Origin of the sequence: Phyllobacterium sp. CCNWLW183 (genome assembly GCF_037203775.1) — a bacterium.
Lineage (GTDB): Bacteria > Pseudomonadota > Alphaproteobacteria > Rhizobiales > Rhizobiaceae > Phyllobacterium > Phyllobacterium ifriqiyense.
This window is the reverse complement of record NZ_JBBCBN010000001.1, coordinates 633,156-690,826: the sequence shown is the minus strand read 5'-3', so window position 1 is coordinate 690,826 and position 57,671 is coordinate 633,156. Positions and strand designations below refer to the sequence as shown.

Genomic DNA, 57,671 nt, shown 5'->3' with positions numbered 1-57,671 from the left:
GATCGACGTGATCAATGCCCAACTTGTCCATCAGCAACTTGACCCCGGCATAAAGTGCCGCTTTTGCCAGCTGAATGGCTCGGACATCTGTCTGGGTAATGGTAATTGTCGGCATACCTTCATGCAAAAGGTAGGAAAACGTGCGGCCAGTTGCCATAACGCGTGGTGATTTGGCAGCAAGGCTACCGTCGATCACGCCATCTTCGGAAATTATTCCAGACAGATACATCTCCGCAACGACTTCAATAATGGCCGAGCCGCAAATGCCGGTAATACCGCTTGCCGCCACAGCGTCATCAAAGCCCGGCTCGTCGGACCATTGTTCTGTGCCGATCACCCGGAAGCGAGGCTCCAGAGTTACAGGATCTATGCGAACCCTCTCAATGGCGCCGGGTGCTGCACGCTGACCACCAGAAATTTCTGCACCTTCAAAGGCCGGACCAGTCGGCGATGAAGCCGCAACTGTGCGGTGACGATTTCCCAGAACGATCTCGGCATTGGTGCCTACATCAACCAGCAACATCATCTCTTCTTGGCGATGCGGGCCTTCCGCCAGAGTGGCGGCTGCAGCATCAGCGCCAACGTGCCCAGCGATACATGGCAGCATGTAAACACGGGTTCCGGGATTCATCGGAAGGCCAATGTCAGATGACTTGAGATGCACAGCGCCTGAAACCGCCAGCGCAAATGGCGCTCCACCTAGCTCTGTCGGATCAATGCCGAGGAAAAGATGGTGCATGATCGGATTGCCGACGAAAACTGCATCGAGAATATCTTCGCGGGCAACTCCGCCTTCGGCGCAGACCCTGTCGATCAGTTCATTTATCGCCCCACGAACGGCGGTGGTCATGCCTTCGCGTCCGTCCGGATTCATCATGACATATGAGACGCGGCTCATCAGGTCTTCGCCGAAGCGGATTTGCGGATTGGACGTGCCCGCCGATGCGATGGTACGAACTGAAAGAAGCGACGACAGATGCATGGCAATCGTCGTGGAGCCTATATCACAAGCAATGCCATAGGCTTCATTCTTGAGGCCAGGCCACAAGCCGATTATGGTTGGGCGGGATGTCTCTTCATCATGGTGGATAGCGGCAGTGACGCCCCATTCGCCCTTGCGAAGTATCTTCTGAACATCGGCGAGAAGATAGGTGTCGACGTCTATATTGTGAAAGCCCCATTCCTTTTCGAGCGCAGCCTTCAGTCGGTCCAGATCGCCAAGCGGTTTGTGCATGTCGGGCTCTTCAACCTCGACATAGCACATGCGGATAGCGGGATTACGCTCGATCACGCGTGTGTCGACGTCTTTGCGTACGACCTGTGCATTGACTTGAACGTCTTGCGGAACGTCGACAACAAGATCGCCAAGGATTGTCGCCGAACAGGACAGGCGCCTGCCTTGTTTGAGGTCCCGCTTTTCCGCGTATCGTTGCTCTTTGGCGCCAAATTCCGAAATATGATCGTTGGAGGAGGTAATGCCATGTTTGGCAAAGCGGCCCTCCTGTACTTCGACCTGACAACGGCCGCAAATACCGCGACCGCCACAAACACTTTCGACATATACGCCGAGAGTACGTGCTGCATCGAGGATAGGAGTGCCAACTGCAAAGCGACCACGCTTTCCTGAAGGCATGAAAAGCACGAGTGCTTCTCTGGCGGAGCTTTCAGGTGTTTTAACGGGTGCGTTCAAGATCGGTACTCCAAAACTCATTAGGTGGAGGGCAGGGTGTAGCCTCCACCTATCTATGCCGGGCCGAGCGTCTGACGCAAACGGCTAGCTTGCGACGCCGCGTCGCGCATCTCGTCCACCACGGCGACGACCACCACCGGATGAATCGGCAGGGACAGAAATTCCCGCAGTTGCACCTGCCGCTGCTGGCTGGTGGTCACGGTATTTTTTGATCCAATAGGTGCAATTGGCATCGGTGCCGTTGAGAACATTGGCAGCGTGCACCGCTTCCATCTCCTGTGGGCGGCATGGATTCATAATGGCCGACGTCATCCCAGCGCCGATGACCATTGGAATGAAACCGGCATTGATGCCATGACGATGCGGTAAACCGAACGAAATGTTTGACAGGCCGCAAGTGGTATTTACCTTGAGTTCTTCCCGCAGGCGGCGAAGCAGGGCAAATACCTGACGTCCCGCATCGCCGAGGGCTCCGATGGGCATGACCAGCGGATCGACAACAATGTCGTGGGCGGGAATGCCGAAATCAGCGGCACGTTGAACGATCTTCTTGGCAACCGCAAAGCGAACGTCTGGATCCATGGAAATTCCGGTCTCGTCGTTCGAGATGGCTACGACCGGGACATTATATTTCTTTATAAGCGGAAGAATGGCTTCTAGTTTTTCCTCTTCACCGGTTACTGAATTCACCAATGGACGACCTTTGGCAACACGCAGAGCAGCTTCGATAGCTGCCGTAACCGAACTGTCTATGGAAAGCGGCACGTCAACCAGATTCTGTACGATCTCAAGTGTCTTGACCAGAAGATCAGGCTCCGTAGCATTCGGATCCACCGCGGTTACCCCGGCATTCACATCCAGCATGGTTGCGCCAGCGGCCACCTGTTCCAGTGCATCCCTGATGACAGTATCGAAGTTTCCAGCCACCATCTCTGCGGCAAGCTTCTTGCGCCCGGTAGGGTTGATCCGCTCGCCGATTACGCAAAAAGGCTGATCGAAACCTATGATGATCTCTCTGGTTGCCGAGGCAACGATCGTACGGGTCATGCAGAAATCCTTAATTGGCCGCTGAGTTGACTGCTAGGTAGGGTGTAGCGTTCAAGTTCCATGAACCACGATCAACCAGCCATTCGGATGATTTCTTCAGGCCACCAAACGGAAACACGTGTATCTGCTTGATCGCGGATGCCGGATTGGCAATCGCGTGCTGCTCGATTGGGCCAACTACACCCTCCGGAGAATGGCTTGTCGCGAGCGCAGTTAGCGAAAGCGCATTCTTCTTCAAGAAGCTGATTGAATTACCTACACCACACATTGCAGCATATTTAATCAGCGTTGTGATTTTTGCGGGGCCTGCGACGCCCAGATGGACTGGCAAATCCACGCCATGCTCGCGCAGCGATTCCGAATAACGGATAAAGCGATCAGCATCAAAACCGAACTGGGTGACTACCCGAATACGAGCACCGGTGCGTTCACCGAAATTCTTCTTGAGGCGAAGCGCCTCCAAAGCAACAGCTTCGGAAAACTCAGGGCTTCCTTCCGGATGACCGGCAACACCCATTTCCGTAATGCCATATTTATCAAAAAAGCCGGTTTCAAGAACCTGCATTGTGGAAGAAAATTCACCGGCCTGACGCTCAAGACCACCGCCAATGACGAGGACATCTGTGACGCCAGCTTCCTGCGCAGCGCGTTGAATGCGGGTTTCCAAGGCAGCTTTTGTCGAAAGGCGACGCGAAGCGAAATGTGGAACAGGCTTATATCCAAGATCATGAACGCGCTTTGCAGCCGCTGTGAGCGTATCAACGCTATCGCTGCCCATGTCAGTGATATAAACACGCGTACCGGCCGGGAAAAGGCCCGGAAGGTCTTGGGATTCGATAGCCTGGCGCGCTGCGACTTCGATTGATGCTGCGATTTTTGTCATTGGCTTCGCTCTCAATTCATGAATTGTCATGTCCACCTGCCTTTACAAGCGCCACAAGGCGTTCCCGGTCATAATCATTGTCAATACGGGCGAGGGCCGTATCAGCCTCAGTTTCAAGATCGTCACTGACAGGCACCGGCGTGCCGCGACGCCATTCGGCCAGATAAGCGTCAGAATCTTTGGCACCTATGCGCATCGCGCACATGTCGATAGCTTCAGTAAAACGAATGGGGAGTTCACGCTTTGCTGCCTGGCGGCCTTTTTTGACGGTCACTTGGGCGGGTATATCCCGCCAATAAACGACAATGAGATCAGCCATGCAAAAGGTCCTCCGACAACGTTCCTTGTGCCGGAAAATATTGGGCTAAGCTAGCTATCTCACGACGCACGGGCACTCAAATGCGACGTACCGTGGTGCTATTTTTGCGACAACTTATTTTAGAAGGGCCAAAAACTCGCTGCATAGGTAATAACGCTGGCAGCGACGAAGGCAAAACCAGCGACAATCGCAATTGAGACAACACCTATTGTAAGCCCTGCAAACAATAGTCGCCCATCGCGTTCACATAAGGCAATTCCGATAATTGCAGTTGCGAGCGCTGGGAGCCAGTTTGAAAGCGGCATCGGCAATACGACTGACATGCCGAGAATAGTAGTAAAAGCACCGAGCAAGCGGTCGCCTTGTTTCCGACCAAACGGCCAGTTGCGTGGTTTTATAAAGCGCTCGAGCCATTGGAGCCTGGGCACAATCTTGTCGGAAACCTGCCTGAAACGTTCAGGCGAAATTGACTTTGTGCGCAGAAAAGAGGGCAGCCAAACGGAATCCCGTCCCATGACCATTTGAACCGACACAAGCACAAGGGGGATACCTGTGACTATTCCAGTGCCAGGGGGCAGTGGCAGCAGGTTCAAGATGGCAAAGAACGTCAACAGCGCAGCAAAACTGCGATCTGTAAATGCGTCCTCCAGTTCGGTGAATGAAACAGGAGCGGTAACGGAAAGAGATAAATCCTTGAAAACCTGAGAGAGAGGCCGCGGATCGTTGTCCGCTTGCATCTCTTCTATGTGGTCCTCAGGACTTGGTTTATGGTTTGCTTGAGTAGCAGTCATGTTCTCGTCTTGCTTGTGCTTTCGACGCATATGGCGTGAGCTTGGTGACATTGCAATGACGAAAGGGCTTAACGTTTTAATTCCAGAACATCCAAAATTGACTCGAGCGCTGGTGAGGGAAACTCAATCCGGAACGAGTTCGTTGACATTCGGTAGGCATAACCTACCTCGTCAGTATCAGCGCCAGAACCATATTTTTTCGGCTTTTCACCAGCAATAAAGCCACTTCCCAAATAGATCAGCCTTGTGTCACTATCAGTGAAGAAGCGACCTTTGGTACGCTGCGATCCGCTTATCTTTTCCAGCATCCAACCGGATCCATCATCGGTGACACGACATTTGAACCAGCTGTAAATTACCAGCGGCGTGGTTTTCCCAAGCTTTATTGTGCGGCATTGCCAGTTGCCGGTCATGTCAAAATTCTCACCAAATCCGAGAGTGGGCGCGGCAAGAATATCGTTGAGTTTGGCTATATCTGCCGGTTCTCCGCCTTTTCTTGCTTCGCTCAACGCCTGCGCTTTGGTTGTTTCATGCGAGGCGAGACGAACTTTGTCTGAAGCCGTGATGATTTTGTTGATGGTCCCATCCGCAAAAGCAGAATGTGCGATGCAGATCAGAAGAACTGTCAAAATGGGAAATCGCATGGAAAATTCCTGTTGGAATCAAAAAACAAAGAGAAATTAAACTCGCTGACATTGGGGGAGGCAAGCCGTTCAGTGACCGGCTGCCGCCTTCAGTGCAGGTACCAGGTCGCCATAGCCGGTAAGCCGACGCTCGTAAGCCAATCCTAAGAACTCTGCGGCTTTTTCAGCTTTTACGCTCAGTTCCGGATTGTCTGTTTGTGCCATATAGACCATCTTTTTGTAGTTGCCGAAATAGATGTCCCGCAATTCCGGATGGCGATCCAATCCCAAGGGTTTGACCATGAAGGCGTCAAAATGGCGGGCAAGAAAATCTGTCATGAAAAATGATGTCATGTCATCATCCCATTGTGCGGCAAAGAGGTCGTTACCCGCATAGAATGAAAAGCAGTGAGGGCCAGCAATCCGTTCCACACCGTGCTTTTCGCATACCCGATCCAGCAAACCGCCCGTTCCGCAGTCAGCATAACCGATGAAGATGTTTGTTATACCTTCGGCCTTGGCTTTTTGAATAGCTTGATCAACAGATGGCGCTATTTTGTCAGGGTAGTGGTGATACTCCGCCGGCAGGCATATCAACTGTAAATGATCGAGGCCAAACTGTTCGCGAATGGCAAGCACTTCGCGTGCAATCATTCCGCAAGCAATGATCCGTACAGGCTCCGGTTGAATTGTGTGGTTTCGGCTAACATTCATGGAACCGATGTTGCTCCATCGCGTTATGCGAACGTTGGATTTAATTTATCAGAACGGGAGACATTTCCATGAAACTATCACACTTTGCTCCGATTGCAGCTATTCTTGCTGTAGTTACACTAGCGGGCTGCGCAAATACCATTCGGGGCGTGGGTGCCGATGCTGCAAATACTGTAAATGCAACTCAGAACGCAGGCCACCGCGTTGCAAATTCTGCTCAATAATTAAAGCGCCAATATGGCGCTTTCTCCCATTTTACTGAGAACGAGCGGCTGCATTATCATGCGGCCGTTTCGTAATTATGCGCCCGACATCTGATTATGTTTGCGCTTCATGTAGGATTTTGCAGTTTCAACGGCAACCGCCGCATCGCGGCAATAGGCATCCGCGCCGACTGCTTTGCCGAACTCTTCATTAAGCGGTGCACCGCCGACGAGTACCACATAGTCGTCCCGAATGCCTTTTTCCTTCATCGTGTCGATGACGACCTTCATATACGGCATTGTCGTGGTCAAAAGCGCCGACATGCCAAGGATATCGGGTTTGTGCTCTTCAATGGCCGCCAGATAATTTTCAACGGGATTATTGATGCCGAGGTCAATCACATCAAACCCTGCGCCTTCCATCATCATGCCAACGAGATTCTTGCCAATGTCATGAATGTCACCCTTAACAGTGCCAATTACCAGCTTGCCCTGCTTGGGCGCGCCGGTTGCTGCAAGGAGAGGGCGGAGGATGAACATGCCTGCTTTCATCGCATTGGCTGACAGCAAAACTTCCGGCACGAAGAGGATACCATCGCGGAAATCTTCGCCGACGATACGCATTCCCTCCACTAGCGCTTCAGTCAGGACCCTATAGGGCACCCAGCCGCGTTCAAGCAGAATGTTTGTGCCTTCTTCGATCTCTTCCTTGAGGCCGTCATACAGATCATCGTGCATTTGCTCGACGAGTTCTTCGTCTGAAAGCTCCGAAAGAATGATTTCATCGTCGGCCATTTCTATGCTTCCTTTCGCGCCTCATGCAGATGTAAACAAGGGTTCTGGCGTTTCTCTATCATATCGGGCAAGTTGCTGAAAACACATTGCTTAAATGCGACCTCGTAAATGACGAAAACGACTGTTGGTTGTCTCCGATGCGCCACCGGGTGCCGCACACGGAAACGCTCTTGCAGGCTATGCGGTTAGGATTTGGTCTGTTGAAGGAAAAGCCTGCGCTCACGAAGCGCTGAGGAGATAAGAAAATGAGTGAGGATACGTCAGTTGATGCTTCCGCTGAGGCGGAAACAGGCGGTGGTGTTCGCCGCGGTCGTGGCGCAGGAGCTGGAGCTGCCGCGCGCCGTGCCGCACGGTCTGGTGGCGGGCCTGGAAAATCACTGACTTATATTACCCGCAAGATAAATACCTATGAGGTGCTGGACGAGGAAGGTTTGGCGATTATCGAAGCCAATGCCGACACAGTGCTGGAAGAGATCGGTATTGAGTTTCGCGATGACGCAGAGGCCCTCGCACTGTGGAAAGAGGCTGGCGCTGATGTCAAAGGCGAGCGGGTTCATTTTCCAAAAGGTTTGCCACGCTCACTTTTGAAAACAGCGCCTTCAGTTTATACGCAAAATGCGCGCAATCCGGAGCGGTCGGTCCAGATTGGTGGGAAAGCGACAGTTTTTGCCCCTGTATACGGTCCGCCTTTCGTTCGCGACCTCGATGGCAATCGTCGCTATGCGACCATTGCCGACTTTCAGAATTTCGTGAAGCTCGCCTATATGGCCCCCTCGATCCATCACTCGGGCGGTACAGTCTGTGAGCCGGTGGATGTGCCTGTAAACAAGCGCCATCTTGATATGATCTATGCTCATATCAAATATTCCGACAAACCATTTATGGGATCTGTCACTGCACCCGAGCGGGCTGAAGATACAATTTCCATGTGCAAACTTGTGTTTGGTGAAGATTATCTTGACCAGAACACAGTGCTGACCAGCCTTATTAACGCAAATTCACCGATGGTTTTCGATGAGACGATGTTGGGCGCATTGAAAGTATATGCACGCAACAATCAGGCCTGCATCGTCACGCCATTCATTCTTGCGGGCGCAATGAGCCCGGTTACCGTGGCTGGGACGCTGACGCAGGTTCTGGCCGAGGTTCTGGCGGGGGCGTCGTTTACTCAGTTGATTCGTCCAGGCGCTCCGGTCATTTTCGGTACTTTTGCTTCATCTATCTCCATGCAATCGGGAGCACCGACATTTGGCACTCCTGAGCCATCGCTTGTGTCATACGGCGCTGCGCAACTTGCACGCCGGCTCGGATTGCCGTTCCGCACGGGTGGTTCGCTTTGCGCATCAAAGGTTTCCGATGCTCAGGCGGCCTATGAAAGTGCAAACACTTTGAATTCGACGCTGCTGGCGGGTACAAACTTTGTGCTGCACGCCGCTGGTTGGCTCGAAGGCGGATTAGTATCCTCTTACGAGAAGTTTATGATGGATATTGACCAGCTCGGCATGGCCCAGAAAATCGCCGAAGGCGTCGATCTTTCCGAAAACGGCCAAGCTATGGATGCCATCAGGCAGGTTGGGCCCGGCAGCCACTATCTCGGCTGCGACCATACACAGGCCAATTTCCAAACAGCCTTTTATCGTTCGAACATTGCTGACAACAATTCCTATGAGCAATGGCTTGCTGAGGGTGAAAAGCGTGCCGACCAGCGCGCCAACGAACTTGCCCGCCGTTGGCTGGAGACTTACGAGGCGCCGTACCTTGATCCGGCAATCGATGAATCGCTCAAAGAGTTTATTGCCAAGAAAAAGGCATCGATGCCCGACGCATTCACCTGAAAGAAGCCCGAAGACGGCCGGGCTAAAGTGGCCGATTTTATCCATAAAGACGTCTGGGCCTCGGCAGTTAAGGGGTAGGTTGTCTGGCAATGACTGCTGACATGAAGTTGGATTGGATTGCTGCGGAACTAAGGCCTTTTGGCCTTGTTCCGCGCGGTAGTTTTATGTTTGATGCCAAGACACCGGCCCCGAGCCTTGGTGAACATACCGATTTCAAAAGTGCGATAATGATCGGGCATTTCGGCTCGACCATATGGCCGCACTTCGGTCAATGGCGGCAGTCGCAGTCAAATATGGATGATCCGCTGGATAGTTGGTCAAAGGAAATACTAAACAAAGTCGCCACGCGTGTGGGGGCCTTTGCCGTTTTCCCTTCCGACCAACCGTATCAGCCATTCCAGGAGTGGGCAAAGCGCGCTGAAGGGCTTTCCGCTTCTCCGCTCGGGTTGCTGATTCATCCCCAATATGGACTGTGGCAGGCGTTTAGAGGTGCGTTACTGTTTGATAGTGCTCTCGAGCCTTCGCAACTGTCTCCAACCATTCATCCATGTGATGTCTGTTTGAGTAAACCGTGTCTATCAGCCTGTCCTGTTCAAGCTTTTGACGGGATCGGCTTTGCGGTGGATCGCTGCCGGGACCACCTTTGGACTGACGGTTTCGAATGCATGGATAGAGGATGCAAAGCGAGGCTGGCATGCCCCGTTGGACGGGAACACGTATATGTATCCGATCAGCAGCGCTTTCACATGGCCGCGTTTGCGTAGGCTCTAACCGCGCCGCCCACGACGCTCGCGTTTGGGGGTGTTGTCGGCATGGGCAGCGAGCTTGTTGCGCATCGGCCCTATGACTTCAACAATTTCTTCCACCGTTGGCCGTGGTCCATGTGTATGGCTATCGAGCGCTTTGCGCATGGCTGCCAGATGTTCGAATGACGTACCGCAGCACCCACCGATGATTTTCGCACCGCCGTTAATTGCCATATGGGCATAGTCGGACATGAGTTCAGGTGTGCCGGAATAATAAATCTCGGCGCCGCGAAATTCCGGAATGCCGCAATTTCCCTTGATTACAATAGTGGCTGACGGATCGGCCTCGCTCATATCGAGCAGGGATGCCAATATATCCGAGGCACCGACGCCGCAATTGGCGCCAACCGCGACTGGACGTTCTGCCAAACCGTCTACTACGCCATGAATTTCCTTGGGTGGCAGGCCCATCATAGTCTTGCCGGCCGTATCAAAGGAGCCCGTATAGACATAAGGAAGACCGACTTTGACTGCTGCCTCCGCTGCTGCGCGAATTTCACCGGGCGCAGACATTGTCTCGATCCAGGCAACATCGACGCCACCAGCCTTCAAGCCTTCCAATTGTTCTGTGAACGCAGCAACCGCATCTTCTTCGGTGAGAGCGCCAAGCGGAACCAGCAACTCACCTGTAGGGCCTACTGAGCCTGCAACAATAACTTTCCGATTTGCCTTGTCGGCAACGCCTCGAGCCAATTCGGCCGCTGCCTTATTCAACTCGAAAACGCGATCTTGAGCATGGTGTAGTTTAAGGCGGTGCCGTGTGCCGCCAAACGAGTTGGTCAAGATAATATCGGCACCCGCGTCCACGAAGCCCTGGTGCAATGCGGTTATTTTTTCAGGTTGCGCTTCGTTCCAAAGCTCCGGTGCTTCACCTGCTTCAAGACCTGCAGCAAAAAGATTGGTGCCGGTAGCACCGTCAGCCAATAGCACACCCTTTTCAGCAATCAGTTCGGCAAGCGGGTTCGCACGGTTCATCGAAGTTGTCCTTTAATTGTATGATATGCTGATATAAAGAAATCTTTATATGTGGTCAATTCCCATATGCGACAAGGCCCGACGCTGTGGCTATTTTATTGTCAAGGACGAAACATAGCCGGCGACTTCGTGCGCGTTGACCTTCGCTACGCGTATCAGACCGTCAAAGTGGCGCTGCATCGTCAATACAGATTCTGTTGTGTTGAGGACGAGGTACATACCGCCAACGAACAGGGCGACTCTGTAAGGTCCAAAAACCGTGTAAGGCACGGAAAATTTCTCGCGCCCATCGAACAGATAGAGACGGAAGGAGGGGTAAAGTTCTTCCAGCAACGACGACATATGTCCAAGTTGCTCAGCGCGAACGTCCTTGGTCAATTCGCTCCAGATTCCGTTCCCGGACGCAAAATCATTCAAAGTTTGAAACGGCATGCAGACTTCCATGTCTGTACCGGGTTGGCGATTATAATCGAGACGAAAGGCCGTTTCGATCATTTGCGCCGCCGGATCGCGATGAACCATGGATGTTTCATAGGCGATGACGGCAGGGGTACGCAGCAAATCCGGAATACGCGCTGGCACATAGCGAATCTTGCTACCGGTTGCTTCAGCATGCCAGCGGACCAGAAGAGTGCGCTCGAAATTATCCGGCCCTTCCTCAATCTCCATGCTTGGGCGTAGCTCGCCGGTAATCCCTTCATCTTGACTAAGGCCCAGCAGCCAATCCAGGGAAACCGAATGTCGCTCAGCAATATTGAGCAAGGTTTCAACCCTGGGGAGCCGCGTTGACTGGCCAGATAAGAGCTGTGACAGCGCAGAACGGTCAATTCCAACCGATTGAGCGAATGCCGATTGATTCTCGCCGCTACGATTGAGAAGGCTTTTTATCCGCGTTTGAAACAGGCGCGAAAGATCTCGCTTATCCATCTGGCCATCACTATTTGTTTATAATGTACAACAAATGCATTATTTGGTGCGCAAAATCAACACCTAGTCACAATTGTATCATTGCTGACAGTTCCTGACAGTGAGACCATGAAAAACATGGAATCAGAACGACATACCTCTCATTCATCCGCAAATCACAAATGGCACCGTATTGAATGGCCGACTATTGGTTTGATGGTGTTGTGTTACGGGCTTTGGATTTTTGCAGGGCTTTATCTTTATCCCTCAATGCCGATTTTGGCGCTTTTGCTGATGGCCCTAGCAGTCGCGTTTCATTCGTCACTGCAACATGAAGCCTTGCACGGTCATCCAACACGCAATGGGACAATTAACGAGCTGCTCGTCTCCGTACCACTTGGAATGTTCTACCCGTTCAGGCGCTATAAGCACCTGCATCTCAAACACCATGCTGATGAGCGCTTGACCGACCCTTATGATGACCCGGAAAGCTATTTTCGCGCGCTGGGTGATTGGAACAAACTGCCAAAGCCTTTGAAAATCTTGCTGAACTGGAACAATACGCTTGTCGGCCGGGTTATAATTGGCCCTGCATTAATGGTTGCCGGGTTCCTTATAAGCGAGTTCAAGCTCGTCTCTGGCGGGGAACGTAAGACACGCAATGCATGGGTTTTGCACTTGCTTGGTCTCATTCCCATGCTTGTTGTCGTCTGGGCTTTGTTTGATATTCCCCTCTGGATTTATACGCTCACCGCGGCTTATTGGGGATTATCAATCATCGCCATCCGTACCTATTGCGAACATCAATGGTCAGAGCGCCCTGATGGGCGGACGATAATTGTCGAGAAATCTCCATTGGCGCTGCTTTTTCTCAATAATAATCTGCATTTTGTTCATCATAAGCGCCCCACCGCACCTTGGTATGATCTGCCGCAAATCTATGATGAACAACGAGATGAATGGCAGCGGATGAATGGCGGCTACGTATTTCGTAACTATTTTGAAATTCTGCGCGCCTATGCATTCCGCAAGAAGCAAGAGGTTGTCCATCCCGTGCTAAGACGTGAGCCTGCGACAGCACGGGCTTTTCGTCCCCGGCGTCATGGCATCAGTATGCAGGGCGGTTCAACTTTACCTATTCCCGCAGAGCCACCGAAAGATTAAGTATAGCGCATGACTCTGGTGGCGGCTTTGCCGATGTATGATTGGCCGGAACGACGTGCAGAAGTGGATGCGCAATGGTCCCTCCTGCGTGACATTCTTCGCGCAGAAAGCTTTGATGCACCGGATCACCTGACAAGACGCAACGCCGACCTGCCTGCGGTCCCGGGGGGCATTAGAGATGCTGCGGGCAATATTATCGCCCCAGACCCGGCGACGTTGCCGCCAGATGAACTCGATCTTCCCACGCTTTGGCGTCATCCCGCTCTTTTATTGGCGCAGACCTGTTGGGGACCGATGGAGCTCGGGCTGCAACCACATGTCCGGCTTGTGGGACAGGACGACTACTCCGGCACAGAAGGCGGCAAGGAAGCGTTTTATTCCAGTCCGATTGTAATGAGGCGCGGTGAGGGTGTTGCCGTAGCTGCTCCCCCCGACGGAAAGCCCCATCTGCCTTTGGATACAATCAGGCAAAAACGTCTCGCGTTTAACAGCCCCGATTCCATGTCTGGATATCTTTCTCTGAAGCGCGACCTTGAGGCTTTGGGCGAGACACTAGGTCTCTTCATTAGTCATTCCGAAACGGGTGGGCACCGGAAATCTATTAAGGCCGTAGCAACCGGTCGTGCGGACGTTGCTGCCATAGATTGCAAATCATGGGAGTTGGCCCAGCGCTATGACGAGGCGGCCAGTGCTCTTGTCGTTGTTGGCTGGACAGGCAGGCGCAAAGGCCTGCCTTTCATTTCATCGCGGGAATTACCCGCGCATCTTTTCACCTGATGGGTCGAATGGTGGCTCGATATTGATCCGGGCGGCTCTCCGGCGTCCAAGGATTTCCACTTCGAACAAGCCCTGGTCCTCATTTGCAGCAAGTTCTGCAGGCACATATCCCTGTGCCATGGAATGCCCTACATAGTGGGCATAGCCGCCGGATGTTACCCAGCCAACCACACGCCATTCGCCTTGCACGGCACCAATGTCTCCAGCATTGGCGACAACTTCACCTTCCTTATTGAAGCGCGGAGCACCGACGCCATGGCTGGCCTGAACGACACCGTAATCCTTGGAGACTTTTGCCCAAATGGGTTCATCGCCCATGACATCTGCTGCATCATCACTTGATGGTACATCAATGATAAGCGAGACACGGCGTAACTTCGTGCTGGTACCAGCATCGAAGTCTGCTTTTTCTCGCATTGCCATTTCCCTGCCAATGAAATCATTCTTGGAGAGCTTGACGAAGCGATCCATTGAACCCTCATAGGGACCGTAGATCGGCCGCAGTTCGCGATACCATGTCGGGAAATTCTTTTCGAGCCGCATGGAGAGCAGGGCACGCATACCGAAATCGACAATATCATATTCAGCGCCAGCATCCTTGATCGCCTTGTAGACCAGCCTTTGATAGGCTGGTTCCATCCATATTTCGTAGCCAAGATCGCCCGTATAGGAAATGCGGTTTACCCTGCATGGCGCGCCCCCAACGGCCATCTCCCGATAATCCATAAAGCGAAACGCAGCATTGGACACATCTTCATCAACAAGTTTGGCGAGAACATCGCGTGCTTTCGGCCCTGCAATCGACAAGCCGACCAATGTTTGATCAAAACGATGAATAGTAACGGAACCGTCTTTTGGCTGCTGCTTTTGGAACCAGCGCATGTGATAACGCTGTGCCGCTGATGAACCCCATATAACAAAGCGCTCGTCATCTGCCTTTGCAATCGTAAAGTCGCCGATAAGCTTGCCTTCGTGATTGAGCATCGGTGTCAGGACAAGGCGTCCCTTTTTCGGCATTGTGTTGGTCATCAACCGGGAAAGAAAGGCTTCCGCTCCGATGCCTGTAACCTCGTACTTAGCGAAGTTGGCAATTTCGGTAACGCCTACACGCTCACGCGTTGCCCGCACCTCTTTGCCAATATGCTCGAAATCGTTGGAGCGGTGGTAGGAAACGATGTCCTTCGCTTCTGTGCCTTTGGGTGCAAACCAGAGCGGTGTTTCCAGACCCCAGGAATCACCCATCACGGCATTTTGCGAGAGCATCGTTTCATAGAGCGGTGTGGTTTGTTGAGGCCGCGCGGCTGGTAGCTCTTCGTTGGGAAATCGTATGGAAAAACGGCGAGAATAATTCTCGCGAACCTTGGCGTTGGTATAGCGCAAGGTTGCCCATTCACCGAAGCGAGCGACATCCATACCCCAAACATCAAATCCGGGCTCGCCATGCACCATCCAGTTGGAGAGTGCCAGACCAACGCCACCGCCCTGACTGAAACCGGCCATGACAGCGCATGCGGTCCAATAATTGGTCAGTCCAGGGACAGGCCCCACCAGGGGATTGCCGTCTGGTGCAAAAGTGAACGGCCCATTGATAATTTGTTTTATTCCAGCCTTTTCAATGCCTGGAAAATGCTTGAACCCGACTTCCAAGGAAGGGGCGATACGATCAATATCCGGCGCAAGCAGTTCGTGACCAAAATCCCAAGGCGTATTGACCGGGGACCATGGCTTCGCGGCCTTTTCATAGGTGCCAAGCAGAATGCCATTGCGTTCCTGCCGCGTATAGATTTCACCTTTGAAATCCATGACGCCAATGAGCTCGCGACCGGTACTCTGGTTGAATTCCATGACCTCCGGAACATCTTCGGTCAGGAGATACATATGTTCCATGGCGAGAACGGGCAGTTCCAGTCCGACCATACGACCCACTTCACGGGCCCAAAGACCGCCGCAATTAACGACATGTTCGGCTTTTACCGTTCCTTGCTCGGTAATCACGTTCCATGTGCCATCAACCTCCTGCGTTAATTCGACGACGCGATTACGCAGCGATATTTCAGCTCCGAGTTTGCGTGCAGCCTTGGCATAGGCGTGTGTTGTTCCAGATGGATCAAGATGACCCTCGACCGGATCCCACATGGCGCCGACAAAGTTGCTTTCGTCCATTAACGGGAACATGGCTTTGGCTTCGGACGGTGTGATCAGTTCGGTATCCATGCCAAGGTAGCGTCCTCGTGCATGCGCTAGCCGCAAAAAGTCCATGCGTTCCGGGCTGTCGGCCATCATGACGCCGCCAGTTAAATGCAAGCCGCATGATTGACCGGAAAGCTCTTCAATTTCCTTGTAAAGGCTGACCGTATAAGCCTGCAGCTTGGCTACATTTGGATCGCCATTAAGTGTGTGAAAGCCGCCGGCAGCATGCCATGAGGAACCCGATGTTAACTCTGAGCGCTCGATCAGCAAGACATCAGTCCAGCCAGCACGAGCAAGATGGTAAAGGACTGAACATCCGACAACGCCGCCGCCGATGACAACTGCTTTAACGTGCGATTTCATGCAATTAAGCCTCTTGGGTATAAATATGATTCAAGATGTTGAGAAACTGAGTCAGCCAATTAGAAGTCGGTTGGAGCGCCGCCTTCAGACTTTCGTTTGGCTACGAAAGCATCGATTTCTTCTTCGATAGCCGGGTTGATCGCAGGTTTGACATAGGTTGCGAGCCGCTCTTTCCAGACCCGGTTTGCGCGCTCGATCGCTGTGGGGGATCCAGCTTCCTGCCAACTCTCGTAATTGCGCCAATCAGAGATGATTGGAGCATAGAAGGCTGTTTTGTAGCGCGATTGCGTGTGCGCCGTGCCAAAGAAATGTCCACCGGGTCCAACGTCGCGCATAGCTTCGACGCCAAGCGCATCTTCAGACAGATCAAGCGGGGTCAGAAATTCCGCCACCATTTGCAAGAGGTCGAAATCCAGGATCATTTTTTCGTAGGAGCAGCACAACCCGCCCTCGAGCCAGCCTGCTGAATGCAGCATGAAATTCGCGCCGCCTTGAATGGCTCCCCAAAGCGAAAAAACCGACTCATAGGCTGCCTGTGCATCGACCGTATTGGCCGCGCAAACATTGGAGGTGCGATAAGGAATGCCGTAGCGGCGGGCCAGTTGGCCGCCGACCATCTGCGCTTTCATGTATTCAGGTGTACCGAAGGCAGGAGCTCCGGATTTCATATCGACATTGGAGGTAAATCCTCCATAGCCGACAGGAGCGCCCTTCTTGACCATTTGAGTGAAAGAAATTCCCGCTAATGCTTCTGCATTTTGCTGCACCAATGCGCCGGCAATGGTAACCGGAGCCATTGCTCCGGCAAGTGTGAACGGTGTTACAATAACGATCTGACCGTTACCAGACATCTGGATAATGCCTTCCATCATCGGGATATCCAGTTTAAGCGGGGAGTTGGTATTGATAATCGTGTAGCAGGAGGCTTCCTCCTGTAATTGTTCACGGCTGATGCCACGAGCGATCCGTGCAATCTCTATTCCGTCTTCATTGCGTTCCTTACCGAGCGAATAAATATGGAATGGTTTATCTGTGAGCGTCGCAAGATCGCGGATGCATTCCAGGTGTCGCACAGACGGATGGATATCAATGGGTTCGACCGGATAACCACCCGTCGCATTGATGATATTATGCATCTGCGCCAGTTTGAGGAAATTGCGGAAATCCGCTTGATTGCCCGAGCGCCTGCCATTGTCTGTATCAGAACAATTTGGTGCTGAACCCATTTGTGCAAAAATAAGGTTATTGCCGCCAAAACGGACATTATGCGCCGGATTGCGCGCGTGAAGTGTGAATTCGGATGGCGCCTGTCCCACATATTCAAGGATCATATCCTTGTCGAAATGGACGCGTGCAGTGCCGGGGCGCACGTCAGCACCGGCCTTCTTCATGATTTCCCGGGCACCATCATGCAGAACGTCAACGCCAATCTCTTGCAAGACTCTCAGCGAAGCATTGTGTATCGATTCCAGCTCATCATCGGAGACCACTTTGGTCGGTGTCAGAGGAATTTTAAGCTGACGAGGGGGGGGCTGGTCGAAAGCGCCGCTTTCAATGCTGCGTGGGCGGGATCGGCCTCCGCGCCTACCATGATCTCGCGATGAACCAGTGTTTTCGATTTCAATCGCAGGTTCGCTCATAATGCATGCCCTCTATGACACCCTTGAAGGGCGATAGGATCACTATCGCCAGAGGTGAAAAAAGGATGCGTGGCGTGAGCGACTCCTTGGGCAAAGTAAACGACATTCGATGCTGATAAGGAGCGCTGTGCTTAACAGAGCGATCCTTTTGTAAGCCTATTATTCGGCAGCAGCGGCGGTCAGATGACTGATCGGTGTAACCATTGCCTGAATAAGACTATTCATGCTCAGAACGCCCAACGACTTACCATTTTCGTCAACCACGGTAGCGTATTGTTGGTTTGCGTCGGTCATGGTTTTAGCGGCTTCTTCCAGGGTAGTCCCGCTGGCGACCGAGACATGGCCCGCATCTGCGGGACCGCCGGTAGTTGTCGCTATGGTGTCTACCATGATCACGCGTCCTCGATTAACTTCTTTGACGAAGCTGGAGATATATTCATCGGCAGGCTGAAGAACGATGTCCTGTCCTGTCCCTTGCTGAATAACCTCCCCATCTCTCAAAATGGCAATACGGTCACCCAGGCGAAGCGCTTCATCAAGATCATGCGTGATGAAAACGATGGTCTTCTTGATTTCCTTTTGGAGATCCAGAAGGACAGACTGCATGTCCATGCGGATCAGCGGATCAAGTGCTGAAAATGCTTCGTCCATAAGCAGGATTGGCGCATCGTTTGTCAGCGCACGTGCAAGCCCAACACGTTGCTGCATACCACCGGAAAGTTGGTTCGGGTAGTTGTCCTCAAAGCCTTTGAGGCCGACCCGTTCAATCCAACGGCGCGCCTGTTCTTCCTGCTTATCGCGGGAAATGCCTTGGATTTCCAAGCCGTAGACGGTGTTGTCAAGAACTGTGCGGTGGGGCAACAGTGCGAACTTCTGGAAAACCATCGCAGTCTTGTGCCGGCGAAATTGGCGCAAATCGCTTTCGTTCATCTGGCAGACGTCCGTACCATCGATGATAACTTCACCGGCAGTTGGATCAATCAGGCGGTTGATGTGGCGAATGAGAGTGGATTTGCCAGAACCGGATAGACCCATAACGACCTGAATTCCTCCCGCGGGCATATCGATATTGATATCGCGGAGGCCAAGCACGTGATGATGCTTCTCGTTGAGCTCTGTTTTGGTCATGCCGTTTTTTACGGCCTCGACATATGCAGATCCGCGCGAGCCAAAAATCTTGTAAAGATTCTTGATCTTGATACCCGCGCCTTGAATTGTTTGATCAGCCATGGACGACCTCCTGATGTTTTTGAAGACGCTTGCCATAGGCCTGACTAACGCGGTCGAAGATGATGGCAATGCCGACAATGGCAAGGCCGTTGAAAAGACCAAGGGAGAAGAACTGTCCATTGACAGAACGCAGCACCGGTTGCCCAAGTCCCTGCACGCCAATCATTGAAGCAATGACCACCATGGCGAGCGCCATCATGATCGTTTGATTAATGCCAGCCATGATGGTTGGAAGGGCGAGGGGGATCTGTACGTTTTTCAGGCGCTGCCAGCTCGATGAACCGAATGCATCGGCAGCTTCCAACACGTCCTTATCCACAAGCCGGATACCCAGATTAGTCAGGCGGATCATTGGCGGAATGGCGTAAATCACCACCGCGATAAGTCCGGGAACTTTGCCAATACCGAGCAGCATGACCACCGGTATCAGGTATACGAAGCTCGGCATTGTCTGCATTACGTCAAGTATTGGATTAACGATTCTCTGGAAACTGTCGGATCGCGCCATGATAATGCCGATAGGGATGCCAACGACGATGGATACGACTGTTCCAACAAAGATCATTGCGATGGTTTTCATCGCATCGCTCCACATATCGAAATAGCCGATCAGAAGCAGTGTAAGGATTGTTCCGGCCACGATCTTCCAGTTGCGGCTGGCAAGCCAGGCTATGCCTGCAATGAGCAGTACCATGATGGGCCAAGGCGTGCCTGTCATGAAACGTTCTGCTTGAATCAGAAAGTACTGCAGGGGCTCAAAGAATGATTCAATGATGTCGCCATATTCGCGCGTAAAAGCCTTAAAGCCCTCATCCATCGTTTTTTTCAAATTACGCAGCGTCTCATCATTCATGTTCGGGAATGAGTAGAACCAATCCATGCGTTGGTACCCCTTCTAAAGTCAAAAAAAGCCTGGCTTTTTCATACGACCTTGCTGGCTGAATGCTGAGGCATCCAACCTGATTAAGATTGCTTGCGGCGGAGCTTGCTCCGCCGCAATTCAACTATTTAACTGCAGCCTTGATTTTCTCGGCAGCTTCAGGGGAAACCCACTTCGTCCAGGTTGCCTCGTTGTTCTGCAGGTAATATTTAGCACCGTCTTCGCCAGTGGCCTGATTGTCGACCATCCACGCGAGAAGCTTGTTTGTTTCTTCGGTCGAAATCTGACGCTTTTTCAGGTACTCAAAGGCTGGTCCAGCACGTTCAGAGAATTTTTTGGTGACGATCGTGTAAATGTCAGCAATCGGCCAACCATTTGGTTTTGGATCCGGGCAATCTGCGATGGAATTGCAGCGGTTCCATTCCTTTTCATCCCATGGAACGCCATTGTCCAACTTTACCATCGGATATTTGCCGAGAATGGCTGTCGGACCCCAGTAGTAGCCAAGCCAAGGCTCTTTGCGTTCGTAAGCTTTCGCTATCGAGCCATCAAGACCGGCTGCTGAGCCTGTGTCGACAAGTGTGAAACCATTCTTGTCGCCCTCATAAGCCTTATAAAAGTTAGCGGTCGTGATCTGGCATGCCCAGCCTGATGGGCAATTATAGACGGCTCCCTTTTTAGGGTCTTCAGGCGAGGGGAACAATTCCGGATGCTTCATCGCGTCGGCGATGGTCTTGATATCCGGATGAGCATCAGCAAAATATTTGGGTACCCACCAGCTTTCAGTGCCGCCTTCAGTGATGGCTGGCGCTGCATAGACCAGCTTGTTCTCTTTGACAGCTTTTTCAAGCGGCTCGCGAACAGCATTCAACCAGCCTTCCGGTGCGATATCAGGCTGCCCTTTTTCGATCATGGAGGTAAAGGTCGGCACAGTGTCGCCTGCAACAAGCTCTGCATCGCAGCCATAGCCTTCGGTCAAGATTATCTTGTCGAGGTTGGCCAAGGCTTCGGCTGACTGCCAGTTCATGTTTGCGATTGTAACCGTACCGCAATCTTCGGCTGCTGAAGCTGATCCGGCATAACCGAATAATCCAGCTGCCAATATAGTTGAAGCAAGTAGCTTCTTCATGTTCTTAGTCTCCCACTCTTTTTTGACAGTTCACCCGAATGCGAATTTACCCGGTACTGCCATTACCAGTCATTCGCTTATGTGCCATTTGGCATCGTTATCCCGACAGAATGCAATGCTTTGATTGAATAAATGCGGTGTATCGCGACAAGGCCTATCGATAAAACGACGCCGGAAAAATGAATGAGGTGCCAAAACAACAATGCTCATAATGGCATCGTAACAAACCAATAGATGAAAGATCAACGCTTTCAGTGATTTTCTTTCAAAAGTTGATGTCGGTACGTGCCGATATCATCCCGTTACGGTTTTTTAGCTGCAACGACATGGCGCGCTAAATGCAGACACTATGGGCAGTTCTCGACTTTCCTGTTAGCGCCATGCGCCGTCCGGAGGTTTTTCTGTTGAAAACGCCCGCAGGGAAGCGCAGTTAACGCGAACTTTCATGGGTGCCATGCATTTTTGACGTGGCTACTAACGTAAATGCGACAAGGTATGACGAATTACCGTGATCAAACTTTAAGCAATAAGCGCATTTGGAGTGCAACAACAGTTTCTCTTCGAGGTGCAGAAATGCTTTACATTTTCAATCGGAATAACGGCGTCCACATAGCGTGGAATGCAACTGAAAAGCGCGATACACCGCGCACCAATGCCAAGAGCGGCGTTGTGTCAGCTCTGTCATTCATCTGGACACGTTCGGCAGGCTAATTGTCATTGGCTTGCATGAAGCCGTTGCCTCGCCAGGTGACGGCTTTTTGTCATTCGAATAAGACTTTGGTGCGAATAACAAAAAACCGCTCTGCTCATTACAAAGCAGCGCGGTTTTTGCCAAAATAGATGTGGTATCTGTCGATTGATAAATTCGGCAGGAGATCCAACCCCGGTACGCAATACCTGATCCGGAGCGGTGAGCAGGGTCTTGATCTACTCACCCCTAAAGTTTTAACCGGACATCCTTACCGCGAGGTTATCGAGAACTTAATTAAACCTAAATTTTGCGAATTTCCGCATATGTGAGGTCAATCTTTGCGCTGAGTTGTGCGAAGATGATTGATGATGGCTGAAAAGTCCGAGCCTTCATTTCCCGCGGCACCAAATTCCGCATAGATGGCTTCAGCATGCGAGCCAAGTGGTGTCGCAGCGCCTACACTTTTCGCAGCGTCCTGTGCAAGCTTCAAATCCTTTAGCATCAGCGCAGCGGCAAATCCCGGTTTGTAATCATTATTGGCGGGGGATGTGGCAACCGGCCCTGGAACGGGACAGTAGGTCGTTAGCGACCAGCATTGACCGGAGGAGGTGGAGGCGACATCGAAAAGCGCCTGATGGGAAAGTCCCAGCTTTTCCGCCAATGTGAAAGCCTCGCTAACGCCGATCATGGAAATGCCGAGGATCATGTTGTTACAGATTTTTGCCGCTTGACCGTTCCCGGCATCACCGCAATGGACAATTTTTGCGCCCATGTGTTTCAAGACTGACTCGGCTTTGGAAAATGCTTCGGCACTACCTCCAACCATAAAAGTCAAAGTGCCAGCCGCCGCGCCGCCGATACCGCCGGAAACAGGCGCGTCAACGGAAAGCAGCCCATTCTTGTGGGCGATCTCATGTGCTTTGCGCGCAGAATCGACGTCAATCGTCGATGAATCGATAAACAGCGCATTCTGTTTTGCTGCTTTTGTCACGGATTCGTAGACTGAGAGAACGTGTTTCCCGGCTGGCAGCATGGTGATGACCACATCTGCATCAGCAACAGCGAACTCTGCGCTTGAGGCTACTGTCACGCCGTTGGCCGTGGCAACAGCCAAATTGTCTGGCAAAAGATCAAAACCGAGAACTGTATGTCCAGCTTTGACCAGATTGGCGGCCATGGGGTTGCCCATATGTCCTAGGCCGATAAAGGCGATTATTGTCATCGCAGCACTCTCCCTGAATATCTTGTTTTAGTTTTTGATCATATGCCGCGCGATGATCACCCGCATAATCTCATTGGTGCCTTCCAATATCTGATGGACGCGCAGGTCACGAACGATTTTTTCAACGCCGTAATCATGCAAATAGCCGTAGCCACCATGGATTTGAAGCGCGTCATTGGCGATATCAAAGCCTTTATCGGTTACAAAACGCTTTGCCATGGCTGACCACTTGGACGCGTCATGGGCCTTCGCATCGAGTTTTGAGGCAGCTGTGTAGAGCAGCATTCGCGCGGCTGAAAGATCCGTCTCCATGTCAGCAAGCTTGAACTGCAATGCCTGAAATTGATTGATGGCCTTACCGAATGCTTTGCGCTCGGAAGCATAAGCAACCGCTTTGTCGAGTGCCGATTGAGCTCCACCCAAGGAGCATGCCGCGATATTCAGACGGCCACCATCAAGCCCTCCCATGGCAATTTTAAATCCATCACCTTCAGCACCCAGCCGATTTGCTACAGGAACCCGGCAATTATCGAATAAAACTGTGCGGGTGGACTGGGCATTCCAACCCATCTTGAATTCATTTGCGCCAAATGACAGGCCCGGAGCATCCTTGGGAATGATCAGTGCGGAAATGCCCTTTGGTCCGGATTCGCCGGTGCGCACCATGGTGACATAAATATCGCTATCGCCTGCACCGGATATGAATTGTTTAGCACCATTTAAAACGTAATGATCACCATCCAGAACAGCTGTAGTTTTCAACGCCGCCGCATCGGAACCGGAGTTCGGTTCCGTCAGGCAATAGCTGCCCAGCCACTCCATAGACGTCAATTTGGGCACAAATTCTTGTCGTTGAGCTTGTGTTCCGAACAGGTCGATCATCCATGTCGACATATTGTGAATTGATATAAATGCTGAGAAGGCAGGGCAGGCCATTGAAAGAGCTTCAAATATCAGCACGGCGTCAAGCCGTTTCAAACCCGATCCGCCAACATCCTCGCGCACATAAATGCCACCCATGCCCAGCGGACCTGTCTCGCGAATGACATCGGCGGGAAAATGCTTGTCGCGGTCCCAAGCGAGTGCCTTCGGTGCTACCCGATCAGCCGCAAAAGCGCGTGCCATATCCTGAATTGCCAGTTGATCATCATTGAGTTCAAATTGACCGGCCGCCGCATCAACGACTGCGTCCATTATAGTTCCTCCCGAATATTGCTGCCGCTCACTCTATCGGATGCGCGTAAGCGCGCAACGGCTTGCATGGGACTAGGAAGAGAAAGACATATCCGCTACTCAAAGCCCATGACACACGCAATCATGTTGCAAGGAACTGGCTCTGACGTTGGCAAATCCGTTTTGGTGGCGGGATTGTGCCGTCTGGCGCGCAATCGCGGTTTGAGGGTTTTTCCATTCAAGCCGCAAAACATGTCGAACAATGCTGCTGTTAGCGATGATGGTGGTGAGATTGGCCGGGCGCAATGGTTGCAAGCGCTGGCTTGTGGCGTGCCCTCGTCCGTTCACATGAATCCGGTATTGCTGAAGCCTCAGTCAGAAACGGGCAGCCAAATCATTGTCCAGGGTAAAGTTTGGGGACAGGCGAAGGGCAGGGATTATCAGCAATACAAGGCGGGATTGCTGAATGCGGTTATGGAGTCGTGGGATATCGTTCGTGCCGATGCGGACATAGTCATCGTTGAAGGAGCTGGATCGCCCGCAGAAATCAATCTGCGATCAGGGGACATCGCCAATATGGGCTTTGCCGTCAAAGCCAATGTGCCTGTGGTTCTGGTTGGCGATATTGATCGAGGCGGGGTGATAGCGTCGATTGTCGGCACGCACGCAATTCTTTCTCCTGAAGATCGGGATATGATTTCCGGTTATCTGATCAACAAGTTTCGCGGCGACATTTCGCTTTTCGATGACGGTTTGAAATCTATCACACAATTTACGGGCTGGCCGTCCTTCGGGGTTGTCCCTTGGTTGAAAGATGCCTCCCGTCTTCCGGCGGAAGACTCGGTTGTATTGGAACGGCTGGTCAAAGGTGATGGGCGGGCGTTGAAAATTGCCGTTCCAGTGCTTGATCGCATTGCCAATTTTGATGATTTCGATCCGCTGATAGCTGAACCGCAAGTCGAGGTCGTCATGATCAAAAGTGGCGAGCGAATCCCTGCAGATGCAGGTTTGGTCATTATTCCGGGCTCCAAATCCACCATTGGTGACCTTCAACGGTTCCGTGAAAATGGCTGGGACCGCGATCTTGATCTGCACAGGCGCAGAGGTGGTCATATTATCGGCATTTGTGGCGGCTTCCAGATGCTGGGTAAAACAGTATCTGACCCCCAAGGGATTGAAGGAAATATCAGGGAAATTAGAGGTCTTGGTTATCTCGATATTGATACAGTTATGGAGCCGGAGAAGACCGTGCGCAATGTCCAAGCCCATTCATTGCAGTTTGACATACCGTTGAAGGGCTATGAGATTCACCTTGGTCGAACGACTGGCCCCGATTGCATCCGGCCAGCCGTGAATATTGATGGCATAGCGGATGGTGCAATATCCGCTGACGGCAAAGTATTCGGTACCTATATGCACGGGCTTTTCAACGCGGACGCATTCCGGGCAGCACTTTTAAAGTCCATGGGAATATCTGCTGGCGTTCTCGATTATCACGCTGGTGTAGATGCGGCGCTCGACTCCATTGCAGCGCAATTGGAGTCAGTTCTGGATATCGAGGCATTGTTTGCGCTTAAACGTGTCTGACGGCGTAGGCAGCGATCAAGGTGTCGCAGATTCGTTTGACTTTTAGAGCGCTTGGTGAATAACGTTCAGCAGATGATTGGTTCCCGCATTGGCCAAAGGCCAGGGATCAAAAGGGAATGCGACGGTCGTACCCATTAGGGCGACCCCACCGCAGCCGACCCCGCGACTGTAGAGCGGTTAGGGTATATGCCATGCTGAACGCGAAAGCGGACGGCAGTCACTGGGAAACCGGGAAGGCGGCATTTATCTTGCGACCCGCGAGCCAGGAGACCTGCCAATCACAGGGTAATAGTGCCCAAAACCGAGGGGGATTTTCCCTTCTGGCCCTGCACGGAGGTTGTTATGGCTACTGTTCGTACTTCTAATACGATTTCTCTCCCACTCGCATCGCGTCTGACGACGGCTGTTGTGTCATTGCTTCTCGGCGTGTTCATTATTTATGGCGTCGGTCTTTCACATTCTGAAACGCTGCATGACACAGCACACGACACCCGCCATTCATATGGATTTCCTTGCCATTGAGTCTTTGAAAGCTGAAATGCTGATTCAGCTATCGACCCTTAAGCATTGAAATAATGATGGTTTGTTTGGTCCGGGGCCTTTGCAGGTGCCCGGCGTCTCGCTTTTGGAATTGGGGAGTCGACTCCATGTTGGTCAAATATTTGCTGGCTACAATCATAGCCGGTCTGTTTGCCGGAATAATTCTAACACCGGCCATGTATGTAAAAAATGTACCGCTCATATTGCATGCGGAAGAGTATGAAAGTGCGGGTGGCGGAGGTCATTCCCATGATACGCCTGCCTCTGCGAGCGAATCTGCACCTGCGGCGGTTACTCCGCACGAACATGCGGAAGAGGCGGGTCCCGAACTGCCATTTGGACGTCTCGGTAATACGTTGTTGATCAATCTGGTGGCTGGAGCAGGCTTTGCGTTGATCACTGGTGCTGCGGCGCTTTTCCTCGGTCGTCGCATTACCCTTCAGAACGGAATCTATTGGGGGCTTGCAGGATTTTTCATCTTCAATTTTGCACCGGCGTTCAGCCTTGCCCCTGAATTGCCTGCTATGCCTGCAGCCGATCTGGCCATGCGGCAGACCTGGTGGCTGATAACTGTCATTCTGACGGCGGGCGGCGTCTATCTGATCGTACTGCGTGAGCAGATTTGGGCTAAGCTTCTTGGTGTTGTATTGATTGTCGCTCCCCATATTTATGGCGCACCGGAAGCAGAAGATCTGACATCAGCGGTGCCTCCGACACTTGCCTCAGAGTTCGCCGTCTCAGCACTGGCAACCAATCTCTTCTTCTGGGTTGTACTTGGTACTGCACTGGGCTGGGCAATTCAGAATTATGCTTCATCGGAGCTTGAGCAGTAATGCAACCGCTGGAACGCGAAATTACCCTTATTCTTGGAGGCGCGCGTTCCGGCAAATCGTCCTTTGCCGAAGGTCTGATCGAATCATCCGGGTGGGATGCTATTTATCTTGCCACCGGCAGAGCGTGGGATGATGAAATGTCCGAGCGAATTGGGCATCATAGAGCGCGGCGCGGATCCCGATGGATTACAGTTGAAGAACCAATTGATCTGGCCGGAAAACTGGAAAGTCTTGCTGGTGTCGAAAAGGCAATCCTGGTCGATTGCCTTACACTGTGGCTGACCAATTTAATGATGGCCGAACGTGATATCGACGCCGAAATAACACGTCTGACAAACACACTGAGCCATCTCGCCGGTGCCATTGTTCTGGTTTCCAATGAGGTTGGTCTTGGAATAGTACCGGAAAACCGCATGGCACGTGAGTTTCGTGATCACGCAGGCCGATTGCATCAAGCCGTGGCTGCCGCTGCGGCAAAAGTCTATTTCGTGGCAGCAGGGCTGCCGCTCAAAATGAAGGGATAACAAAATGCAGGGTCACAAGATTCCGGCAACGGTCATCACTGGCTTTCTCGGTTCGGGCAAGACTACAATGATCCGAAATCTGCTCGAAAATGCCAATGGCAAGCGCATCGCGCTGATCATCAACGAATTTGGTGATCTTGGCGTTGACGGGAATTTGCTCAAAGGCTGCGGTATCGAAGCGTGCCGCGACGAAGATATGATCGAACTTAACAATGGCTGCATTTGCTGCACCGTGGCCGATGATTTCATTCCCACCATGACCAAGCTTCTGGATCGACCTGATCGCTTTGATCACATTGTCATTGAAACGTCCGGTCTTGCTCTTCCACAGCCGCTGGTTGCCGCTTTTAACTGGCCGGAAATCAAGACACAGGTAACCGTTGATGGCGTTGTTACCGTTATTGATGCTGCCGCCGTGTCGGAAGGCCGTTTTGCAGATGATCACGATAAGGTTGATGCTCAGCGCGAGCAGGACGAGTCACTTGATCACGACAGCCCGCTGGAAGAGCTGTTCGAGGATCAAATTCGCGCCGCCGATCTTATTGTTCTGAATAAGACCGATCTTATTGACGAAGCTCAACTTGCCGGGGTCAAGAGTGACGTGCAGAGCCGCTCATCGCGTTCACTTAACATGGTTTCGGCTAGCTTTGGCAAGCTTAGCAATCAACTCCTACTTGGACTTGGTATTGGCACCGAAGAGGATATTGCGAACCGCAAGTCCCATCACGAGATGGAACATGAGGCAGGCGAAGAGCACGATCACGATGAATTTGAAAGCTTTGTCGTTGGGCTTGGGCCGGTTGCAGAGCCCAAATCATTTGTTGAGAAGTTGAAGCATGTGATCGTCGATCATGATGTCCTGCGGCTCAAAGGTTTCGTTGATGTACCCGGCAAGCCTATGCGCCTGGTCATTCAAGCCGTCGGATCACGCATCGAGCATTATTTTGATCGTAGCTGGAATCCGGGCGAAGAACGCCAGACAAGGCTCGTTGTTATTGGCCTGCACGATATTGATTCAGCAGCCATTACATCAGCTGTTAATGCTGCTGCAGCTTGATCGGAAATTGAATGCATCTTCTGCTGGCTCAAAAAGGAACGATTGCTGAAGGCACCGAGGCAATTGATCTCGGCCAGACACCGGGAGATGTGCTGTTTCTTTCTGCTGCCGATACAGAACTTGCGAGCCTTGGTATGGCCCAACGGCAAGCTGGTAATGGCTTGTCGTTACGCTTGGCAAATATGATGGCGCTTGCGCATCCCATGTCCGTCGATGCCTATATCGAGCGGACAGCCCAATATTCCAAACTTATCGTTGTCAGGATTATCGGCGGCGAAAGCTATTGGCCTTACGGGTTGGAAGCGCTCCACGCCTGCGCTGTAAATCATAAGGTTCATTTGGCGGTTCTGCCGGGTGATGACAAGCCCGACCCGGGTCTGGACCGGTTTTCGACGGTTACGCGTCAGGATCGCGACGCTCTTTGGCATTACTTGCTGGAAGGTGGAGCGCAGAACGCGCAATACTTCCTCGACTATTGTGCGGCCATGATCCATGGTGGTGACAAGCCGCAAGAGGCTGCACCATTATTAAAGGCGGGCCTTTGGTGGCCGGGGAGCTCGGCTCCATCGCTAACCGAATTGCGCAAACACTGGGTGGCGGATGCTCCAATTGTTGCTATCTGCTTTTACAGGGCACTGGTGCAAAGCGGACAAATGCAACCCGTGGAAGCACTGGTTAGTGCGCTGAAGGCAAAGGGCCTTAACCCCTTGCCGGTTTTCGTTTCCAGCCTGAAAGATCCAGTCTCAGTTGCAACACTGACAGGTATTTTTAATGAAGCCGCGCCAGCAGTGGTCCTGAATGCAACTGGATTTGCGGTTTCGGTGCCCGGCGCGTCGCGTAAGCCCACCGTGCTTGAGCATGACGATGCTATGGTGCTGCAAGTCATCTTCTCAGGCTCAAGTGTCGATCAATGGTGCAATTCTGATCAGGGGCTTTCAGCGCGCGATCTGGCGATGAATGTTGCACTGCCCGAGATAGATGGTCGGGTTTTATCGCGCGCGGTGTCGTTCAAATCCGCACGCCATTATGATGAGGCGGTTCAAGCAAATATTGTTACGCATGAGCCTTTGGCCGATCGGGTTGAGTTCGTTGCAGCATTGGCTGCTGGCTGGGCTCGTCTTCGCGCCACAAAGCCTGCCAAGCGTTTGACGGCATTGATCATGGCGAACTATCCAAATCGCGATGGCCGCCTTGGCAATGGCGTCGGCTTGGATACGCCAGCTGCAACGCGGCATATACTCAATAAAATGCGCGAGCAGGGCTATCCGGTCGCCGATATTCCTGCCGATGGCGATGCTCTGATTAATCAATTGATGGCGGGACCAACCAATTCCGCGAATGATGGGCGCGAGGTGCGCGAAACGATTTCTCTGCGAGAATACAAGGACTTCTTCGATACTCTTCCTCAATCGATTCAGGCTGCAGTAGTCGAGCGTTGGGGCAAACCAGAAGCCGACCCGTATTTCATTGCAGGCGATAGCCTATTTGCGCTGCCTTTGACGAGATACGGCGAAACTCTTGTCGGCATTCAGCCGGCTCGTGGTTATAATATTGACCCGAAAGAGACTTACCATTCGCCTGATCTTGTGCCGCCGCATGGTTATATCGCATTCTATGCCTATCTGCGGAGCGTGTATGGTGCCCATGCCATTGTACATGTTGGCAAGCATGGCAATCTGGAGTGGCTGCCGGGCAAATCCCTCGCGCTATCCGAAGCATGCTATCCAGAGGCGGTTTTAGGCCCTGTTCCCCATATCTATCCTTTTATCGTCAATGACCCAGGTGAGGGTACGCAGGCTAAACGCCGTTCATCGGCAGTTATTATCGATCATCTGACGCCGCCACTGACCCGTGCTGAAAGCTATGGGCCGTTAAAGGATCTCGAGGCGCTTGTTGACGAATATTACGAAGCCTCGGGCGTTGATCCGCGTCGTCTTGTGCGTCTAAAGGGACAAATTCTCGATCTCGTGCGCGATATTGGCCTCGACACGGATGCCGGCATTCATGACCATGATCCAGATGATCTCGCTCTGCAAAAACTTGATGCCTATCTCTGTGATCTCAAGGAAATGCAGATTCGCGATGGATTGCATATTTTCGGGCAATCCCCCAAAGGCAGCCTGTTAACCGATTTGGTTGTGGCTTTGGCGCGTGTACCCCGCGGTTCGGGGCATGGATCTGATCAAAGTCTGCAACGTGCGATTGCTTTGGATCTCAAACTCGATGGCTTTGACCCGCTTGATTGTGACATGGCCGCGCCATGGGAAGGTTTGCGTCCGCAAGGCCTGAGAACTCTTTCCGATGCGTCTTGGCGTATCGCCGGAGACACGGTCGAGCGCATTGAAATCCTCGCGGCCAAGCTGGTGGCGGGTGAAGTTGAATGCCCTGAAGATTGGGTTGCGACTACGGCGGTGCTGGAAGGCATCCGCGACAATCTGCATCCGGCTGTTTCAGCATGTGGCGATGCAGAAATTAATGCACTTTTGACGGCACTTGACGGGCGTTTTGTAGCACCGGGACCTTCGGGAGCACCAACACGCGGACGGCCGGATGTTTTGCCAACAGGCCGCAACTTTTTTTCCATTGATACGCGCGCTGTGCCGACACCCGCCGCATGGGAATTGGGACAAAAATCTGCCGAGCTTTTGATCCGCCGATATACGCAAGATCATGGCGAATGGCCGACATCATTTGGTCTAACCGCTTGGGGCACGTCGAATATGCGCACCGGCGGAGATGATATTGCGCAGGCACTGGCGCTGATTGGAGTCAAACCCGTATGGGACATGGCATCCCGCCGGGTTACTGGATATGAAATTATTCCGATTGCTTTGCTGGGGCGTCCGCGCGTGGATATAACCTTGCGTATTTCCGGCTTTTTCCGGGATGCTTTTCCTGATCAAATTGCATTATTTGATACTGCCGTTCGTGCGGTGGGAGCATTGGACGAAGACGAGCAGGACAATCCCATCGCTGCGCGCATGCATAGTGAACAGGCGCGGTTGATTGCCGAAGGTGCCGACGAAAAGCTTGCCAAACAACGCGCGGGATTCCGTGTTTTTGGCTCTAAACCGGGTGCTTATGGCGCCGGGCTGCAAGCGCTTATGGATGAGAATGATTGGGCGAAGCGCGATGATTTGGCCGAAGCGTGGCTGGTCTGGGGCGGCTACGCCTATGGGGCAGGCGAAGAAGGCAAGCCAGAGCGTGGCCTTCTCGAAGAACGATTGCGGACGGTAAATGCCGTTGTTCAAAATCAGGACAATCGGGAACATGATTTGCTTGATTCAGACGAGTATTACCAGTTTGAAGGTGGTATGTCGGCTGCGGTGGAGCTTGTGTCGGGCGAGCGGACCACGATCTACCACAATGATCATTCGCGCCCTGAAAAACCAGTCATCCGTACACTGGAAGAAGAGATTGCACGCACTGTGCGTGGGCGCGTGACAAACCCCAAATGGATTGCGGGTGTCATGCGTCATGGCTACAAGGGCGCTTTTGAAATGGCTGCCACAGTTGATTACCTGTTTGCTTTTGCCGCTACGACAGGGGCTGTGGGCAATCACCATTTTGAGGCAGTCTATCAGGCATTTCTGGTGGATGACGATGTGAGGGCTTTTCTTGCCGAAAAAAACCCCCATGCGCTGCGTGATATCGCCGAGAAACTGGAAGCTGCCGTGGATCGTGGTTTCTGGTCGCCACGTTCCAATTCGGCACGATTTGAACTGAGTAAGCTTGCTGCTTGAGATTATGATTCGGAAGGACACGCCAAATGGCTGAAAAATCACAAAAATTACAGAACCTGACCGAAGAGGAAATCAACGAACGGCACGCAGACAAGATGCGTAAGAAAAAGGCCGTTCGCGACAAGATACAGGCCACGAAAACGGACGAGAAGGGCTTGGTCATTGTCAATACGGGCAAAGGCAAAGGCAAGTCCACCGCCGGTTTCGGTGTTGTCTTCCGCGCATTGGGGCACGGCATGAAAGTCGGCGTCATTCAGTTCGTGAAAGGCTCGTGGGATACGGGTGAGCGCTGGGTTCTCGAAAAGTTTCCGGAGCAAGTGACGATTTCTGCCATGGGCGAGGGGTTTACCTGGGAAACGCAGGACCGTGCACGTGACATTGCGATGGCGCGCAATGCGTGGGAGCAGGCAAAGGCGATGATATTGGATGACGAAACTGAGTTGGTGCTTTGTGACGAACTGAATATCGCGCTTCGATATGATTATCTGCCCGTCGATGAAATCATTGACGTCTTGAAACAGAAGCCGCACATGAAACATGTCATTATCACAGGTCGTAATGCCAAGGATGAGCTAATCGAGTTTGCCGACCTTGTGACGGAAATGGAAATGATCAAACATCCTTTCCGTGCGGGCATCAAAGCACAGAAGGGTATCGAGTTCTGATGATGTAAGACTGGCTGGTGTTGCCGCTTGAAGTCGGACTTTAGAACAAGTCCGACAGCCACACACGGACTGGATTGTCGCCGTCAAGCAGAAGCTTGGTTGCCAAGGCCAGACATACGATGATGAGAAGCGGCTTGATGATTTTCGCGCCATTTTTCATAGCCATGCCAGCGCCAATGCGTGCACCAATGAACTGCGCCACTCCCATTAATAAACCGATTTTCCAGTTGATTGCGCCAAGAAATGCAAATGTTATGAATCCGCCAAGATTTGACGAGAAGTTCAGCAGTTTCGTGTGAGCAGTGGCTTTCAACAGGCCAAAACCTGCAAGGGAAACAAAAGAAAGCATGAAGAACGAGCCCGTGCCGGGCCCGAAAAGCCCATCATAGAAGCCGATCAAGGGAACGATGCAAAGGCCAAAAATAAAGGGTGTAAGGCGTTGCGCCCTGTCCACATCGCCCATATTGGGTTTGACAGCAAAGTAAAGCGCGATTGCTATTAGCAACAATGGCAAAAACGCGCGCAGCACGTCTCCGGGCAAGAACCCGGCCAGCAGAGCACCCCCAACCGCTCCAAGCGCTGCCATCAAGGCTGACGGCAGCTGCTTTTTCAAATCGACATGGCCCTTTTGCGCGTATGCCACGGTTGCGGAGGCCGAACCAAAAAGCGATTGCAACTTGTTGGTCCCGAGCGATTCTATTGGTGACATACCGGCCAGCAATAGCGCAGGTACTGTCACCAATCCGCCTCCTCCCGCAATCGAGTCTATGAAGCCTGCCGCAAAGGCGGCAGCGATCAAAATCAAATGAACATTGTCGAAAAAGGCGGACATGGCGGGAGACTCGTTTGAACGAGGCGGACAATAGTTGGATTTTCGCGTTTGGCGAGCGGTTTTGCGGGACAGTTATATGGCTTGATGCGATTAGGCGCCCGCTGTGTTGTTTACGCACTTGAATTTGCTGGGTTGCGCTGCAATCAATTACGTCAAATCATTTCGGGGGTATAATGAGCGAGAGTATTTTTGATCGGATCACAGCGTTTCTGGGCACAAAGAGCGCGGTGCAGAAGGTAGCGGATGATCCGGTGCTCACAGCCGAACTTTTGCTGCTTTTGCATGTGGCGTTGGCGGATGGAAAAACTGAAAAGGCTGAGTATGCTGCGATCATGCGGATAGCATCGACCGATTTTGGTATTTCGCCCGACGAATTCGGAGAAGTTGCTGAATACCTCAAGGACTTTGGTTATGAGACCACCAGCAGCCAAGCGGCGCTGGCCTTTGCGGATGTTCCTTTTGAACGCAAGGTGCAACTGCTGCGCCATCTTCTTACGATCGCAAATGCGGATAATGAGCTTGATCCCAAAGAAGCCAATCTTATCCGCAAGACTGCGGAAATGTTGGGCGTAACTCCGGAAGAGCTGCATAAGTCTCATTAATGGAAACCTATACTCTTGGGCTTGGGTGTGAGCGCGGTTGTGATCCTGCCGAGCTGCTTGCTCTAGCAGAACACGTTATAACCACCGCCGGACGCGATATTTCGCGGCTAGCCGGTCTATTCACTATCGATCAGCGGATGAACGAGCCAGCGATTGTCTATGTCGCCACCCGCCTAGCAGTTCCTTTATACGCATTTGATGCCGCCAGGTTGGAAGTGGAAACGCCGCGCTTGCTCAATCCGTCTGCGCAGGTTTTCGCGCTTATGGGTTGTCACGGCGTCGCTGAAGCTGCCGCGCTGGCGGGTGCGGGATCCAAAGCGCAGCTAATAGTTGGCAAGACAAAATCAGCTCACGCCACCGCGGCACTTGCAGTTTACAACGCAATCCCATAGCGAATTATCATGATTGTTCATTTTATTGGAGCGGGCCCCGGTGCCCCGGACCTTATCACAGTGCGGGGATTGAAGCTGATTCAATCTTGCCCTGTTTGTCTATATGCAGGCTCACTCGTCCCGCCGGAAATGGTTGCGGAGGTGCCGGAAGGCGCGCGCGTGGTCGACACGTCTTCGCTCAATCTCGATGAAATTATTGCAGAGTTTGAGTTGGCGCATGCGGAGGGCAAGGACGTAGCGCGTGTCCATTCCGGCGACCCATCGATTTATGGAGCGGTTGCCGAGCAAATGCGACGGCTGGATGCGCTGGGTATTGAGTATGACGTAACGCCGGGCGTGCCTGCCTTTGCTGCAGCAGCTGCCGCGCTTAAAAAGGAACTTACCGTTCCTGAGGTGTGTCAAACCATTATCCTCACCCGGACTTCGATGAAATCGTCCGCCATGCCAGCAGGAGAGGAGCTTGCGACTTTAGGCAAATCCGGTGCCACCATGGTGATCCATTTGTCGATCCGTAATTTGAAACGCATTGAGGAAGAGCTTTCCCCGCTTTATGGCGATGATTGTCCCGTCATTATCGCCTATCGTGTGGGTTGGCCAGATGAACAATTTCTTCACGGAACACTTGCAGATATCGCCAAAAAGGTTGCCGATTCTGGTTTGATGCGCTCCGCGATGATCTTTGTCGGGCGGGGATTATCCGCCGACGGCTTCAGGGATTCAGCGCTTTACCATAAGAGCCACAGCCACACATTGCGTTCAGGTTCCAAGTGAATTCAATGTCTCCCTGACAAAACCGATAACGCTCTCCACATCGGGCAATGTGCGGATTTCTGGGCGACGCGGTCGTTCAAGCATGATGACAGGAATACCCAGATCGCGGGCCGCCGTGATTTTGGCATAGGAGGCCTTGCCGCCCGAATTGCGGCAGACGATGTGGGTGATCCGCTTGGCGATAAGAAGGCTGGCCTCGCTTTCAACGGTCCCCGGTTTAGACAATTCCAGCTCGAAGTCGACAAGATCAAGCGGTGCTTCAGGCGGATCGATCATGCGAACCACGAAGTGCACGCTGTTTCGCTTGGAGAATGTTGCGATATGTTGTTTGCCAAGCGCCAGCAGCACCCGTGCCTTTGATGGAATAGCATCTGCCGCCTGCGCCAATGTATCGACTACAACCCACTTGTCGCCAGGTTTCTTAAGCCATGCAGGACGTTCCAGTCTTACAAATGCGATCGGATTTCCAGTTGTGCTGGCAAAAATAGCATTATCCGATATTTGCGTGGCAAAAGGGTGGGTCGCGTCAATTAACAGCTTGACGTTTTCGGCCTTGAGATAGTCTGCCAACCCTTGAGGTCCGCCAAAGCCGCCAACGCGGATTTCGCCCGCAATTTTTGCAGGCGCGAGGGTCCGGCCGGCTAGCGATGAAATCACGCGCAGATGCGGTGCTTGCAAACGTGATGCGAGTTTAACTGCTTCCGCCGTGCCACCCAGAATGAGAATTGTTGTTTCAGACACGGGCGAGTACAGTCCCTTTGCGGTCAGTCACAATAACCTCCACGTCGACAGGGGCACCCTTCAGTGTGTCAATTGCGGTCTGTTTCGCCTTGATGGCAATTGCGTGTGCAAGGTCAAACCCAAGCTCTTGAGTTATTTCAAGCACTTCCTGGGCCGTATTCGCATTTAGAATCCGGTTTCTCTCGGCTGGGTCTAGCCCGAGTTTTTCCGCCTCGTCTGCCAGAAAGGTCATATCAACCTGGCTGCGACCTGAATGAAGATCGAGAGCGCCTTGCGCAAGCTTGGTCAGTTTCGCAAATCCGCCCGCAATTGTGAGCCTGTCAATTGGGTGTACACGCAGATATTTGAGCAATCCTCCGGCAAAGTCCCCCATATCGAGAAGTGCAATCTCAGGCAGATTGTATATTGCCTGAGCAGCGTCCTCTGACGTGGATCCTGTTGCGGCAAGAACGTGTTTCAGTCCTGCTGCACGAGAAACATCAATGCCACGATGAATGGAATGTATCCAGGCAGCGCAAGAAAACGGGTGAACAATTCCGGTTGTCCCCAAGATGGAAATGCCGCCAACAATTCCGAGGCGGGGGTTCCATGTCTGCTTGGCCAGTTCTTCGCCGTCCGGAACCGATATTGCGATTAGCAGATCCGCTGGCAAATCATATTCTGCGCATATTTCTTCGCATATCTTTGTCATCATCTCGCGGGGCACCGGATTTATAGCGGCTTGCCCGGGAGGAATGGGAAGACCGGGCAATGTAACTGTACCAACACCTTCGCCAGCGGCAAACTGAATGCCGCTTCCCGGCGGTGCCGGGAACACCGTGGAGATTATGGTTGCACCATGTGTAACATCAGGGTCGTCTCCCGCATCTTTTACAATTCCAGCCATTGCATAGCCTTCACCAATCGATTCTATGGCAAGCTGGAAGTGTGGAACTTCGCCTTTAGGCAAAATGATTGCCACCGGATCAGGAAACTCACCCGTGATCAGCGCGAGCAATGCTGCTTTGGTTGCTGCAGTTGCGCATGCCCCGGTTGTCCAGCCGCGGCGCAAGGGGGCCCCGCCGGGTTCGTGTGGTTTGCGCAAGGCGGTCTCAGGCTCGTTATTCATTCCAACCTTATAGACCAGCTTGTGCAATCGTTGCATGATTTTTCCGACAGGTGCATTCTTGCAGACAGAAAAATTGTGCTATGCGCAGATGAACGAGGTTAAATGATGCGCGCAAAGCGGAATAAGCTGCCGAAATTTGAGATTGGACATGTCTGGCTTGTTGGAGCCGGACCCGGTGATCCAGGACTTTTGACGTTGCATGCAGTCAATGCTCTGGAGCAGGCCGACGTGATTGTCTATGACGCGCTGGTGAACGAAGAATGTCTCTCATTTGCTGGCCCGTCCGCTGTTTTGGAATATGCCGGCAAGCGCGGTGGTAAACCTTCACCGCAGCAACGGGATATCTCTCTTCGGCTCGTTGAGCTCGCCCGTGCGGGCAAGCGGGTGCTCCGCCTGAAGGGTGGCGATCCATTTGTATTCGGCAGAGGCGGCGAGGAGGCACTTACCCTTGTCGAACATGACGTGCCGTTCCGGATTGTTCCCGGCATAACTGCTGGCATTGGCGGACTGGCCTATGCCGGTATTCCCGTTACCCATCGCGAAACCAATCAAAGCGTTACCTTTTTGACAGGGCACGATGCCACTGGCCTTGTTCCCGATTCGATGGACTGGAAGAGCATTGCACAGGGCTCTGCCGTTATCGTCATGTACATGGCGATGAAACATATTGGTCTTATAGCTTCGCGCCTGATGGAGGCGGGCCGCCCCTTTGACGAACCTGTCGCATTCGTCTGCAATGCCACTACCGCTCATCAGCAGGTGCTTGAAACAACGCTGGAGAAAGCAGAGTCTGATGTGGGGGCTGCTGATCTCAAGCCTCCGGCCATAGTGGTCGTTGGGCAGGTCGTTCGACTGCGTGGTGCGTTGGACTGGCTAGGCGCGCTTGAAGGTCGCGTCCTGACAAATGACCCGCTCGGTACGCGGCGCGCGAAGGATGCCGGATGAAAGGTTTCCTGATTGCCGCGCCCTCATCAGGTAGCGGAAAGACAACGGTTACGCTTGGCCTTTTGCGGGCATTGCGCAATTTGGGCGTTAATATTGCTCCCGCAAAAGCAGGTCCGGATTATATTGACCCTGCCTATCATGCGGTTGCCGGTGGCGCGCCTTGTGTCAATCTTGATCCTTGGGCCATGCGGCCCGACCTCATCAGTGCGCTAGCCTCCAGGCACGCAGAAGGCGACAAGACGTTGATCGTTGAGGGCATGATGGGGCTGTTTGACGGCGCTTCGGATGGCAAGGGCTCTGCCGCTGATCTGGCCAAACATTTATCCCTGCCCATTATTCTGGTTGTCGATTGTGCCCGCCAATCGCATTCAATTGCCGCACTTGTCAGTGGGTTTCGTGATTTCCGGCGAGATGTCATGATTGCAGGACTTATTCTTAACCGCGTTGGCAGTGCGCGTCATGAAATGATACTGCGTTCTGCATTGCAGCCGGTCGGGATTCCCGTATTGGGATCATTACCCAAAAGCGAACAATTGCAGCTGCCGGAAAGACATCTTGGCTTAGTGCAAGCAGGCGAGCACCGCGATCTCGACAATTTCCTTGAAAATGCTGGTTTGATGATCTCCGAACGGATTGATATCCAAAGCATTCTCGACATTGCGGGACGATATGGCCCATTGGAATCAATGGCTAATGTCAAGCGCGTTCCTCCGCTGGGGCAGAGAATAGCGGTGGCGCAGGACAATGCTTTTGCGTTCTCCTATTTTCATTTGCTGGATGGTTGGCGCAGGCGTGGTGCTGAAATCAGCTTCTTTTCTCCGCTTGCCGATAAGGTCCCTGCCGCGGACAGTGATGCGATTTATTTGCCTGGCGGCTATCCCGAGCTTTATGCGGGTAAGTTAGCCACAGCCAGCCACTTTGCCGAAGGGATGAAGCAGGCAGCGGCCAAAAACATCCCAATCTATGGTGAGTGCGGTGGCTATATGGTGCTTGGCGAAAGCATCGAAGATGCTGCGGGAGTTTCACATAGAATGCTTGGTCTATTGCCTGTTGAAACGAGCTTTGCAAAGCGCAAACTGCATCTGGGCTATCGACGACTGACGCCCGTCGAAGGGTCGCCTTTCCAGACGTCCTTGACCGGACATGAATTTCACTACGCGAGCATTGTGAGAGAAGGAAAGGCAGACCGCTTGTTTCATGTCAGCGATGCTTTGGACAATGATCTGGGCGATGCTGGTTTGCGCGTCGGTTCGGTCAGTGGTTCCTATATGCATGTAATTGATTTGGTTGGATGATGCAGATTGAACATGGAGGCGCCCTTGATGGCGCTGTAGCGCGGTTTGGCGGTGCGCCGTCGGATTGGATTGACCTTTCGACTGGCATTAATCCGGAATTGTTTCCATTGCCCGAGATTGGGCCGGAAATCTGGAACAGATTGCCGGATCAGAAGCTGTTAGCCACGGCAATTGCCGCAGCGCGGCGCTACTACGGCATCCGCGCTGAGGCTGGTATTGTCGCTGCGCCCGGCACTCAAGCTCTGATACAAATATTGCCGGAATTGATGCAAGTTGGTGAAGTCACGATCATTGGCCCCACATATCAAGAGCACGAGTTTTCGTTCAAACAGGCTGGATGGCATGTTTCCCATCAGACTCAAATTGGCGAAATTCCTCGATCTGCAAAGATTGTTGTGATGGTCAATCCTAACAATCCCGACGGTCGGATTATGCCTGCGGAAATCTTGATTAATCTTGCCAAGGAAATGCATGGCAGAGGTGGATGTCTCATCGTGGATGAAGCCTTTGCTGACCCCCATCCAGAATGCAGCGTCGCTGCATATGCAGGCATGGATGGGCTGATTGTTCTCAAATCATTTGGCAAGTTCTTCGGCCTTGGCGGACTACGTCTCGGTTTTGCTTTGACCACCCATGCATATGCTGAGCGATTGGAACTGAGGCTTGGACCATGGGCCGTATCCGGGCCAGCGCTTGCCATAGCAGCTCATGCGTTTTCTGATGCGAAGCTTTTGAGCGAGTACACCTCGAGATTAAAAATTCGCCGCAAATTGCTCGCAGATGTTCTTTCAGAAGTTCAACTAATCGAGATTGGCGGAACGATGCTGTTTTCTCTAGTCAAATTCGATGAGGCGCATCGGCTTCATGACACATTATGCGAGCAGCGTGTCTTTACCCGGAAATTTAATAATGCGCCGCAGCACTTACGGTTCGGACTCCCGCTCGATGAGTTGGCAGCGAGCCGGTTGCATAAGCGACTTGCCTTGGCACTGAGTGCAATCCAGAACTGATATTTTGATTCAACAGGATAGAATCTATAATGGAAATCAACCTCTTGATCCTGTTTCTTGCCCTGCTGGCAGATCGTTATTTTGGCGACCCCGAATGGTTGTGGAAAAAAATACCGCATCCGGTTGTTATGTTTGGCAGAGCTATTTCCTATGTGGACAAGCGCTTTAATGTGCCGGGCAATTCCGATCAGCGGCGTCGGCGCGATGGTTTTCTTGCTGTGCTGGGGCTTTTATTGCTTTCCGCGGCCATTGGCTTCTTTGTGCATCTGGCATTACGGACAATTCCGCCTTTTGGTGGTTTGATTGAAGCTATTATCGTCGCTGTTTTCTTGGCGCAGAAGAGTCTTGGCGATCATGTTGAGAGGGTCGCAATAGCATTGCGCGAAGAAGGGCTGATTGGCGCTCGGCGTGCTGTTTCAATGATTGTGGGTCGCGATCCGGACGTCCTGGATGAGTCCGCGATCAGTCGGGCTGCCATTGAAAGTCTCGCTGAAAACACCTCGGATGGCATTATTGCTCCGGCGTTCTGGTTTGTACTGCTCGGGCTGCCTGGTCTATTCGCTTACAAAATGCTGAACACGGCTGACTCCATGATCGGACATTTGAATGATCGTCATCGCGATTTTGGCCGCTTTGCCGCAAAGCTGGACGATGCTGCCAATTGGGTACCGGCGCGTTTAACTGGTTTGTTGATCGCTTGTGCAGCTTGGGTCGTTTACGGTTACCGCGCCGCCAAGCAGTCTTTCGATGTCATGATGCGGGACGCTCGCTTGCATAGATCGCCCAATGCTGGCTGGCCTGAAGCGGCAATGGCGGGGGCAATCGACGTAGCGCTGGCGGGCCCGCGCATTTATGGCGGCGTCATCGCAAATGAGCCAATGTTGAATGGTGCTGGGCGGCGGGACGCGGGGTTGGAGAATATCGAGGATGCTTTACATGTTTTCAGCACAACAACAGCGATCTTCGCGATAGCAGTTCTTACCCTTTTTATTGTTGGCCTGTTTTTCTAGAGCAAGCGCACTATCAGCGCATATAGCGCAATTTGGGATCGAGAAAGTCTCTAAGCCCGTCGCCAAGCAAATTGAGCCCGAGCACTGTCACCATGATGGCCAGTCCTGGAAAAAGGGCCATGTGCGGCGCGAGGCTGATCATGGTTTGTGCCTCAAACAGCATTCGGCCCCAGCTTGGCATTGGCGGTTGAGCGCCGAGTCCGACATAGGACAGCCCTGCTTCAGCAAGAATGCCGAGGGAAAACTGGATTGTGCCCTGTATAATCAAGATATTGGCCAAGTTCGGCAGGATGTGATCGAGGGTGATACGGCCTTCACCTTTGCCGATGGCCCGAGCGGCAAGAACAAATTCCCGAACCCAAAGCGCTAGCGCCGCTCCTCGCGCGACACGCGCGAACACTGGAATGTTGAAGATGCCGATGGCAATGATAGCGTTAACGGCTCCAGGGCCAAAAATGGCGGTGATCATGACGGCCGACAGAAGGGCAGGGAAAGCAAAAATGAGGTCGTTGAATCGCATAAGCATCTCGTCGACAATGCCGCCGCGGGCAGCTGCCCAAAGTCCCAATGGGACACCGATACCAGCGCCAATCGCAACCGAAACAAACGCGACGAAAATCGAAGCGCGGCTGCCGACCATGATCATAGACAGGATATCTCGACCGAAATGGTCTGTACCCAGCCAGTGCGAAATGGATGGCGGCTTTAACTTCGCGACTATATCAAGCGCTGAGACGCTGTAGGGCGTCCACAAGAACGATAGACCAGCCATCAATGCCACGATAAGCGTGATGATCGTTCCAATCAGAAATGACCTGTTGCCGATCAGACTTTCGAATTTGCGGCTCACGTGCGGCTCCACAAACGCGGGTCGACAATGGCGTAGGACAGATCAACGAGGACATTAACTGCAATCACAGTAGCCACGAGAATCATGACGACACCCTCCACCACTATCAGGTCGCGTTGAGTGATTGCTTGGAATACCAAGCGCCCCAGACCCGGCAGGTAGAATACATTCTCCACGATGATTGTACCGGCGAGGAGAAATGAAAATTGCATGCCAAGTATAGTCAAGACGGGTATTAGCGCGTTACGCAACGCATGATGATAAAGCACTTTGCGCCGTGACAGCCCTTTGGCACGGGCGGTGCGTATATAATCCTCGCCGAGAACATCTAGCAAAGAAGATCGGGTTACCCGAGCGAGAATGGAAGCTTGAGGCAAGGCCAAGGCAACCGATGGCAATATCAGTGACTTTATGCTCGGCCAGAAGCCGTTTTCCCATCCAGCGAACCCGCCAGCTGGCAAAAGACGTAACACAACTGCAAATATATAGACGAGGAGCAGAGCAAACCAGAAATTCGGGATTGCTACGCCAACTTGCGCAATTCCCATCGCAGTCGTATCTGCTGTGCTGCCGCGCCTTGATGCTGCGAATATTCCAATCGGAATGGCTATTATTGTCGAAAGAGCGAGCGAAATCAGCGCCAAAGGTAGGGAAACCGCAATCCGCTCTTTAATGAGATCAATTACAGGAACCGAATAGGTGTAAGACTTGCCAAAATCTCCGGTCAGCAAATCGCCCAGCCAACTGAAATATCGTAAAATCAGGGGTTGGTTAAATCCCATCTGATCTTGCAGGGCTCGAACGGCGTCTTCGGTAGCATTCATGCCGAGCATGAGTCGCGCCGGATCGCCCGGCACAACTTCCAACACGGCAAATACAATGATTGATGCCGCCAGCAACGTAAGGATGCCAATAACCACGCGTTTTGACGCGTAGCTCAGCATGCCATCCCTTTTTGAAAGCCAGGAGTCATCTTTAATCGGCCCATTTTACTGCGGTCAAATCATTTGCCTGAATTGGCCCGTTCTCCCAAAGGCCCTCGATTTTTACGTCCCATATGCCGGTTTTTGGCAATTGAAACAAAAATGCTGCGGGTTCGTCGGCTGCGAGCAGCTTTTGCGCCTGCTGATAAAGCTCAATGCGCTTTGGTCCATCGGAAGTTGCATCTATCTGCTTGATCAATTCCTTAAACGGAGCGCTGTCATAATTGAAATAGTAATCATCGCGCGCAAAAATGTTGAGATCGTTTGGCTCGGTGTGAGAAACGATTGTCATGTCATAGTTTTTATTCTTGAAGACTTGGTCGAGCCATTGCGCCCATTCTACCGGGATAATTTCGGCTTCTATCCCAATCTCACGCAGTTGAGCGGCAATAATCTCGCCGCCACGCCGTGCATAGGTCGGGGGTGGCAATTTGAGCGTTGTCTTGAAGCCGTCGGCATAACCAGCTTCAGCCAAAAGCTTCTTGGCAAGTTCGGGATCATAGGCGGCTTCTGCCGTCAAATCCAAATAGGCCGGATGATGTGGTGGAAAGAATGAACCAATCGGAGTTCCAAATCCAAACATGGTTCCATCGATAACCGTCTTGCGGTCAACTGCATGTGCAATTGCCTGACGCACTTTGACGTTGTCGAAGGGAGGCTTCTTATTGTTCATGCCCATCACTGTTTCGCCTTCGGTCGTGCCGATCACGACCTTGAAGCGCGGATCTGCCTGAAATTGAGCAATGGTTTCATAGCTGGGGAAAACCGGAAATGCCTGCACATCGCCCGCCAAAAGAGCCGCTGTTGCTGCCGCTGGATCGGGGATAATGCGAAACGTTGCTTTTTCGAGCGTTGCTGGCGTTCCCCAATAGTCCGGATTTTTCGCGATGACGATCTGCGATCCTTTTGCCCAGTTTTCCAATTTGAAAGGGCCGGTGCCGGTTGGCTTGTCCTTATTGGTATCGGCGCTTTCCGGCGCAACAATAACCGCATCGCCCCAAGCCATATTATAGAGAAAATCACCACTCGGTTGTTTCAAAGTTACTTTGACAGTCAGCGGATCGACGCTTTCGACCGTATCTATCGCAGCAAAGAGACCCTTCTGGGCATTGGTTGACGTGTCGCCTCGAGCTCTGTCGAGGGAGAACTTCACATCTTCCGCATCAAATGTCGTGCCATCGTGAAATTTAACGCCCTTATGCAGCTTGAACGTATAGACCTTGCCGTCTTCTGATTTGGTCCAGCTTTCGGCCAAAGCGGGCAGGACATCACCTTTCGGGCCAATACGCGTCAAACCCTCAAATATATTGGCATATACGATCTCATCGATCGCCGCTGCGGCGCCGGCTGTCGGATCAAGATGCGGCGGCTCCAATACAATGCCGAGCACGAGATCCGTCTTCGCTGCAAATGAAGCGGTTGCCGGGAGCAGGGCGACTGCCGTGCCGAACAAAAATGCTTTCCAGATATTCATTCAGCGTCTCCCATTAAATCGAACCGGACAGTAGCACTTTCAGGCCAAGAGCCATCACTTTGGCTGACTCGATCATATCTTCAATACCGACATATTCATCCGGCCGGTGGGCAAGATCGAGAATGCCGGGACCATAGGCGATGCAATCGTGCAAAAGCCCGATGCGTGCAATATGTTTCTGATCATATGTTCCGGGCGAAATCACATATTCCGGTTCTTTGCCGAAAACAGAGCGAATCGCCTGTGCTACTGCCGTTACGACAGGAGCGTCACGCTCGGTCATCAAGGGCTGAACTTCCATGATGTCGCGAATTTTGTAATGGAACTTTGGCCGTTCCCATTGAAGGCGGTCCAGGATTGATGTGACCTCGCGCTTGACCTCGTCAATATCCTCCTCAAGCAGGAAGCGCCGATCGATTGTAAGCCGGCATGAATCTGGAACATTGGGCGAGGGCAGCCCCGAAAAATCATCGGTTTGTCCGCCATGAACCGAGTTGATATTCATCGTCGATCGCCGCGCGCCCTCGGGAACCACCGGCATCCGGGTTTCTTTCCGGTCGAGGGCGGGAAAAAGTTCTTTCTCAAATGCATCAAGAACTGCACCCATATGCCTGACTGCGCAATCACCAAGAAATGGCATCGAGCCATGCGCGATCTCGCCCTTGGTTTCGATCTCCGCCCACCACACGCCGCGATGACCAAGGCAAATACGATCCTTGTTCAGTGGTTCGGGAATGATCACGTGATCAACCCGAGGTTTGGAAAAGAACCCCTTGCTAGCAAGATAGGCTACGCCGCCAAAGCCGCCGGACTCTTCGTCCACTGTGCCTGAAATCTCTATGGCGCCAGCAAAATCAGGGTAGACTTCGAGAAAAGCTTCTGCCGCTATAATTGAAGCGGCGAGACCGCCTTTCATGTCGCATGCGCCACGACCGTAGATTTTGCCATCCTTGACGACACCTCCAAAAGGGTCGACGGTCCAGCCTTCGCCAGTATCTACGACATCAATATGCGAATTGAAATGAACGGTCTGGCCAGGAGTGCGACCATCGAAGCGCGCAAGGACATTTGTCCGTGGATATCGGTCCGTATCGCCAGGGGTTCCTTCAGCGCGAATCAATTGCGTTTCAAAACCGCTCTTCTGCAATCGTTGTGCGATGTACTCTGCGCAGGGGGCGTAGGCTTCGCCCGGTGGATTAATCGTCGGAAAGCGTATCAACTCTTGCGTGAGTGCGATCAGATCGTCACGTCGTTTATCAATCGCGCGGGAAAGCTTTTCGTCCATTCGCCTATCAAATCAGGCGGTATCCCGATTTGGCAAGAGGCAAGTTTCGCAACGATGGCAAATTGCCGCTTTCCTGGTGAGATGTCGTTTGAGTGTTTGGTAGATTGGAATTGTTCTTATAAAACAGCATGTGAAGCTGATGATGATCGGGGCAACACGATATGAATTCCGAACCACGCCTTGCCCTGTCCGAGCCGGTTGGTGACGAGATTGCCAAAACGACTTGTTATATGTGTGCCTGCCGCTGCGGCATTGATGTCCATTTGAAGGATGGAAAAGTTCGCTACATCGAGGGCAATCGCGATCACCCGATTAACAAGGGTGTGCTTTGCGCCAAGGGCTCAGCGGGAATCATGCAGCATTATTCGCCCGCGCGATTGCGTGCGCCGTTGCTCCGCACGGGACCGCGCGGATCGGGTGAATTTAGGGAAATCAGTTGGGACGAAGCGCTTAAGCTGGCGGTCGATTGGCTGCAACCAATCCGCGATACAGCACCGCAGAAACTCGCTTTTTTTACGGGCCGGGATCAAAGCCAGGCATTGACGAGCTTTTGGGCTCAAAATTTCGGGACGCCTAATTATGCGGCCCATGGCGGGTTCTGCTCAGTCAACATGGCAGCCGCTGGCATTTATACAATCGGCGGGGCATTTTGGGAGTTTGGCGCACCGGATTGGGACAAAACGAAGCTGTTCGTGCTCTTCGGTGTGGCGGAAGATCATGACTCCAATCCCATCAAGATTGGCATTTCAAAACTTAAGAAGCGGGGCGCACGCTTTGTTTCGGTCAATCCGGTTCGCACCGGATATTCCGCTATCGCCGATAATTGGATTGGCATCCGGCCGGGCACAGACGGTCTGCTTGTCCTGAGCATTATCCATGAGCTGTTCCGGACGGGTAAGATCGATCTGGATTATCTTTCCCGGTATACCAATGCGCCTTGGCTGGTAATCGACAATGAGGGCCATGAGGATCATGGGCTATTTCTGCGCGATGATCTTGGAAAAGCGCTGGTAAGAGACCGAAAGACCGGTGCTGTCGTGCGCTTTGATGAGCCGGGCCATATTGCCGATCTTAACGCTGAATTTACGACAGCAGATGGACTCAAGGTGCGCAGCGTTCTGCGGTTAATGGCGGAGAAATATCTCGATCCGAAATATGCTCCCGAAGCTGTTGCAGCTGAAACCGGGGTTTCAGCGACAACAATTAGCGGGCTTGCTTCAGAGATTGCGCGCGTAGCCTTCGAAGAAGAAATTATCGTCGAGCAGCCCTGGATCGATATGAAGGGCGAGCAGCACGAGGTCATGATTGGGCGACCGGTCAGCTTCCACGCCATGCGTGGCATTTCTGCTCATTCCAATGGCTTTCAATCGGCCCGCGCCTTGCATGTGTTGCAGACGATCATTGGTTCCATCGATTGTCCTGGCGGCTATCGTTACAAGCCGCCCTATCCAAAACCTGCCACGGCGCACCCCCGACCTCATGGTCGTTCGGAACATGTGACGCCGGGAAAACCTCTGGCTGGCCCACATCTCGGATATCCATTGGGTCCGGAAGATCTGCTTGTTGATGCTGAGGGCAAGCCGCAGCGGATAGACAAGGCGTTTTCATGGGAAGCACCGCTTTCGGCCCACGGCATGATGCACATGGTAATCGCCAATGCACATGCAGGCGATCCTTACCCGATTGACGTGCTGTTTCTATACATGGCAAATATGGCCTGGAACTCGTCGATGAACACGCGTGGCACGATCAAGATGCTGGAGAAGCGTGACGAGGCAACCGGCGAATATAAGATTCCGAAAATTATCTACTCCGATGCCTATTCATCGGAAATGGTTGCTTATGCCGATCTTGTCTTGCCCGATACGACTTATCTCGAACGGCATGACTGTATCTCACTACTGGACAGACCTATTTCTGAACCGGGGGCCGTATGTGATGCAATTCGCTGGCCTGTCATCAAGCCTGACCGGGATGTACGCGGTTTCCAATCGGTATTGATAGACCTTGGTGCTCGGTTGAAGCTGCCGGGCTTTGTGAACGAGGATGGTGAGGCGCTCTACAAGGATTATGCCGATTATATCGCCAATCACCAGCGCAAGCCGGGTATTGGTCCATTGTCAGGTTGGCGCGGCGCTCAAGCCGATAGCGAGGGCAGGGGCGCTCCCAATCAGGATCAAATTCAAAATTATATTGATAATGGAGCCTTTTGGACAAAACACATTCCGCAGGAGGCATTGTATTTCAAACATCACAATGCCGCGTATCAGCAATTCGCAATCGATATGGGCTTCTTCGATACTCCCCAGCCGGTGACGATTCAGCTCTATGTGGAGACGTTGCAGAAGTTCCGCCTTTCCGCAGAAGGCATTCGAAAACCCTTTGCGCCATCGCAATACAAGCAGCGCCTGCTGGAATGTTTCGACCCACTGCCGGATTGGTACCGCCCGTTTGAAGAACAGGGTGTTGATACGACGGAATTTCCGTACCATGCGATTACCCAGCGCCCGATGGCCATGTACCATTCATGGGGTTCGCAAAATGCCTGGCTGCGCCAGATCCACACGAAAAACCCGCTATATGTGCCAGGTGTCATCTGCGATGAGATCGGGTTGAGTGACGGAGACTGGGCTTGGATTATCTCCCATCATGGCCGGATCAAATGTGAAGTTGCCCGTACTGATGCCGTGAATGGCAAAACCATGTGGACATGGAACGCAATTGGGAAGCGTGGCGGAGCCTGGGCGCTTGAGCCAAATTCGCCCGAGGCCACCAAGGGATTCTTGCTGAACCATCTTATTCACGAGTTGCTACCACCGAAATCCGATGGCATGCGCTGGTCAAACTCTGATCCCATTACCGGACAGGCGGCATGGTATGATCTGCGCGTACGGATTGAGAAAGCTGAAATTGGCGAAGGGTTTAGCGAGCCGCATTTCAAGGCGATAAAGCGTCCTGGAAGCCAAAAGGAGCCGCCGGAAGAAGTGCGTTATGGGCAGGAGTGGGCGAAATGACGAGTCTGCCACACAGCCCTGCCTCAAAAAAACTGGGTCTGGTTATCGACCTTGATGTTTGCGTTGGCTGTCATGCCTGTGTCATCAGTTGCAAGGAGTGGAACACGGGTGGTTATGGCAGCGCCTTGTCTGACCAACATGCCTATGGCGCAGATGTATCTGGCACATTTCTCAATCGCATTCACAGCTTTGAAGTTGTTCCGGAAGGTGGCCTGATCATCGGCGAAGCGGGTGAAGCCCGTGTGGTACATTTTCCCAAGTCCTGCCTGCACTGCGAAGATGCACCTTGCGTAACGGTGTGCCCAACGGGAGCCTCATACAAGCGTGCAGAAGACGGTATAGTGCTGGTGGACGAGGATAAGTGTATTGGCTGCGGGCTTTGCGCCTGGTCATGCGCCTATGGTGCCCGGGAAATGGATCTGGCTGCCGGCGTGATGAAGAAATGCACGCTCTGCGTTGACCGTATCTACAACGAGACTTTGAAGCAGGAGGATCGTGTTCCTTCCTGCGTCAGAACCTGTCCGGTCAATGCTCGGCACTTTGGTGATCTTGGTGACCCGAATTCCGATGTCTCCATGATGGTTGCAGAGCGGGGTGGTTTTGATCTGATGCCGGAACAGGGTACAAGGCCGACGAATAAATATTTGCCCCCACGTCCTCGTAGTTCATTGAGTGATGTTGCACCGATTATTCCGCTTGCGGAAAATACCGAAGGTGCGCGTGGCTTCTTTGCATGGCTCGACAAAACGTTGGATAGAATCTGATGCATCCAGCGTTTTCGATGATCATTTTCACGACCTTATCGGGATTGGGCTATGGCCTAGCCATTGCGCTCGGCCTTGGCTTTTTCGATCCTGCCATGGTTGCAACAAAGCTAGCCTACCTGACCTCGCTAACTCTCATTGCAACAGGCTTGATTGCGTCGCTTTTCCATTTAGGAAATCCACAACGCGCTTGGCGGGCGCTGAGCCAATGGCGTTCCAGTTGGTTGTCGCGTGAAGGTGTGATGGCAATCGCTACCTTTGTTCCCTTTACGTTGAGCGCCGGTTTGGCAATTTTTGCCAATCGGTATGATGCGACTCTGGGTTTGATCAGCGTGCTCGGTTCGCTATTGACGGTCTATTGCACGTCAATGATTTATGGGTCGCTGAAGACTGTAGACTCTTGGCACACAAGGCTTACGCCCCTCTGTTTTATATCGTTTTCACTGGCTGGCGGCTTTCTGCTGGCAAGCACTTTTTCCGGTATGCTTATACTCGAGCTGTTGGCCGTGCTGTTATTATTGACAGCGCTCATCGCCAAGATGGTATGGCGCAATCGCATCGCGACACTCGTGCCACGTTCAACACCGGAAAGCGCAACCGGGCTCGGTTTTATCGGTAAGGTGCGCCTGTTTGAGAGGCCACATTCACTCGATAATTATCTGACTCGTGAGATGGGTTTTCGCGTTGCCCGCAAACACGCTGCCAAGCTATGGATCATTTCATGGTTGAGCGGCGTGGTATTGCCTATAGTGGCTTTACTATCTGCCATGGCGTTGGGAACCGGCCTGCCAGCGCAATTAATACTCGCTGTCGCTGCTGTCAGCCACTTATTAGGGATATTTGTGGAACGCTGGTTGTTTTTTGCCGAGGCAAAACACGCGGTGACCAATTACTACTAAAGGCGCTATTTGTTCCAGCGTTTGTGGAACCACATCCATTGGCCGGGATATTCACGAACCCAGCTTTCAACCTTGTCGTTCAGTGCCTGTGCAGTGGCGGCAAGGTCAACGGCGCCTTTTTCATCGCGCGGCAGTTGCATCTTCTCTTCCAGTTCCAGACGGAAGCGTCCCCCTGGGAGACGAATGCAGCGTGCGGGATAAACATCGCACTCATATTGACGCGCAAGTTTTGCCAATAGCGGATTGGTTTTACAGGGGCGATCAAAGAAAGTCGTGGGAATGCCGCGATGGAATTTTTGATCGACCAGCATACCCACATTGCCATCGGCATTCAAAACACTGGCAAGTGACCACGCTGCGCCCGCTTTTGACGGAACGAGGTGGCCCATATTCGTGCGGCGCGCGCCCAGAATTTTCCTTGCAACATAGGGATTATTCGGTGGACGGAACAAGGCGGTCACGTTCAGTTCAAACGTTGCGGCACAGATCGGGAGCAATTCAAAATTACCCGTGTGACCGGTGAAGAAAATATGAGGCCGGTCTTTTTCGTCGCGGATGCGCTCAAAGATTTCGCGGCCCTGTACCTCGATCAACCCCGGTTTGTCGCTGTGCGGATCGTAATCGAAGATTGCATCAAGGAAGACATATTCTGCCGTCAACCGCGCCATGTTTCCCCACATGTCGCGCGCGATCTGCTGTAGTTCTTCTTCCGGTTTGTCCGGATAGGCTTTGCGCAGATTGGTCATTGCAACACGGTGGCGGCCCATCAACGGGCCGATTTTGCGCGCAGAAGCATCGATGAAATCCATCGCAGCCTTGGCGGGCAACTGACGCAAAAGCCAAAGTATGCCGAATATAATATTCGCGGAAAGCCAGTAGTTGACCGATTTCAACTTCTGGCTCCACCGATACAGAGCTAGCTTTCTATCAAGTTTCATAAGGGATCAGTTGACGCGCAGAATGATCTTGCCAAAAACATCCCGGCCTTCCATTCGCTTCAGGGCCGTATCAATGTCATCAAAGCCGACTTCAGTATCGATGACAGGATGAACCAGACCTCGCGCCATCTTCTGCATGGCATCAGCCATGTTTTCCATGCGGCAACCGAATGAACCGAGCAGCTTCAATTGTTGCTGAAACAACATCATCAAATTCATGCTGGTAGAGACACCGGATGTCGAGCCGCAGGTCACGAGCCGTCCACCGCGTCGTAGCGATAGCATGGATCCCGCCCAGGTATCGGCACCGACATGTTCGAAAACAACGTCTACACCCTTCTTCTTGGTCAGTTTGCGGACAACGCCTTCAAAGCGGTCCTCGCGGTAATTTATGACATGATCCGCGCCAAGCGCTTTGGCTTTTTCAATCTTGTTGTCGGAACCTACGGTGGTGATGACAGTACAGCCCATCTTTTTGGCAAGCTGGATTGCAGCCGAACCAATGCCGGATCCGCCTGCATGGACCAGAATGGTTTCGCCGGATTCGAGCTTCGCGTTGTCGAAGAGCATATGCTCGACGGTCCCAAATGTGACCGGAGCAACTGCGGCGCCAATCTCGTCAACACCGGGAGGTGCAGGGACCAGTAGCCGGGCCTTCAGATTCACCTTCTCTTGAGCAAAGCCATCAAGATGGAAGCCGTGCACGCCGGAGACATGCTCGCAAAGATTATCGCGACCTTCGCGGCATGGGCGGCATAGACCGCAGGTTTGTGCGCCATAGATCGAAACCAGTTGTCCTGGAAGCAGATTGCTGACGCCCGGGCCGATAGCATCCACGATGCCGGATGCTTCCGCACCAATTGTCAAAGGCATTTTGCGCTTGGCAAAGGCCATGCCGCGCCAACCCCAGACATCAATATGGTTGAGCGCAACCGCTTTGATGTTAACAGTGACTTCGCCGGGGCCAGGGGGAGGCGGAGGAGCGACGTCGACGATTTCAAGTTTGCGATCTTCGATCAGCTGTAGTGCACGCATATCCGTTTCCTTGAGTGGCGCCGCTAAAGGCAGGTAGCCGCTCATTTGTGGGTTGCGCAATTCCGGACGGGAAAACCGGATCCCGAATTTTGAAATTGCTCTAATTCAGGTTCCGGATTAGTTCGGTTCTGCCGTCATGACAAGACACGTATTTTGTCCGCCAAATCCGAAGGAGCTTGAAAGCACCGCTGAAACCTTTGCCTCACGCTTCACGTTGGGAACGACGTCGAGCACGATTGCAGGGTCGGGATTGTCATAGTTGATTGTTGGCGGAATAGTGCCGGTCTGAATTGTCAGAACTGAAAAAACGGCTTCGATAGCGCCCGCAGCAGTCAGCGTATGGCCGATCATCGACTTGTTGGAGGAAACCGGTAACGAGGATATGCGGTCACCAAAAACCGTCGAGAGGGCCAAATACTCCATCTTGTCGTTTTCCGGAGTTGAAGTGCCGTGGGCATTGACATAGTCGATGGCATCTTCCTTGATCCCCGCATCGTCCAAGGCTGCGCGCACGGCACCAATCGCCGGAGAGCCATCGGGCTTTGAGCGTGTGCGATGGAAATCATCTGCCTTTTCGCCGCAACCACGCATGATTCCGAGAATATTGGCGCCGCGGCCGACAGCAGATTCCAGCGATTCCATAACAAGCGCGCCGGAACCTTCGGCCATAACAAAACCGTCACGGTCCTTTGAGAAAGGCTTGGCGGCCTTGTGGGCAGGTTCATTGTGGGTTGAAAGTGCCGATAGCAGCGAGAAGCGGATAAGCGCTTCTGCCGACACGGAGCCATCAGTTCCGATTGACAGGACGCGGTCGCTTTCGCCACGCCGGATAGCCTCGACACCAAGTTGGATTGCAGTTGCGCCTGATGCACATGCGGTCGACAGCGTGATGGGCAGTCCGCGCGTTCCGAACTTGTCGGCGATGCATTCTGCTATAAAGCCAAATTCGGCCGTGTTGAACATCGCGCTTTGCGGTGCCTTTCGGCACGCTGCCAGCAATAGATCGTAACCGGGTTCGCCTTCGGACTTTACCAGTGCATCAAGCGCGAAGCGGTTGCGCCATTCGAGTTCCACGGGTGGCGCTGCGAGAAACAAAGGCCCGCCGAAATCATCGATTGGAAAACCGGCTTGCGCTATGGCCTCTTCAGCGGCAAGGGAAGCCAGTTTCTGCGAAAGTGCTGACGCTCCCTGACTGCTCTCTTCAAGAAAATCCACAGTCCCGGCTATTTGCGTGCGCAAATTGTCGAGCGCAAAACGCGTTATGGTGTGAATGCCGGAAGTTCCCGAGGTCAGAGCTGCCCAGTTTTCTTCCTTGCCTTGTCCAAGCGAGGAGACGACACCAAGACCAGTAATCGCAACCAGGGGGCGACCTAGATGATCAGTATATTTGGACATTGGAATATCCTTTAAACCTTGCTCAGGCGGGCAACGCCTTCACTGCGCGTTGCACCGATGGAAGTCGCGAGTGCACTGGAAATATTAGCCGGACCAGTTGCCTCGTTTTCACTATCAAGCGGGAGAAAGGCTGTCCCATGAAAAACGCTCAATGCGGCGATGGCAACAGCGAGAGGGAATTGTGCCTCGCGCAGATGGCCCGTTTTACTGGAAAGTCCACGAACTGTTGAACTGGAGAAAGCCTCCAGCGCTGCTTTTTCTGCAGACGTGACTTTCTTTGCCCCGGTTGCACCGGAAACAATAAGATCAGCTGCCTTATCCGCACTTGCGGCACCCAGAAGCTTGGAAATCGTTTCGCCAAGGTTTTCGCGGTTGCGGCGAATCTGTGAGCTGTAAATAGCGTCAATGGCAGCGTAAGCGCGAACACCGCGCTTCTTGGCATGGTCTGCACTTTCGAGAACGAGAAAGGCACCGCCGGAGCCTGTGACAATGCCACCGCCCTCGGAATTTTCCCTTTGCCAAACCGGCGACCATCCATCGGTTTTCAACATCTGGTTCAGCTCGAAACCGAGCAGCATGTCGGGATGTTCAGCATTATAGGAGCCTCCCACGAGGGCGTGGGTGCTTTGGCCGGAACGAATGCGCGAAACCGCTGTGTCTATTGCGGAAATACCCGCCCCTTCTTCGCCCATGAATGTGCGTGAAGATCCTGTCACCTTGTGAACAATCGAAATATTGCCCGCTAGGAGATTGGAAAGCTGTGCCAGGAAAAGCGTCGGACGCAATTCTGTCGACAGTTTTTCGTTCAGCATCGTGCCAAGATCATTGCGTACACGTGCCTCAGCCAGAATTTGCGTGTCGACAGTCACATCGCGTTCGCCGCCGCCCGCTGCCACAACCATATCCATTGTTGCGCAGAGAGCTTCATCGTCCTTGATGCCAGCGTCCTGTAGAGCAAGACCGGCAGTATATGTGCCGATGCGTTGCCAGGTTTCCATCTGTCGCTGGTCGCCGCGTTTTGGAATCTGGCTGTTCCAATCGACTTCACCGAGCGGATGCACTGTGTATGGCTTGAATCTTTCACCATCGATGCGCGGCTTGGCTCCATCGTTGAAAGCTTGCCAATGAGCATCGGCCCCTTCGCCCAAAGAGGAAATGAGTCCGATACCTGTGATAACGACGGTGTTGTTCTGCATTGTCTCGCAACACCGTTGTTACGGTGCATCCGGTTAATGGATATGTCTTAGCACCCGCGTTGGTCTGCGGATCAGGCTTTCTTGGCGGCGACCAGTTCGTCGATTTTGGCGCAAAGATTCTTCAACACGAAATATTCTTCGGTCGGAACCTTGCCGTCATTGACTTCCTGCGTCCACTGTTCAAGCGGAATCTTGATGCCGAATGCCTTGTCGATGGCGAAAACGATATCGAGGAAATCCAGACTGTCGATGCCAAGATCGTCGATTGTGTGGCTTTCCGGCGTGATGCTGTCGCGGTCGATCTCGCTGGTTTCAGCAATAATATCGGCGACTTTGTCGAATGTATCGGACAATTGATTTTCCTTTTGTTTTAGGTGTCTGGTCTAAGACCCTGCGATCTGATGAGCCGGTATCTAGCTTTTTTCGCAGGCGAGGGAAAGACCCAAGAGCATGTGGTGATTAGTCGAATATGATTCTTCCGGCAACGTGAATGGTTTTTCCGTCCTCTGCGGGAGCCGCAACAACAGCCTCGCTGGGCCGGGGTGCCACTCCTGTTAGCGCTATTATATTGTTACGATCCGTGAGCAATACCAGATTTCCAGAGCCTTTGAACGAAATGATCGTGGTTCGAATTTGTTCAAGCTGCGTTTCTCTTGCTGTGTCATCGCCAGCCATTGGATCAAGCGGGGCGAATATTTCCATAGGGGATGAACCAAAGGAAAGGCGCGCTGTCTCCCTTGCATTACAAACGGTGCTTGTCAAAACCTTGTCGATTCGCACACCGCGGGCAGCAAATCGCGCGCCTAGCTTTTGCGCCAGCTGGTGACCCCGGTCCGAGAGCGTTCGTGCGGCACAATCCGCGGAAGTATCAGATGATGGGCTGAGCGCGCCTGAAGCATCGCCGCCCTGAATGAGGATTGTATAGCCTCCGCGCTGAACTCTTGCCCAAGCGGCATCTGTCGCCTGAGCGGGCACGGATGCGAGAGCGATGCCAAACGTCAGAACCAATCCGGAGTAAAGCCAAAGACTCGATCGATATGCCATTCATTCTCCTTATCAGGCAGATGGGAATTCTGCTCGCAAAAATAAAGTGATCGTTTTCCAGGCTTGCTCCTCGAAACTTCCGGGCTTATCCCAAGGATCATGAGTCTTATCCAAACAATCATCGTTGTTTTTGGCGTCATCGCTATCGCCTATGCGGCGGCGCATTTCAAATTGCTTGATGAGCGGGTCGGCGATGGTCTTTCCGATTTCGTGTTCATGATTGCAGCGCCGCTATTATTGTTCAGAACCATGGTGACGGCCGACTTTCACGGCGCAGCGCCCTGGTCGCTGTGGATCGCCTATTTCAGCGGTGTCGTTGTGGCCTGGGCCGCGTCGGACTTCGCTATCAAATATATGTTTGGCCGAGATAATCGCGCTGGTGTCGTTGCCGGGGTTTCTGGATCTTTCTCCAATTTGGTTTTCCTTGGAATGCCGCTTGTGCTTGGCGTATTCGGGCAAAACGGCTTTGCGATACTCTCTCTCATTGTCGCCATTCACATGCCGATCATGATGGCAGCATCAATCAGCTTGCATGAAATCGCGATGCGACGGGATGGCGTATTTAGCGGCGAAGCCCATCTGGCGGCGGTCGTGCTTTCGTTCTTCAAGAGCTTGCTGCGAAATCCGTTCGTGCTTGGAATATTAGCCGGATGGATTTGGCGGCTTGTTGGTCTGACGATGCCACAGACAGCGGATGCTCTCATACAAACTCTGGCGAGTGTTGCCGGGCCGGTTGCGCTATTCGCGATGGGGATGGGGCTGAAGAAATTTGGCGTGTCGGGAAATATTGCCGCAGCGCTCGTCATGTCTGTCATAAAATTATTGCTGATGCCTGCAGTTGTTTTAGGGGCTGTGTGGCTGTTGGGACTAGCGCCGTTTACCGCAAAAATTGCCGTCGTGGCAGCAGCTTTGCCTGCAGGCGTGAATTCCTATCTCATTGCCACACGCTTTGGAACAGGGCAGGCTTTGGCATCTAACTCAATGGTTATGGCGACTGCTCTGTCTGCGGTGACACTGGCATTCTGGGTTTCAGTTGTTACCTATATATTTGGCTAGCTGCGCCGTTGCAGCTTTTGCCAAAAAGGAGCAGGGT

General features: G+C 52.6%; 53 protein-coding genes and 1 riboswitch (1 of these 54 only partly in view). Of the genes, 23 read left to right on the top strand and 30 right to left on the bottom strand.

The genetic code is table 11. The features are described from left to right. From V9K95_RS03245 to V9K95_RS03215, 7 genes are all read right to left on the bottom strand, one after another. Positions 1–1,633: the 5' portion of an ASKHA domain-containing protein gene (locus tag V9K95_RS03245; RefSeq protein WP_336440202.1), read on the bottom strand. It extends 395 nt beyond the left edge of the window; the window shows 1,633 of its 2,028 coding nt (coding positions 1–1,633); the start codon lies at positions 1,631–1,633; its stop codon lies beyond the left edge, outside the window. A gap of 141 nt (positions 1,634–1,774) precedes the next feature. Continuing rightward, a complete protein-coding gene (locus V9K95_RS03240) occupies positions 1,775–2,737 on the bottom strand; it encodes a methyltetrahydrofolate cobalamin methyltransferase (RefSeq protein WP_115052650.1) in 963 nt (320 codons plus the stop codon). Between the two features lie 10 nt (positions 2,738–2,747). After that, positions 2,748–3,620 (bottom strand): methylenetetrahydrofolate reductase, encoded by an 873-nt coding sequence (locus V9K95_RS03235; protein ID WP_307285977.1) that lies wholly within the window; start codon positions 3,618–3,620, stop codon positions 2,748–2,750. Positions 3,621–3,636: 16 nt separating this feature from the next. Beyond that, positions 3,637–3,939, bottom strand: a complete 303-nt coding sequence (locus V9K95_RS03230; RefSeq protein WP_115052651.1) for a virulence factor — start codon at positions 3,937–3,939, stop codon at positions 3,637–3,639. Positions 3,940–4,058: 119 nt separating this feature from the next. Next, a complete protein-coding gene (locus tag V9K95_RS03225) occupies positions 4,059–4,730 on the bottom strand; it encodes an exopolysaccharide biosynthesis protein (protein ID WP_307285973.1) in 672 nt (223 codons plus the stop codon). 68 nt (positions 4,731–4,798) lie between these two features. Continuing rightward, on the bottom strand, positions 4,799–5,374 hold the full coding sequence (locus V9K95_RS03220) for a DUF4893 domain-containing protein (protein ID WP_307285970.1): 576 nt from the start codon (positions 5,372–5,374) through the stop codon (positions 4,799–4,801). A gap of 69 nt (positions 5,375–5,443) precedes the next feature. Further along, a complete protein-coding gene (locus V9K95_RS03215; RefSeq protein WP_336439835.1) occupies positions 5,444–6,067 on the bottom strand; it encodes a DUF1638 domain-containing protein in 624 nt (207 codons plus the stop codon). Positions 6,068–6,135: 68 nt separating this feature from the next. On the opposite strand from V9K95_RS03215, the gene V9K95_RS03210 reads away from it, so the two are divergent. Further along, positions 6,136–6,291 (top strand): entericidin, encoded by a 156-nt coding sequence (locus tag V9K95_RS03210; RefSeq protein ID WP_115052654.1) that lies wholly within the window; start codon positions 6,136–6,138, stop codon positions 6,289–6,291. 75 nt (positions 6,292–6,366) lie between these two features. On the opposite strand, the gene V9K95_RS03205 is transcribed toward V9K95_RS03210, so the two are convergent. Then, entirely contained in the window at positions 6,367–7,065 is a 699-nt protein-coding gene (locus V9K95_RS03205) for a corrinoid protein (RefSeq protein ID WP_336439836.1), read from the bottom strand. 245 nt (positions 7,066–7,310) lie between these two features. Between V9K95_RS03205 and V9K95_RS03200 the strand changes: the two genes are divergently transcribed. Beyond that, complete coding sequence (locus V9K95_RS03200; RefSeq protein WP_115052656.1) at positions 7,311–8,900, top strand: trimethylamine methyltransferase family protein; 1,590 nt, start codon at positions 7,311–7,313, stop codon at positions 8,898–8,900. A 767-nt stretch (positions 8,901–9,667) separates the two neighbouring features. Here V9K95_RS03200 and bmt read toward each other — a convergent pair. Both bmt and V9K95_RS03190 read right to left on the bottom strand, forming a co-directional pair. Further along, the gene (gene bmt / locus V9K95_RS03195; RefSeq protein ID WP_336439837.1) at positions 9,668–10,681 is read right to left on the bottom strand and encodes a betaine--homocysteine S-methyltransferase; all 1,014 of its coding nucleotides are present in this window, start codon (positions 10,679–10,681) and stop codon (positions 9,668–9,670) included. Between the two features lie 90 nt (positions 10,682–10,771). Then, positions 10,772–11,608, bottom strand: coding sequence for a helix-turn-helix domain-containing protein (locus V9K95_RS03190; protein ID WP_336439838.1), 837 nt, complete (start codon positions 11,606–11,608; stop codon positions 10,772–10,774). Positions 11,609–11,725: 117 nt separating this feature from the next. Here V9K95_RS03190 and V9K95_RS03185 point away from each other — a divergent pair, with 117 nt between their 5' ends. Continuing rightward, the gene (locus tag V9K95_RS03185) at positions 11,726–12,751 is read left to right on the top strand and encodes a fatty acid desaturase (protein ID WP_336439839.1); all 1,026 of its coding nucleotides are present in this window, start codon (positions 11,726–11,728) and stop codon (positions 12,749–12,751) included. 9 nt (positions 12,752–12,760) lie between these two features. Continuing rightward, entirely contained in the window at positions 12,761–13,528 is a 768-nt protein-coding gene (locus tag V9K95_RS03180; protein ID WP_336439840.1) for a phosphate/phosphite/phosphonate ABC transporter substrate-binding protein, read from the top strand. Here V9K95_RS03180 and V9K95_RS03175 read toward each other — a convergent pair. From V9K95_RS03175 to V9K95_RS03155, 5 genes are all read right to left on the bottom strand, one after another. Beyond that, positions 13,505–16,081, bottom strand: a complete 2,577-nt coding sequence (locus V9K95_RS03175) for a GcvT family protein (RefSeq protein ID WP_336439841.1) — start codon at positions 16,079–16,081, stop codon at positions 13,505–13,507. The genes V9K95_RS03180 and V9K95_RS03175 overlap by 24 nt on opposite strands. Positions 16,082–16,140: 59 nt before the next feature. Further along, on the bottom strand, positions 16,141–17,721 hold the full coding sequence (locus V9K95_RS03170) for a trimethylamine methyltransferase family protein (RefSeq protein WP_336439842.1): 1,581 nt from the start codon (positions 17,719–17,721) through the stop codon (positions 16,141–16,143). 159 nt (positions 17,722–17,880) lie between these two features. Next, entirely contained in the window at positions 17,881–18,936 is a 1,056-nt protein-coding gene (locus tag V9K95_RS03165; protein WP_370878870.1) for a quaternary amine ABC transporter ATP-binding protein, read from the bottom strand. Positions 18,937–18,943: 7 nt separating this feature from the next. Continuing rightward, positions 18,944–19,831: an ABC transporter permease gene (locus V9K95_RS03160; RefSeq protein WP_115052665.1), complete on the bottom strand. Its 888-nt coding sequence runs from the start codon at positions 19,829–19,831 to the stop codon at positions 18,944–18,946. A 124-nt stretch (positions 19,832–19,955) separates the two neighbouring features. After that, a complete protein-coding gene (locus tag V9K95_RS03155) occupies positions 19,956–20,960 on the bottom strand; it encodes an ABC transporter substrate-binding protein (RefSeq protein WP_115052666.1) in 1,005 nt (334 codons plus the stop codon). A 573-nt stretch (positions 20,961–21,533) separates the two neighbouring features. On the opposite strand from V9K95_RS03155, the gene V9K95_RS03150 reads away from it, so the two are divergent. Then, positions 21,534–21,671, top strand: coding sequence for a hypothetical protein (locus tag V9K95_RS03150; RefSeq protein WP_163025467.1), 138 nt, complete (start codon positions 21,534–21,536; stop codon positions 21,669–21,671). A 311-nt stretch (positions 21,672–21,982) separates the two neighbouring features. Here the strand turns inward: V9K95_RS03150 and mmsB are convergent, their stop codons facing one another. After that, the gene (gene mmsB / locus V9K95_RS03145) at positions 21,983–22,873 is read right to left on the bottom strand and encodes a 3-hydroxyisobutyrate dehydrogenase (protein ID WP_115052669.1); all 891 of its coding nucleotides are present in this window, start codon (positions 22,871–22,873) and stop codon (positions 21,983–21,985) included. 27 nt (positions 22,874–22,900) lie between these two features. After that, positions 22,901–24,067 carry an isobutyryl-CoA dehydrogenase gene (locus V9K95_RS03140; RefSeq protein WP_115052670.1) on the bottom strand — a complete coding sequence of 389 codons (1,167 nt, stop codon included), beginning with the start codon at positions 24,065–24,067 and terminating at the stop codon, positions 22,901–22,903. Between the two features lie 108 nt (positions 24,068–24,175). Here V9K95_RS03140 and V9K95_RS03135 point away from each other — a divergent pair, with 108 nt between their 5' ends. The 7 genes from V9K95_RS03135 to cobO all read left to right on the top strand — a co-directional run bounded on the left by V9K95_RS03135 (position 24,176) and on the right by cobO (position 32,995). Continuing rightward, a complete protein-coding gene (locus V9K95_RS03135) occupies positions 24,176–25,633 on the top strand; it encodes a cobyric acid synthase (protein ID WP_336439843.1) in 1,458 nt (485 codons plus the stop codon). 60 nt (positions 25,634–25,693) lie between these two features. Continuing rightward, positions 25,694–25,926: riboswitch (cobalamin riboswitch) on the top strand. A gap of 49 nt (positions 25,927–25,975) precedes the next feature. Continuing rightward, positions 25,976–26,155: a CbtB domain-containing protein gene (locus V9K95_RS03130; RefSeq protein ID WP_115052672.1), complete on the top strand. Its 180-nt coding sequence runs from the start codon at positions 25,976–25,978 to the stop codon at positions 26,153–26,155. Between the two features lie 125 nt (positions 26,156–26,280). Next, the gene (locus tag V9K95_RS03125) at positions 26,281–27,006 is read left to right on the top strand and encodes a CbtA family protein (protein WP_336439844.1); all 726 of its coding nucleotides are present in this window, start codon (positions 26,281–26,283) and stop codon (positions 27,004–27,006) included. Further along, the gene (cobU, locus tag V9K95_RS03120) at positions 27,006–27,530 is read left to right on the top strand and encodes a bifunctional adenosylcobinamide kinase/adenosylcobinamide-phosphate guanylyltransferase (RefSeq protein WP_336439845.1); all 525 of its coding nucleotides are present in this window, start codon (positions 27,006–27,008) and stop codon (positions 27,528–27,530) included. The genes V9K95_RS03125 and cobU overlap by 1 nt, the downstream gene beginning before the upstream one ends. A gap of 4 nt (positions 27,531–27,534) precedes the next feature. After that, positions 27,535–28,587: a cobalamin biosynthesis protein CobW gene (gene cobW / locus V9K95_RS03115; protein ID WP_115052675.1), complete on the top strand. Its 1,053-nt coding sequence runs from the start codon at positions 27,535–27,537 to the stop codon at positions 28,585–28,587. 11 nt (positions 28,588–28,598) lie between these two features. Beyond that, positions 28,599–32,330: a cobaltochelatase subunit CobN gene (gene cobN / locus V9K95_RS03110; protein ID WP_336439846.1), complete on the top strand. Its 3,732-nt coding sequence runs from the start codon at positions 28,599–28,601 to the stop codon at positions 32,328–32,330. A gap of 26 nt (positions 32,331–32,356) precedes the next feature. Beyond that, entirely contained in the window at positions 32,357–32,995 is a 639-nt protein-coding gene (gene cobO, locus V9K95_RS03105; RefSeq protein WP_115052677.1) for a cob(I)yrinic acid a,c-diamide adenosyltransferase, read from the top strand. A 40-nt stretch (positions 32,996–33,035) separates the two neighbouring features. Here the strand turns inward: cobO and V9K95_RS03100 are convergent, their stop codons facing one another. Continuing rightward, entirely contained in the window at positions 33,036–33,827 is a 792-nt protein-coding gene (locus V9K95_RS03100) for a TSUP family transporter (RefSeq protein WP_115052678.1), read from the bottom strand. A gap of 173 nt (positions 33,828–34,000) precedes the next feature. Between V9K95_RS03100 and V9K95_RS03095 the strand changes: the two genes are divergently transcribed. The 3 genes from V9K95_RS03095 to cobM are packed head-to-tail and all read left to right on the top strand — an operon-like array spanning position 34,001 to position 35,592. Then, positions 34,001–34,429: a tellurite resistance TerB family protein gene (locus V9K95_RS03095; RefSeq protein ID WP_115052679.1), complete on the top strand. Its 429-nt coding sequence runs from the start codon at positions 34,001–34,003 to the stop codon at positions 34,427–34,429. Then, complete coding sequence (locus V9K95_RS03090) at positions 34,429–34,821, top strand: cobalamin biosynthesis protein (protein ID WP_336439847.1); 393 nt, start codon at positions 34,429–34,431, stop codon at positions 34,819–34,821. Before V9K95_RS03095 ends, V9K95_RS03090 begins: the two co-directional genes overlap by 1 nt. 9 nt (positions 34,822–34,830) lie before the next feature. Next, positions 34,831–35,592, top strand: coding sequence for a precorrin-4 C(11)-methyltransferase (cobM, locus tag V9K95_RS03085; RefSeq protein ID WP_115052681.1), 762 nt, complete (start codon positions 34,831–34,833; stop codon positions 35,590–35,592). Here cobM and V9K95_RS03080 read toward each other — a convergent pair. After that, a complete protein-coding gene (locus V9K95_RS03080) occupies positions 35,578–36,333 on the bottom strand; it encodes a cobalt-precorrin-6A reductase (protein WP_336439848.1) in 756 nt (251 codons plus the stop codon). The genes cobM and V9K95_RS03080 overlap by 15 nt on opposite strands. Then, positions 36,326–37,441 carry a cobalt-precorrin-5B (C(1))-methyltransferase gene (locus V9K95_RS03075; protein ID WP_336440203.1) on the bottom strand — a complete coding sequence of 372 codons (1,116 nt, stop codon included), beginning with the start codon at positions 37,439–37,441 and terminating at the stop codon, positions 36,326–36,328. The genes V9K95_RS03080 and V9K95_RS03075 overlap by 8 nt, the downstream gene beginning before the upstream one ends. A 105-nt stretch (positions 37,442–37,546) precedes the next feature. On the opposite strand from V9K95_RS03075, the gene cobA reads away from it, so the two are divergent. The 4 genes from cobA to cbiB are packed head-to-tail and all read left to right on the top strand — an operon-like array spanning position 37,547 to position 41,701. Beyond that, positions 37,547–38,386 (top strand): uroporphyrinogen-III C-methyltransferase, encoded by an 840-nt coding sequence (gene cobA, locus V9K95_RS03070; RefSeq protein ID WP_336440204.1) that lies wholly within the window; start codon positions 37,547–37,549, stop codon positions 38,384–38,386. Then, a complete protein-coding gene (locus V9K95_RS03065) occupies positions 38,383–39,681 on the top strand; it encodes a cobyrinate a,c-diamide synthase (RefSeq protein ID WP_336439849.1) in 1,299 nt (432 codons plus the stop codon). Before cobA ends, V9K95_RS03065 begins: the two co-directional genes overlap by 4 nt. After that, a complete protein-coding gene (gene cobD / locus V9K95_RS03060) occupies positions 39,681–40,691 on the top strand; it encodes a threonine-phosphate decarboxylase CobD (RefSeq protein WP_336440205.1) in 1,011 nt (336 codons plus the stop codon). The genes V9K95_RS03065 and cobD overlap by 1 nt, the downstream gene beginning before the upstream one ends. A gap of 29 nt (positions 40,692–40,720) precedes the next feature. Further along, entirely contained in the window at positions 40,721–41,701 is a 981-nt protein-coding gene (gene cbiB / locus V9K95_RS03055; RefSeq protein WP_336439850.1) for an adenosylcobinamide-phosphate synthase CbiB, read from the top strand. A gap of 13 nt (positions 41,702–41,714) precedes the next feature. Here the strand turns inward: cbiB and V9K95_RS03050 are convergent, their stop codons facing one another. Genes V9K95_RS03050 through V9K95_RS03035 form a run of 4 tightly spaced genes read right to left on the bottom strand, consistent with a single transcriptional unit; the run spans position 41,715 to position 46,293 of the window. Further along, the gene (locus tag V9K95_RS03050; RefSeq protein ID WP_336439851.1) at positions 41,715–42,551 is read right to left on the bottom strand and encodes an ABC transporter permease; all 837 of its coding nucleotides are present in this window, start codon (positions 42,549–42,551) and stop codon (positions 41,715–41,717) included. Further along, complete coding sequence (locus tag V9K95_RS03045; protein ID WP_336439852.1) at positions 42,548–43,495, bottom strand: ABC transporter permease; 948 nt, start codon at positions 43,493–43,495, stop codon at positions 42,548–42,550. The genes V9K95_RS03050 and V9K95_RS03045 overlap by 4 nt, the downstream gene beginning before the upstream one ends. Before the next feature lie 31 nt (positions 43,496–43,526). Next, entirely contained in the window at positions 43,527–45,008 is a 1,482-nt protein-coding gene (locus V9K95_RS03040; RefSeq protein ID WP_336439853.1) for an ABC transporter substrate-binding protein, read from the bottom strand. Between the two features lie 13 nt (positions 45,009–45,021). Continuing rightward, positions 45,022–46,293, bottom strand: coding sequence for an acetylornithine deacetylase/succinyl-diaminopimelate desuccinylase family protein (locus V9K95_RS03035; protein ID WP_336439855.1), 1,272 nt, complete (start codon positions 46,291–46,293; stop codon positions 45,022–45,024). 161 nt (positions 46,294–46,454) lie between these two features. Between V9K95_RS03035 and V9K95_RS03030 the strand changes: the two genes are divergently transcribed. Genes V9K95_RS03030 through V9K95_RS03020 form a run of 3 tightly spaced genes read left to right on the top strand, consistent with a single transcriptional unit; the run spans position 46,455 to position 50,970 of the window. Then, the gene (locus tag V9K95_RS03030) at positions 46,455–49,307 is read left to right on the top strand and encodes a molybdopterin oxidoreductase family protein (RefSeq protein WP_336439856.1); all 2,853 of its coding nucleotides are present in this window, start codon (positions 46,455–46,457) and stop codon (positions 49,305–49,307) included. After that, on the top strand, positions 49,304–50,071 hold the full coding sequence (locus V9K95_RS03025) for a 4Fe-4S dicluster domain-containing protein (protein ID WP_336439857.1): 768 nt from the start codon (positions 49,304–49,306) through the stop codon (positions 50,069–50,071). The genes V9K95_RS03030 and V9K95_RS03025 overlap by 4 nt, the downstream gene beginning before the upstream one ends. Next, positions 50,071–50,970 carry a dimethyl sulfoxide reductase anchor subunit family protein gene (locus V9K95_RS03020; RefSeq protein ID WP_336439858.1) on the top strand — a complete coding sequence of 300 codons (900 nt, stop codon included), beginning with the start codon at positions 50,071–50,073 and terminating at the stop codon, positions 50,968–50,970. The genes V9K95_RS03025 and V9K95_RS03020 overlap by 1 nt, the downstream gene beginning before the upstream one ends. Before the next feature lie 5 nt (positions 50,971–50,975). Here V9K95_RS03020 and V9K95_RS03015 read toward each other — a convergent pair whose 3' ends face one another. The 6 genes from V9K95_RS03015 to V9K95_RS02990 all read right to left on the bottom strand — a co-directional run bounded on the left by V9K95_RS03015 (position 50,976) and on the right by V9K95_RS02990 (position 56,578). Beyond that, complete coding sequence (locus V9K95_RS03015) at positions 50,976–51,908, bottom strand: lipid A biosynthesis lauroyl acyltransferase (RefSeq protein WP_336439859.1); 933 nt, start codon at positions 51,906–51,908, stop codon at positions 50,976–50,978. Positions 51,909–51,914: 6 nt separating this feature from the next. After that, positions 51,915–52,943 carry a zinc-binding dehydrogenase gene (locus tag V9K95_RS03010; RefSeq protein ID WP_115053264.1) on the bottom strand — a complete coding sequence of 343 codons (1,029 nt, stop codon included), beginning with the start codon at positions 52,941–52,943 and terminating at the stop codon, positions 51,915–51,917. 117 nt (positions 52,944–53,060) lie between these two features. Beyond that, positions 53,061–54,338 carry a beta-ketoacyl-ACP synthase gene (locus V9K95_RS03005; RefSeq protein WP_336439860.1) on the bottom strand — a complete coding sequence of 426 codons (1,278 nt, stop codon included), beginning with the start codon at positions 54,336–54,338 and terminating at the stop codon, positions 53,061–53,063. 11 nt (positions 54,339–54,349) lie between these two features. Next, entirely contained in the window at positions 54,350–55,534 is a 1,185-nt protein-coding gene (locus tag V9K95_RS03000; RefSeq protein ID WP_115052694.1) for a beta-ketoacyl-ACP synthase, read from the bottom strand. Positions 55,535–55,605: 71 nt separating this feature from the next. Next, positions 55,606–55,887, bottom strand: a complete 282-nt coding sequence (locus V9K95_RS02995; RefSeq protein ID WP_008123430.1) for an acyl carrier protein — start codon at positions 55,885–55,887, stop codon at positions 55,606–55,608. Positions 55,888–55,993: 106 nt separating this feature from the next. Further along, positions 55,994–56,578, bottom strand: a complete 585-nt coding sequence (locus tag V9K95_RS02990; RefSeq protein ID WP_115052695.1) for a histidine phosphatase family protein — start codon at positions 56,576–56,578, stop codon at positions 55,994–55,996. Positions 56,579–56,674: 96 nt separating this feature from the next. Here V9K95_RS02990 and V9K95_RS02985 point away from each other — a divergent pair, with 96 nt between their 5' ends. Next, a complete protein-coding gene (locus V9K95_RS02985; protein ID WP_336440206.1) occupies positions 56,675–57,634 on the top strand; it encodes an AEC family transporter in 960 nt (319 codons plus the stop codon). Positions 57,635–57,671 lie beyond the last annotated feature (37 nt).

Excerpts from the sequence above, each read along its gene's own strand:
- V9K95_RS03240 (WP_115052650.1), bottom strand. The coding sequence starts at position 2,737 with ATGACCCGTACGATCGTTGCCTCGGCAACCAGAGAGATCATCATAGGT.
- V9K95_RS03235 (WP_307285977.1), bottom strand. The coding sequence starts at position 3,620 with ATGACAAAAATCGCAGCATCAATCGAAGTCGCAGCGCGCCAGGCTATC.
- V9K95_RS03230 (WP_115052651.1), bottom strand. The coding sequence starts at position 3,939 with ATGGCTGATCTCATTGTCGTTTATTGGCGGGATATACCCGCCCAAGTG.
- V9K95_RS03225 (WP_307285973.1), bottom strand. The coding sequence starts at position 4,730 with ATGACTGCTACTCAAGCAAACCATAAACCAAGTCCTGAGGACCACATA.
- V9K95_RS03220 (WP_307285970.1), bottom strand. The coding sequence starts at position 5,374 with ATGCGATTTCCCATTTTGACAGTTCTTCTGATCTGCATCGCACATTCT.
- V9K95_RS03215 (WP_336439835.1), bottom strand. The coding sequence starts at position 6,067 with ATGAATGTTAGCCGAAACCACACAATTCAACCGGAGCCTGTACGGATC.
- V9K95_RS03210 (WP_115052654.1), top strand. The coding sequence starts at position 6,136 with ATGAAACTATCACACTTTGCTCCGATTGCAGCTATTCTTGCTGTAGTT.
- V9K95_RS03205 (WP_336439836.1), bottom strand. The coding sequence starts at position 7,065 with ATGGCCGACGATGAAATCATTCTTTCGGAGCTTTCAGACGAAGAACTC.
- V9K95_RS03200 (WP_115052656.1), top strand. The coding sequence starts at position 7,311 with ATGAGTGAGGATACGTCAGTTGATGCTTCCGCTGAGGCGGAAACAGGC.
- bmt (WP_336439837.1), bottom strand. The coding sequence starts at position 10,681 with ATGAACCGTGCGAACCCGCTTGCCGAACTGATTGCTGAAAAGGGTGTG.
- V9K95_RS03190 (WP_336439838.1), bottom strand. The coding sequence starts at position 11,608 with ATGGATAAGCGAGATCTTTCGCGCCTGTTTCAAACGCGGATAAAAAGC.
- V9K95_RS03185 (WP_336439839.1), top strand. The coding sequence starts at position 11,726 with ATGGAATCAGAACGACATACCTCTCATTCATCCGCAAATCACAAATGG.
- V9K95_RS03180 (WP_336439840.1), top strand. The coding sequence starts at position 12,761 with ATGACTCTGGTGGCGGCTTTGCCGATGTATGATTGGCCGGAACGACGT.
- V9K95_RS03175 (WP_336439841.1), bottom strand. The coding sequence starts at position 16,081 with ATGAAATCGCACGTTAAAGCAGTTGTCATCGGCGGCGGCGTTGTCGGA.
- V9K95_RS03170 (WP_336439842.1), bottom strand. The coding sequence starts at position 17,721 with ATGAGCGAACCTGCGATTGAAATCGAAAACACTGGTTCATCGCGAGAT.
- V9K95_RS03160 (WP_115052665.1), bottom strand. The coding sequence starts at position 19,831 with ATGGATTGGTTCTACTCATTCCCGAACATGAATGATGAGACGCTGCGT.
- V9K95_RS03155 (WP_115052666.1), bottom strand. The coding sequence starts at position 20,960 with ATGAAGAAGCTACTTGCTTCAACTATATTGGCAGCTGGATTATTCGGT.
- V9K95_RS03150 (WP_163025467.1), top strand. The coding sequence starts at position 21,534 with ATGCTTTACATTTTCAATCGGAATAACGGCGTCCACATAGCGTGGAAT.
- mmsB (WP_115052669.1), bottom strand. The coding sequence starts at position 22,873 with ATGACAATAATCGCCTTTATCGGCCTAGGACATATGGGCAACCCCATG.
- V9K95_RS03140 (WP_115052670.1), bottom strand. The coding sequence starts at position 24,067 with ATGGACGCAGTCGTTGATGCGGCGGCCGGTCAATTTGAACTCAATGAT.
- V9K95_RS03135 (WP_336439843.1), top strand. The coding sequence starts at position 24,176 with ATGACACACGCAATCATGTTGCAAGGAACTGGCTCTGACGTTGGCAAA.
- V9K95_RS03130 (WP_115052672.1), top strand. The coding sequence starts at position 25,976 with ATGGCTACTGTTCGTACTTCTAATACGATTTCTCTCCCACTCGCATCG.
- V9K95_RS03125 (WP_336439844.1), top strand. The coding sequence starts at position 26,281 with ATGTTGGTCAAATATTTGCTGGCTACAATCATAGCCGGTCTGTTTGCC.
- cobU (WP_336439845.1), top strand. The coding sequence starts at position 27,006 with ATGCAACCGCTGGAACGCGAAATTACCCTTATTCTTGGAGGCGCGCGT.
- cobW (WP_115052675.1), top strand. The coding sequence starts at position 27,535 with ATGCAGGGTCACAAGATTCCGGCAACGGTCATCACTGGCTTTCTCGGT.
- cobN (WP_336439846.1), top strand. The coding sequence starts at position 28,599 with ATGCATCTTCTGCTGGCTCAAAAAGGAACGATTGCTGAAGGCACCGAG.
- cobO (WP_115052677.1), top strand. The coding sequence starts at position 32,357 with ATGGCTGAAAAATCACAAAAATTACAGAACCTGACCGAAGAGGAAATC.
- V9K95_RS03100 (WP_115052678.1), bottom strand. The coding sequence starts at position 33,827 with ATGTCCGCCTTTTTCGACAATGTTCATTTGATTTTGATCGCTGCCGCC.
- V9K95_RS03095 (WP_115052679.1), top strand. The coding sequence starts at position 34,001 with ATGAGCGAGAGTATTTTTGATCGGATCACAGCGTTTCTGGGCACAAAG.
- V9K95_RS03090 (WP_336439847.1), top strand. The coding sequence starts at position 34,429 with ATGGAAACCTATACTCTTGGGCTTGGGTGTGAGCGCGGTTGTGATCCT.
- cobM (WP_115052681.1), top strand. The coding sequence starts at position 34,831 with ATGATTGTTCATTTTATTGGAGCGGGCCCCGGTGCCCCGGACCTTATC.
- V9K95_RS03075 (WP_336440203.1), bottom strand. The coding sequence starts at position 37,441 with ATGAATAACGAGCCTGAGACCGCCTTGCGCAAACCACACGAACCCGGC.
- cobA (WP_336440204.1), top strand. The coding sequence starts at position 37,547 with ATGCGCGCAAAGCGGAATAAGCTGCCGAAATTTGAGATTGGACATGTC.
- V9K95_RS03065 (WP_336439849.1), top strand. The coding sequence starts at position 38,383 with ATGAAAGGTTTCCTGATTGCCGCGCCCTCATCAGGTAGCGGAAAGACA.
- cobD (WP_336440205.1), top strand. The coding sequence starts at position 39,681 with ATGCAGATTGAACATGGAGGCGCCCTTGATGGCGCTGTAGCGCGGTTT.
- cbiB (WP_336439850.1), top strand. The coding sequence starts at position 40,721 with ATGGAAATCAACCTCTTGATCCTGTTTCTTGCCCTGCTGGCAGATCGT.
- V9K95_RS03045 (WP_336439852.1), bottom strand. The coding sequence starts at position 43,495 with ATGCTGAGCTACGCGTCAAAACGCGTGGTTATTGGCATCCTTACGTTG.
- V9K95_RS03040 (WP_336439853.1), bottom strand. The coding sequence starts at position 45,008 with ATGAATATCTGGAAAGCATTTTTGTTCGGCACGGCAGTCGCCCTGCTC.
- V9K95_RS03035 (WP_336439855.1), bottom strand. The coding sequence starts at position 46,293 with ATGGACGAAAAGCTTTCCCGCGCGATTGATAAACGACGTGACGATCTG.
- V9K95_RS03030 (WP_336439856.1), top strand. The coding sequence starts at position 46,455 with ATGAATTCCGAACCACGCCTTGCCCTGTCCGAGCCGGTTGGTGACGAG.
- V9K95_RS03025 (WP_336439857.1), top strand. The coding sequence starts at position 49,304 with ATGACGAGTCTGCCACACAGCCCTGCCTCAAAAAAACTGGGTCTGGTT.
- V9K95_RS03020 (WP_336439858.1), top strand. The coding sequence starts at position 50,071 with ATGCATCCAGCGTTTTCGATGATCATTTTCACGACCTTATCGGGATTG.
- V9K95_RS03015 (WP_336439859.1), bottom strand. The coding sequence starts at position 51,908 with ATGAAACTTGATAGAAAGCTAGCTCTGTATCGGTGGAGCCAGAAGTTG.
- V9K95_RS03010 (WP_115053264.1), bottom strand. The coding sequence starts at position 52,943 with ATGCGTGCACTACAGCTGATCGAAGATCGCAAACTTGAAATCGTCGAC.
- V9K95_RS03005 (WP_336439860.1), bottom strand. The coding sequence starts at position 54,338 with ATGTCCAAATATACTGATCATCTAGGTCGCCCCCTGGTTGCGATTACT.
- V9K95_RS03000 (WP_115052694.1), bottom strand. The coding sequence starts at position 55,534 with ATGCAGAACAACACCGTCGTTATCACAGGTATCGGACTCATTTCCTCT.
- V9K95_RS02990 (WP_115052695.1), bottom strand. The coding sequence starts at position 56,578 with ATGGCATATCGATCGAGTCTTTGGCTTTACTCCGGATTGGTTCTGACG.